The organism is Pseudomonas sp. 102515, from assembly GCF_031085165.1.
Classification (GTDB): Bacteria; Pseudomonadota; Gammaproteobacteria; order Pseudomonadales; family Pseudomonadaceae; genus Chryseomonas.
The window spans coordinates 677,155-732,913 of sequence record NZ_JAVHTY010000001.1 but is presented as its reverse complement, the minus strand read 5'-3'; the positions used below and the strand labels follow the sequence as shown (position 1 = coordinate 732,913).

The following is a 55,759-nucleotide window of genomic DNA, read 5'->3' as shown; positions in this document are numbered from 1 at the left end:
GCGATGAGGAAGCCGCTGAGGATGGCGATGGTCACGCCCATGGCGGTGATCAGACGGGCCGCGCGCTCGGCCTTTTCGGTCTGCTCTTCCATGGCCTGGCGGGCGTATTGCTCTTCCTGGGCCGAGTGGGAGAACAGCTTGAGGGTGGAAATGTTGGTGTAGCCGTCGACGATGCGCCCGGAGAGCTGCGAGCGGGCTTCGGAGGCGATGGCCGAACGCTCCTTGGTCTGGGGCACGAAATACCAGAGGGCGATGACGTAGCCGATGATCCAGAGAATCAGCGGGACCATCAGCCACACATCGGCCTGGGCGAACAGGATCAGCGAGGTGACGGCGAAGATCAGCACGTGCCAGATGGCGTCCACCGCCTGCACCGCCGAGTCGCGCAGGGAGACACCGGTCTGCATGATGCGGCTGGAGATGCGTCCGGCGAAGTCGCTATGGAAGAAGCCCAGGCTCTGCTTGAGTACGTAGCGATGGTTCTGCCAGCGGATCAGCGTGGTGAGGCTGGGGGTGATGGTCTGGTGCACCAGCAGGTCGTGCAGGCTGATGACCAGGGGCCGGATGACCAGGGTGACCACCGCCATCCAGATCAGGGTGCCGCCATGTTCCCGGAAGAACACCGTGCTGTTGGGCGCGCTGCCGGCCAGGTCGACGATCTGGCCGATGAAGTTGAACAGGGCGACCTCGACGAGGGCGCCGATGAGGCCCACCGCCAGCAGCAGGGCGAAGGCCGGCCAGGCTTGCTTGAGGAAGTGGAGATAAAAGGCGCCGACGCCAGTGGGCGGCATTTCGTCGGGGGCTTCCCGAAACGCATCGATGATGCGTTCGAAGCGGCGAAAGATCATGCGGGGTCCTTGTGAGGGGGAGACGGCGCGTCTCGCACTGGGGCCTCGCCTGGTTACCGGACGACCGCCAGCGGATCGTCCGGCAGGACGGGTCGGCTACAGCCGTTTGGCAGCGAGAATCATCACCGGTTCACGGGGAATGTCGCGCAGCATGCCCTGGCGGGTGGTCTGGACCCCGGCGATCTGGTCGACGACTTCCATGCCGCGCACGACCTTGCCGAACACCGCGTAGCCGAAATCGCGCGAGCCATGGTCGAGGAAGGCATTGTTCTCGACGTTGATGAAGAACTGACTGGTGGCGGAGTTGACGTCCGAGGTCCGCGCCATGGCCAGGGTGCCACGCAGGTTCTTCAGGCCGTTGTCGGCTTCGTTCTTGATCGGCGCCTTGGTGCGCTTTTCCTGCATGTCGCGGGTGTAGCCACCGCCCTGGATCATGAAGCCGGGGATGACGCGGTGGAACAGGGTGCCCTTGTAGAAGCCGCTGTCGACGTAGCCCAGGAAGTTCTCGGTGCTGACCGGTGCCTTGGCCGCATCCAGCTCGACCTCGATGTCACCCTTGTTGGTGCTGATGAGCACGTGCGGATTGTCCGCGGCCCAGGCGGTGGAGGCGACGAACAGGGCGCAGGCGGCAAGCAGGGCTTTGAACATGATGGATCCTTGAGTGGCGGAGACGACTGGCGAACGATAGCAACCCGGCTGGCACCCTGCCACGGTCAGCGTGGCAGGGCATGCTTGCGCAGCAGGTTCATGAGGATCTGCGACGCCGGGCCCAGCTCGTGCTGGCGGGTCTTGTAGAGCTGGAAGGGATGGAAGCGCTGGGCGCCCTGTTCCAGCGGCAGTGGCTTGAGCAGGCCGGCGTCGAGATCGGTCTGGATGGCGTCCCGCGGCAGCCAGGCGAAGCCCAGGCCGTCGCGCAGGAAGGTGGCGGCGGTGCTGATGCTGCCCACTGTCCAGCGCTGTTCGGCGGCCAGCCAGCCGGCATCCCGTGGCTGGGCGCGGCCGCTGTCGCGGATGACGATCTGCAGCTGCTCTTCCAGATCGGCGGTCACCAGGGTGCGCTGCAACAGATGCAGCGGATGCTCGGGATGAGCGACGGCGACGAATTCCACGTTGCCCAGGGAAGCGCCCAGATGGGCGGTGATCACCAGGCCGGTGATCGCCAGGTCCGCCGAGCCGTCGAGCAGGGCTTCTTCCACCCCGGACAGGACCTCTTCGCGCAGGCGTATGCGGCAGCCACGACTCTGCGGCATGAATTCGCGCAGGGAGAGCAGCAGCGGACGGGTCGGGTAGGCGGCGTCCACCACCAGCCGCACCTCCGATTCCCAGCCCTGTTCCATGTGGTAGGCCAGTTCCTCCAGCTGGCTAGCCTGCTGCACCAGGCGGCGCGAGCGGCGCAGGAGCACGGCACCGGCATCGGTCAGTACGGCGCGGCGGCCCTCCAGGCGCAACAGGGGTACGCCGAGCTGCTCCTGCATGCGGGCGACGGTATAGCTGACCGACGATTGGGAGCGATGCAGCACCTCGGCGGCCTGGGCGTAGCCGCCGTGGTCCACCACCGCCTGCAGGGTTCGCCACTGATCGAGGGAAACGCGAGGAGTCTTCATCGAGCACTCTGGGGCCACGAAAGGGCGCATGTTAGTGCCTAGGGGGACAATGGCAAAACGCGGCGTCCATCACGGCATGGAAAAATCTCGCACGCCGGGTCAAATGTCTCGCCGGCGCCGCCCTCCAACGCAGCCGATGAGTTTCCCACTCTAGGCAAGACAAGGAGTCTCCATGTCGTCATTCAAGGCGTTGCTGGGTTGCTGTCTGGTCATCGCGCCGCTGCTGGTCCAGGCCGAGGAATCCCTCGCGGCGGCCGCCGAGCCCATCGAAATCGAAGGCATGAACATCAGTCGGACCCTCGACTGCGAGGGGCGGGACGTGTCCCTGTCCGGCGAGGGCAATACCCTGACGTTGAAGGGCCAGTGCGGCGAGGTGACCGTCTACGGCAGCCATCATCGACTGGTGCTCGACAGCGCCCGGGCGCTGACCATCCATGGCCTGGGCAGCGTGACCATGGTCAGGGGCGCGGTGACCAGCCTGAGCATCGGCGGTGGCTACCAGCAGGTGCAGGCCAATGTGCGTGGCAGCGACGGGTGGGCCAAGGTCGATGCCTACGGCTACGGCGCCAAGGCGCGCCTGACTCTGCTCAGCCAGGCCGACATCGCCGTGGGCGGCTCCAATCAGCAGGTCTACTGGTCGCGGGCCGCGGGCGTGGCCGAACCCAAGACCCTGGTCTCGGGCGCCGACAATGTGCTGCAGGCCAATCAGTCGGTAGCGGCGCTCACCGGCGGCGACCCCTCGGGCCTCAACGCCACCCGCTAGCCAGCGACGAGCCGGGGTTTCCCTCCGGCGGCGGGCACGTTAAGGTCGCGCACCTTTTTCGTGCGTCGCCGCCATGCCTTATCTCCTGCTCGTCACCCTCATCTGGGCGTTTTCCTTCAGCCTGATCGGCGAGTACCTCGCCGGTCGGGTCGACAGCGATTTCGCCGTGCTGGCCCGCGTGGCCATCGCCTTCGTGCTGTTCCTGCCGTTCACCCGCTGGCGCGGGGTGCCGGGACGCTTCGCCCTGGGGCTGATGGCGGCGGGCGCCCTGCAATTCGGCATCACCTATCTGTGCCTGTACCGCAGCTTCGCGGTGTTGACGGTACCCGAGGTGCTGCTGTTCACCGTGCTCACGCCCATCTACGTGACCCTGCTGGACGACGCCTGGCAGCGGCGCTTTCGCCTCTGGTCGCTGCTGGCGGCCGTGGTGGCGGTGGGCGGCGCGGCGCTGATCCGCTTCCAGCCGCTGACCGGCGACTACCTGCTCGGCTTCCTCCTGCTGCAGGTGGCCAACCTGACCTTCGCCGCTGGCCAGGTGCTGTGCAAGCACCTGGGACAGGCCTATGCCGGGCAGGGCGCCCTGCATCGCTACTTCGGACTGTTCTTTCTCGGCGCCCTGCTGGTGGCGGCGCTGTCCTTTCTGCTGTTCGGCAATCCGGCGCGGCTGCCGAGTGGCACCTTGCAGTGGGGCCTACTGGTCTGGATGGGCGTCTTCGCCACGGCGCTCGGCCTTTACTGGTGGACCCTGGGCTCGCTGCGGGTCAATGGCGGCACCCTGGCGATCATGAACGAGGCCCATGTGCCGGCCGGTCTGCTGGTCAGCCTGCTGGTCTGGCAGCACCCGGCCGATCTGCCTAGGCTGTCGCTGGGCGGCGGGATCATCCTCTTGTCATTGTTTATCAATCGTCTGGGGCGCCCGTCATGAATGTGCTGTCCGGCAAGGGCCTGGGCCTTTCGGTGCTGTCGTCGGTGCTGTTCGCGCTGATGCCGGTGTACTTCGCCTGGCTGGCGCCGCTGGATGGCCTGCAGGTCGTCGCCCTGCGGGTGGTCTGGTCGTTGCCGATGGTGCTGCTGCTGGTGGTGGTGCTGCGGGAGGGCAGGGCCCTGTGGGCCACGCTCAAGCGCCTGGTGCGCGAGCCCCGGCTGTGCCTGGCGATTCCGGCGGCGGCGCTGCTGATGGGCATCCAGTGGTGGGTGTTCGTCTGGGCGACCATGAATGGCGAGGCCATGGCCATGTCGCTGGGCTACTTCCTGCTGCCCCTGGCCATCGTGCTGACCGGCCGGCTGGTCTATGGCGAGCGCCTGCGGCCGCTGCAGCGGGTAGCGGTGGTCTGCGCGCTCCTGGGGGTGGTCAACGAGGTCTGGGTGACCGGGGCGCTGTCCTGGGTCAGCCTGTTGCCGGTGGTGGGCTACCCCCCGTATTTCGTCCTGCGCCGCTGGATGGCGGTGGATGCGCTGTCGGGCTTCGTCCTGGAGATGTGCTGCCTGCTGCCCTTCGCACTGCTCGCCCTGCACTGGTTCTCGCCCGGCGCCATCCTGCAGCAGACGCCCTGGCTCTGGGCGCTCCTGCCGGGCCTGGGCCTGCTCAGTGCCATCGCCTTCGCCGCCATGCTGGCATCGAGTCGCATGCTGCCGTTGAGTCTGTTCGGCATCCTCAGCTATGTGGAGCCGGCGCTGCTGGTGTTCGTCGCCCTCTATGTGCTCGGTGAGCAACTGCCGGACGGGGCGATCTGGACCTATGGTCCCATCTGGCTGGCGGTGGCCTGGGTCTGCCTGGACAGTGCGCGCCTGCTGCGCAAGCAACTCAGGCGCGCCCCGGTTGCGCCCTAGAGCGCCAGTACCGGGCATTCCTGCGCGGCGAAAAAGAACTCGTCGCAGTTGGGCAGGGTGCCGGCGCGATCGACGATGAGGAATTCATCCTCGTCGCGCAGAGCCAGCACCGGGTGGTGCCAGACCCCGGCGTGGTAGTTGATGCCCTGCTGGCCATCGGCGCGAAAGACGCGGATGGCGCCGGCATCCGGCTCCGCCGCGGGTGGTGCCACCACCACCAGGAAGGGCTCGCCGCGCAGCGGCACGAAGGCCTGGCTGCCGTGGGGATGGCGTTCGAGCATGGCGATGGTCAGTGGATAGTCCAGCCGCCGGGCGCGAAAGATGCTGATGATCGCCGCGCCGTCCGCCGGCCCCGTCTCGACCCGGGCCAGGGCATGGTATCTCCGCGTCGAGCCGTTGTTGATGGGATACCAGTCCCGGCCTGCCGTCTCGATGACCTCCCCGAAGGGCGCGAAGCCCTCGGCGGTCAGCGGCTCGATGCGCAGTGGCCGGCTCATGCCTGGCCCCGTGCCACCTTGCCGAACAGTCGCAGCCGGCTGACACCGCCGTCCGGGAAGATATTCAGGCGCACATGGGTGATGGGCCCTAGATCGCGCACCTGCTCGCGGAAGCGGTGTTCCTGGTGCATCTGCAGCTTTTGCGGTGGCAGCAGCTCCTTCCAGAAGAGGCTCTGGGTCTCGATCTGGCCATCGGTACCGCCGCGGACGAAGGCGCCCTGGATCTGGCAGCTGTCCGGGTAGTTGCCCTTGAAGTGCAGGGTGTCCACCAGGATTTCCTCGACGAGGCCGGCATGGCCCAGGGCGACGATCACCCAGTCGTTGCCGGGGGTGCGGCGGCGAGCGGTTTCCCAGCCATCGGCCATGCTGGCGGCGCGACCCGGGTTGAGGATGTTGCTCATGCGGCCATAGTGCTCGTCGTTGCAGGCCAGGGCGCGACCGCCATTGAGGGCGGCGGCCAGGTCCAGCACCTCGTCCTCGGCCTGGGCCGACCAGTCGCGATGGGGGATGCCGTAGACCCGCAGGCGAGCCACGCCGCCATCGGGGTAGATGTTCAGGCGCAGGTGGGTCCAGGGGCGGTCATCGGCGATGGCATGGTAGTGATGGCTATTGCCCTGCATCTCGATGGCCGGCAGGACCTCGGTCCAGGCGGCATCGGCGGCCGGGTCGCCCTCGGCGCAGAAGCAGGCTTCCAGGGAGGCGGAGGGCGGATAGTTGCCGGTGAACCAGCGGGTGTCGATGTCCACGCCCTTGAGCGAGCCAGGCACGCCCAGGCGGATCACCGCGTGGTCGTAGCCTTCGAAACGCTTGCGCCGCGATTCCCAGCCGTCCATCCACTTGCCGTTGTCGTCGTAGACGCCTTCCTTCCACTCCGGCTCATGGGGCTGGAGCATGCGATCGGCGGCGGCGAACCAGTCATCGGTGACGCTGATGACGCGGGTGCCGAGACGGGCGTCGGCGAGGTTGAGGTACTTCTCGAAGGGCGCGGCGTAGGTGCGTTTCATGGGGTGCTCTTGTCGGGGAAGGGTCAGAGGGTCTGCAGGCGGAAGAGGGCGATGCGGTCGATCTCGGCCAGGGCGCGCTGGAATTCCTGCTCCGGGCTGTTAGGCAGGCGCTCTTCGAAAGCCGCCAGGATCAGGTGCCGATTGCTGCCCTTCACCGCCATGATGAAGGGGAAGCCGAATTTGGCGCGGTAAGCCTCGTTATGGCGGGTGAAGCGCTCGAGCTCGTCCGGGGTGCATTGATCGAGGCCGGCACCGGCCTGTTCGCCACTGCTGGCGGCGGTCAGCTCGCCGGCCAGGGCGGCACGGCCGGCGAGATCCGGATGCGCCTGGATCAGCGCCAGCTGTTCGGCCCGGCTGGCCCGGGCGACCTGGGCAGCCAGGCGCTGGTGCAGGGCCTCGACGCTGTCCGGCAGCGGCTGGCCCTCGGCGAAGGCGCGCTCGGCGACCCAGGCGGAATGCTCGTAGATGCCGCCAAAGGTCGCGACGAAGGCGGCGTGCTCCAGCTGGCTGGGGGTGACGCTCTGGAAGGCGCTCATGCCGGTGGATGCTCCCTGTGCCAGTGACGGGCGATGTCCACCCGGCGGGCGAACCAGACGCGCTCATGGCTCTGGGCGTATTCGAGGAAGCGCTTGAGGCCCACCAGGCGACCGGGGCGGCCGATCAGCCGGCAGTGCAGGCCGATGGAAAGCATCTTGGGTGCGCTGGCGCCTTCCGCGTAGAGGGTGTCGAAGGCGTCCTTGAGGTACTGGAAGAATTGCTCGGCGGTATGGAAGCCCTGGACCTGGGTGAATCTCATGTCATTGGTGTCGAGGGTGTAGGGGATCACCAGGTGCGGCTTGCCGGTCGGGTTGTTGGGTTCCCAGTAGGGCAGGTCGTCGTCGTAGGTGTCGCTGTCGTAAAGGAAGCCGCCTTCCTCCATCACCAGGCGCCGGGTGTTGGGACCGGTCCGCCCGGTGTACCAGCCCAGCGGACGCTCGCCGGTCAACTCGGTGAGGATCTGGATGGCGCGCCGCAGGTGGGCGCGCTCCTCGGCTTCGTCCATGTACTGGTAGTCGATCCAGCGATAGCCGTGACTGCAGATCTCGTGGCCGGCCTGGACCATGGCGCGGATGACCTCGGGGTGGCGCTCGGCGGCCATGGCCACGGCAAAGACGGTCAGAGGTACCTGGTGCCTGGCGAACAATTCCAGGATGCGCCAGACGCCGGCGCGACTGCCGTATTCGTAGAGCGACTCCATGGACATGTTGCGTACGCCCTGCAGGGGCTGGGCGGCCACCATCTCGGAGAGGAAGGCTTCGGACTCCTTGTCGCCATGCAGGATGTTGCGTTCGCCACCTTCTTCATAGTTGAGCACGAAGGACAGGGCGATGCGGGCATCTCCCGGCCAGCGCGGGTGGGGCGGCTGGGCACCGTAGCCGATGAGATCACGGGGATAGGTCATGGGAAGGGCATCCTGGCAGTCGAGATGTTTTGTATACAATGTTTGGAGACCTTTGCCGAGTCCCAGCAAGAATCCTGCCTAACTGGTCTGACCGGTCTGAAGGCTTCGGACGCACCGCAGGGGGAAATCCCTCGGCGAGGGGCGAAAGCGGGGCTGTATACAATCGTCGGGTGGAAAACTGCTAGGCTGGGGCATCCCCTTGCAGGAGTTCTCCCATGTCCGTTTCATCCCCTGGTGGTTACCTGACGACCCACGTGCTGGATACCGCCGGCGGTTGCCCGGGCGCGGATATCCCCGTGCGCCTGTACCGGCTGGATTCCGGGGTGCGACGGGCCCTGGGTGAGACGAGAACCAATGCCGATGGCCGCAGCGATAAGCCGCTATTGCAGGGCGACGTCTTTATGGCGGGGATCTACGAATTGGAGTTCGACGTGGGCGACTACTACCGGCGGCGGGAGGTGGCGCTGGAGGAACCGGCGTTTCTCGACACGGTGGTACTGCGCTTCGGCATCGCCGATGAGGTGGCGCATTACCACGTGCCATTGCTGGTCTCGCCCTACAGCTATTCGACCTATCGCGGCAGTTAGGGCAGCTTGCTCCGCAGGGGTGCGCGCTGGCGTGAGCCGGCACCAGCCTGGGGCGTAGATCCGGTCAGGCTAGTGGAAGGTCGGCTCGCTGTTCAGCCGTGCGCTGACCAGCAGCGGGCGATCCGGCACGGCACTGCCGGGCCAGGTCTGGGCGATGCGTTCCAGCACCACCTGGGCCAGCATGCTGTGGGTACGGCTGGCGAAATGGCCCCGGGCGCCAAAGATGTAGGCCTGGTCGGCGCCCGGTTCGACATAGCTGTCCGGATCGCAGAATTCCCGACCGGGCAGACAGGCATCGCCCTCGGCATGGGTGAAACCATAGTTGCCATAGTGGGCGAAGACCTCCTCCATCACCCGGTAGGCATCCACCAGCAGCAGGCGATCGCTGGCCGGCAGGTTGGCCTGCAGGGTGTCGTTGTAGAGCTTGACCAGGTCATGATTGCGCTGCGCGACCTGCTCGGTCCAGGGCTCGAGATAGGGCGCCTTGCCATAGTCGGTGTTGTTGAGCACCACCAGACGCTGGGCACCCAGGCTCAGCAGGTAGCGCAGCAACTTGACCTCGTTCATGGCCGTATGGCGAATCCGTGCCTCGACCTGCTCGCGCACCTCCGGGGACAAGGGGGCATCGGCCATCAGCGCGCCCCTGAGCTTCTTGTCGTAGAAGGGCCCGATGATGTCATTGCCGCCGATCTGCACCAGCACCAGGTCCTGCTGGCGGAAGCGGCCATGTTGCATTTCGAAGTTGCGGATTTGCTGGGAGAAGGCCAAGGGCGCTTCGTTGTGGTCGAAGCCCGGCTCGGTGAAGCTGCCGGTCACGGCGCCGCCCTCGGCGTAGCAGAGGCCGTCGGGATCGCTCGGACCCTCGTGGCCATAGCCTTCCACCTGGCGATTGGGGCCTAGCTCGATGCCATAGGCGTCGGCGATTTCCTGGGGGTAGGTACGGCCCGGATTGGTCGCGTAGATATGCCCGAAGGTGCCGCAATCCATGAGGCTGTCGCCAAAGGCGATGACCCTCTGGATACCCCGCGCCTCGGCGATGGGCTCGGGACTGGGTACGAGGGCGAGCAGCGTGGCGACACCTGCGAGTGCGGTCGCCAATCCCCAGTGCTTGCCCATCGTCCACCTCCCGGCAGCGTCCAGCGTCGGTGCTGCCCATGTCGGCTGCAAACTTCATACCGAGAAGAGCGAAAAATGCACCTCGGAGTTCCCTGCGCCCGGACCAGTCGGGCCGGCAGGCGACGACCAGCATTGGACTGCTGGCAGGCGAGCAGTGCCTGACCTGTCGAAGCCCGCCAGTGGCTGCCGCCGCTCCATGGGACTGGGCTAGTCGAGCTTGGCCCAGGGGTCGGAGGATTGCGCCAGGATAGCGGCCATCAGGCCAGGGAATCGCTGATCCAGGTCCTCGCGGCGCAGCTGGTTCATGTGCGTGGTGCCGGCATTGCGGGTATGCACCAGGCCGGCGTCGCGCAGGACACGGAAGTGGTGCGACATGCTGGATTTGGGACGGCCTCCGTCGAGTTCGCCACAGGTGGCCTCCGCGACCCGCGCCAGGTAGCGGACAATATCCAGACGCACGGGATCGCTGAGTGCATGGAACAGGCGCTCAAGGGAGAATTCGTCGGGGCTGGGATGTTTGAAAGGGCGCATGGACTAATCATACACCGGGGGTTGGCGATTATGTTATGTTCGATTAATATCGAAATAACGAACCAATATCTGCCTCAAGGGAGACCGCTCAGATGTCCGCATTGTTCCAACCCTTCACCCTCAAGGACGTGACGCTGCGCAATCGCATCGCCATCCCGCCCATGTGCCAGTACAGCGCCGTCGATGGAGTCATCAACGACTGGCATCAGGTGCACTATGCCGGCCTGGCCCGTGGCGGTGCCGGCGTGGTGATCGTCGAGGCGACCGCTGTCTCGCCGGAAGGCCGGATCACCCCCGGCTGCGCGGGTATCTGGTCGGACGCCCATGCCCAGGCCTTCGTGCCGGTGGTCCAGGCGATCAAGGCCGCCGGTTCGGTACCGGGTATCCAGATCGCCCACGCCGGTCGCAAGGCCAGTGCCAACCGGCCCTGGGAAGGTGACGACCATATCGCCGCCGACGACGCCCGCGGCTGGGACACCATCGCCCCGTCCGCCGTGGCCTTTGGTGCCAATCTGCCCAAGGTGCCCAAGGCCATGACCCTGGACGACATCGCCCGGGTCCGTCAGGACTTCGTCGACGCCGCCAAGCGTGCCTACGAGGCGGGTTTCGAGTGGCTGGAGCTGCACTTCGCCCACGGCTACCTGGCCCAGAGCTTCTTCTCGGTGCACTCCAACCAGCGCGACGACCAGTACGGTGGCGACCTGGCCGGCCGCAGCCGCTTCCTACTGGAAACCCTGGCCGCGGTGCGCCAGGTCTGGCCGGAGCACCTGCCGCTGACCGCCCGTTTCGGTGTGATCGAATACGACGGTCGTGATGAAGAGACCCTGGCCGAATCCATCGAGCTGGCCCAGGGTTTCAAGCGCGAAGGCCTTGACCTGCTGAGCGTCAGCATCGGCTTCTCCACTCCGACCGCCAACATCCCCTGGGGCTCGGGCTTGCTGGCGCCCATCACGGAGCGGGTGCGCAAGGCCACCGGTCTCAAGGTGGCCTCGGCCTGGAACATCGACACCCCGGCGCTGGCCAACCAGGTGGTGGCCGACGAGCAGTTGGATCTGGTGATGGTGGGTCGTGCCCACCTGGCCGATCCGCACTGGCCCTACTATGCGGCCAAGGCCCTGGGCGTCGACAAGCCGTCCTGGGTACTGCCTGCGCCCTACGCCCACTGGCTGGAGCGCTATCGGACCAGCTGAGTCGGCTCTGGCTGAACGCGAAGGCCGCCCCTTTGGGCGGCTTTTTCGTGCGTATCAGATGAGGGTGGTTTTTGTTGGGCTTTCGCTGCGCTTAGCCCAACCTACGAAAGTTGCGCCGGTTGGTAGGTTGGGCTGAGGTGGTTCCATCACCGCAGCCCAACAACCTGCCCATCCAGGTACCACCTTTGAGCCGCCAGTGGAAAACGTCGCGTGGTTTTTCGCGCTACGGATGTCAGGCGTCGCGGCTGTGCACCCGGCGGCCGGCGGCGTGGGTTTCCCGTACCACGCGGTCGTCGCCGAGGGTGGTGAGGACGAACAGGGTTTCCTCCAGGCTCCTGGACTGTTGCAGGCGATAGTCCAGCAGCGGGGTGGCCTTGAGGTCGAGCACCACGAAGTCGGCATCGTGGCCGGGGGCCAGACTGCCGATGCGATCCTCCAGGCGCAGGGCGCGGGCCCCGCCGAGGGTGGCCAGGTACAGCGACTTGAAGGGGTGCAGGCGATGCCCGCGCAGTTGCTGCACCTTGTAGGCCTCGCCGAGGGTCTGCAGCAGCGAGAAGCTGGTGCCGGCACCGACGTCGGTACCCAGGCCGACGTTGACCTTGAAGGCTTCCATCCGCTCGAGATCGAACAGGCCGCTGCCAAGAAAGAGATTGGAGGTGGGGCAGTGCGCCACCGCCGAACCGGTGTCGTGCAGGCGCTGGCACTCGGCGTCGCAGAGGTGGATGCCGTGGGCGAACACCGCGCGCGGGCCGAGCAGCTCGAAGTGATCGTAGACGTCCAGGTAGTTGGCACGCTCCGGGAACAGTGCCTTCACCCAGTCGATCTCCTTGAGGTTCTCGGAGAGGTGGGTGTGCAGGTAGACGTCCGGGTGCTCGGCCAGCAGGCGACCGGCGGCTTCCAGTTGCTCAGGGGTACTGGTCGGCGCGAAGCGCGGGGTGACGGCGTAGTGCAGGCGGCCCTTGCCGTGCCAGCGCTGGATCAGCGCCTTGCTGTCGATATAGGCGGACTCGGCCGTGTCCTGCAGGTAGTCCGGGGCATTGCGGTCCATCAGCACCTTGCCGGCGATCATGCGCAGGTCAAGGCGCTGGGCGACCTCGAAGAAGGCATCGACCGACTGCGGGTGGACACTGCCGAACACCAGGGCGGTGGTGGTGCCATTGCGCAGCAGTTCGCCGACGAAGACCTCGGCCACCTCGGCGGCCTTGGCCGGATCGGCGAAGGCGCCCTCGGTCGGGAAGGTATAGGTGTCCAGCCAGTCCAGCAGTTGCTCGGCGTAGCTGGCGATCATGCCGGTCTGCGGATAGTGGATATGGGTGTCGATGAAGCCGGGGGTGATGAGGGCGTCGGGATGCTCGATCACCTGGGTGCCGGCGGGCAGCGTGGACAGCAGCTCGGCGGCCGGACCCATGGCCTGGATGCGGCCATCCTCGACCAGCAGCAGGCCGTCGGCGTGGTATTCGTAGGAGGCGTCCAGCCCCACCTCGGCCGGGTCGGCAAGGCTGTGGAGCAGGGCGGCGCGATGGGCGATGGCGGTCATAACGATCTCGGATGGAGGATAGAGCTAATTGGGGGTCGCGGTGACCAGGCGCAGGGGCAGCTCCGCCTGCTCGGCCTGGCGGCCGTAGTGGGCGATGACCTCGCCGGCCACGGCGATGGCGATCTCCAGCGGCAACTTGCCCTGGACCTCGGGCAGGCCCAGGGGGCAGCGCACCGTGGCCAGGCGGTCGGCGCCGTGGCCACGCGCGGCGAGGCGGTGGCGGAACTTGGCCCACTTGGTCCGGGAGCCGATCAGTCCGAAGTAGCCATGGTCGCCGCGGGCGAGGATGGCATCGGTCAGCTCCAGGTCCAGGGGGTGATTATGGGTCATGACGATGTAGTAGGCACCCGCCGGCATGCGGGCGATCTCGTCGACCGGCTCGTCGGTCAGGCGCTTTTCCACGCCGGCGGGCAGGACGGCGGGAAATTCCTGGGAGCGCGAGTCCACCCAGCGCACGGCGCAGGGCAGCCCGGCCAGCAGCGGCACCAGGGCACGGGCGACATGGCCGGCGCCGAAGACGATCACCGGGACGTCCTGCGCGAGTTGAGGTTCGAACAGCAGGGTGGTGACGCCGCCACAGCACTGGCCGAGGCTGGCGGCCAGGGAGAAGCGTTCCAGGCGCGGCTGGCGGGTGCCGGCGGCGAGCATTTCCCGGGCGATGTCCACCGCGCGGTATTCCAGGTGGCCGCCGCCGATGGTCAGGTGCTGTTCTCCGCGCCCCACCAGCATCTTGGTGCCGGCCTCGCGGGGGGTGGAGCCCTGCTCGTCGGCCACGGTGATCAGCACGCAGGGTTCGCCGCGCGCCTCGAAGTCGGCCAGCAGGGCCAGCCAGCCACGTTTGGTGTTCATGCGGGCTCCTCCGTGGCGGGGACCGGGGCGGCCTGGGCCTCGGCGGCCAGGCGGCGCATGCGTTCCACGCCCCAGAGCACCCGTTCCGGGGTGGCGGGGGCGTCCAGCGCCGGGTGGAAACGGTAGTCGGCCACGCTGGCCACGGCGTCCTGCAGGGCGCACCACACCGAGATGCCGAGCATGAAGGGCGGCTCGCCCACGGCCTTGGAATGGAACACCGTGGCCTCGGGATTCTGCCGATTCTCCACCAGCCGCACCCGTAGGTCCGGGGGTACGTCGCTCACTGCCGGGATCTTGTAGGTGGAAGGACCGGCGGTGAGCAGCTTGCCGGTGTCGTTCCACACCAGTTCTTCCATGGTCAGCCAGCCCAGGCCCTGGACGAAGCCGCCTTCGACCTGGCCGATGTCGATGGCCGGATTCAGGGAGGCGCCGACGTCATGGAGGATGTCGGTGCGTAGCAGGCGGTACTCGCCGGTGAGGGTGTCGATCAGCACCTCGGAACAGGCGGCGCCGAAGGCGTAGTAGTAGAAGGGCCGACCGCGGGCCTGGTCGCGGTCGTAGTGGATCTTGGGCGTGCGGTAGTAGCCGGTGCTGGACAGCGACACCTGGCCGACGTAGGCCAGCTGGATCAGCTCCTCGAAGCTCAGCAGCCGGTCGCGCACCCGGACGTGGCCGTTGCGGAACTCCACCTCTTCGGGTCCGACGTGGAAGTGCCGACTGGCGAAGTCGATCAGCCGGTCCTTGATGGTCTGGGCGGCGTTCTGCGCAGCCTTGCCGTTGAGATCGGTGCCGCTGGAGGCGGCGGTGGGCGAGGTGTTGGGCACCTTGTCGGTGTTGGTGGCGGTGATCTGGATGCGCTGGATATCGACCTGAAAGACTTCCGCCACCACCTGGGCGACCTTGGTGTTGAGGCCCTGGCCCATCTCGGTGCCGCCATGGTTCAGGTGGATGCTGCCGTCGGTATAGACGTTGACCAGGGCGCCGCCCTGGTTGAGGAAGGAGGAGGTGAAGGAGATGCCGAACTTGACCGGCGTCAGGGCCAGGCCCTTCTTCAGTACGGGACTGTTCCGGTTGAAGTCGCGGATGGCGGCGCGGCGGGCCTGGTAGTCGCTGCTGGCCGCGAGGTCCGCGGTCATCTCCTCGAGCAGATTGTCTTCCACCACCTGATGGTAGTGGGTGAGGTTGCGCGTTTCCTTGCCGTAGTAGTTGCGCCGCCGCACGTCCAGCGGATCGAGGCCGCGATGGCGGGCGATGGCGTCCATCACGTTCTCGATGGCCAGCATGCCCTGGGGGCCGCCGAAACCGCGGTAGGCGGTATTGGACGCCAGGTGGGTCTTGCAGCGGTGGCCGGTGATCTGGGCGTTGCCCAGGAAATAGGCATTGTCGGCATGGAACATGGCGCGGTCGATGATGGCGTTGGACAGGTCCGGCGAATAGCCGCAGTTGCCCGCCAGTTCAAAGCGGATACCCAGCAGGCGGCCCTCTTCGTCGAAGCCGACGTCGTATTCGACATGGAAGGGATGGCGCTTGCCGGTCATGTGCATGTCTTCGAACCGTGGCAGGCGCATCTTCACCGGGCGCCCGGTGAGATGGGCGAACACCGCGCAGAGGGCCGCCGGCATGCCGGCCTGGCTTTCCTTGCCGCCGAAGCCGCCGCCCATGCGCCTCATGTCGACGGTGACCTTGTTCATCGAGACGCCCAGCACCTCGGCCACCTGCTTCTGCACCTCGGTGGGGTTCTGGGTGGAGGAATAGACCAGCATGCCACCGTCTTCGGTGGGCATGACCGAGGCCACCTGGGTTTCCAGGTAGAAGTGCTCCTGGCCGCCAATGGCCAGCTCACCCTGCAGGCGATGGGGCGCGGCGGCCAGGGCGGCGGCCGCGTCACCGATCCGGTGGCTGTGGCTGGGGGAGATGAAGTGTTCGCGCTTGAGCGCTTCCTTGACGTCGAGGATGGCCTCCAGCGGCTCGTATTCGATGAGGGCGGCCTGGGCGGCGCGGCGGGCGGCGTCGAGGCTGGTGGCGGCCACCGCCAGCACCGGCTGGCCCAGGTACTGCACCTCGCCATCGGCCAGCAGCGGATCGCCGGGCAATACGGCACCGATGTCGAGCTGGCCCGGTACGTCGGCGGCGGTGATGGCCAGGGCCACGCCGGGGATCTGGTAGCAGGGCGCGAGATCGATGCGTGCGATCCGCGCATGGGCGTGCTCGCTCATCCGCGCATAGACGTGCAGCTGGTTGGGAAACTCCAGGCGGTCGTCGATGTACAGGGCTTCACCGCTGACATGCTTGGCGGCGCTCTCGTGCTTGAGTGGCTTGCCGACGCCGGTGGCCAGACCGGCGGCGAAGGCCGCGGCCATGTCCTCGGGGGTACGGGTGGGCAGGCTGCTAGACATGGGCGGTGACCCTCGTGGCCAGCGCGGGCTGGGTGGTTTCCAGGTGACATTTGCGCAGCAGGTTTTGCGCCGTCAGCAGGCGGTATTCGCGACTGGCGCGGAAATCCGACAGTGGGGCGAAATCCTCGGCCAGGGCCTGGACGGCGCGCTCGATGGATGCGGCGTTCCAGGGCTGGCCGAGCAGCGCCTGTTCGCAGCGCGCCGCCCGCTTGGGCGTGGCCGCCATGCCGCCATAGGCGATGCGCACGCTGCGGACGCGGTCCCGCTCCAGTTCCAGGGCGAAGGCGGCGCAGACCGCGGAGATGTCGTCATCCAGGCGCTTGGACACCTTGAAGGCACGGAACACCAGGCCCGCGCGTGACCGCGGCACCCGTACCGCCTGGATGAATTCGCCCGGCTCCAGGGCAGTCTTACGATAGTCGAGGAAGAAGTCGTCGAGGGCCAGTTCGCGCAGACGCTCACCCTGCCGTAGCAGCACGCTGGCACCCAGCGCCAGGAGCAAGGGCGGACTGTCGCCGATGGGCGAGGCATTGCCGATGTTGCCACCCAGGGTGCCCTGGTTACGGATCTGCAGGGAAGCGAAGCGCTGCAGCAGCGCGCCGAAGTCCGGGTAGTCGGTGGCCAGGGCGGCGGCGCAGTCGGCGAGCGGGGTGGCGGCGCCGATCTCGATAACCTCGTCGCTCAGGGTAAGGCCCCGCAATTCGGGCAGGTTGCCCAGGTAGATCAGGGTCTCCAGTCGGCGATGCTGCTGGGTGACCTCCAGGGCCAGGTCGGTACCGCCGGCCAGCAGGCGCGCCGCGGGATGGGCCAGGTAGAGACTGGCCAGTTCGCTCAGGCTGGTGGGGCTGTGGCAGCGTCGGCTGGCGCCTTCCAGACGGGTGGCAGGTTGCGCTGCCAGGGCTTTGAGGCGTTCCAGGGTCTGGCGCTCGCGGGCATCGAACTGATCCGGCTGAGGGCTGGTGCAGGCCTGCTCGGCCGCGGCCAGGATCGGGCGGTAGCCGGTGCAGCGGCAGAGATTGCCGGCCAGGGCCTCGTGGGTAGCAGCGCTGTCCGCTGATCCCACGTTTTTCTGCAGCGCGAACAGCGACATGACGAAGCCCGGGGTGCAGTAGCCGCACTGGGAACCGTGGCAATCGACCATGGCCTGCTGCACCTGATGGAGACGGCCCTGGTGCTTCAGGTCCTCCACGCTGATCAGCTGCCGGCCGTCCAGCGCCGCGACAAAGGTCAGGCAACTGTTGACGGTGCGATAGCGCAACCGGTCGCCCTCCGGCTCGGCCAGCACCACGGTGCAAGCGCCGCAGTCGCCCGAGGCGCAGCCTTCCTTGGTGCCAGTCTTGCCACAGCGCTCGCGCAAGTACTGCAGCACGGTGAGGTTGGGATCGAGCTGCTCTTCGACGCGCAGCTCCTGGTCCAGCAGAAACCTGATCACGGCCGCTCTCCACCTGGTCTCGAATGTCCTGATGGTGGGTAAAGCTGACTGATAGGTCAACATTTGCCCGGGTGAGTGGCGCGCCTCTGTCGTTTTTGAGCAAGAGGGCCAGCAAAGGCTGCGCCCCTTTGGCGCGTCCAGCGCCGTGCTGCCCGCCGATGGTGCAAAAACCACCGCTCTAGGCTGGGTTTCTATGGAATATTCATGCCGGCGCTTCAAGGCCGTTACAGTACTGCCGATATAAAGGCAGACGATTACGGCCTGGCCGCCTGCCGTCAGCACCCTCGTACAACCCGTTGCAACAGGTCGCTACCGTGCCTACCCAACTCAACCGTGTTGCCCGTCAGGCTTCCCTCGGCTTCTTCGCCCTGGTCATCCTCATCTTTGCCCTGGCTGGCTGGATGCTGTTAGATCTGTGCGCGCGCATCGACGAGCAGCAACGCCACCACAGCGAGGCGGATGCCCAGCGGGCGCTGGACACGCGGCTGGACAAACTGGGCCGGGTGCTGACCGATTACTCCTTCTGGATCGAGGCCTATGCGCGGACCAGCAAGAAGGTTGACGTCAACTGGGCCTACGAAGAAGACAACGTCGGGCCATCCCTCTACAGCGGCTATGGCGTGAATGGCGCCTTCATCCTGGCGCCCAACGGCGTCACGCGCTACGCCGTGGTCGGCGGCGGCCGCAGCAAGCTGCAACTGGATACCTGGCTGGGCGACGACCAGGCGCCGTTGCTGGCCCAGGCCCGGGAGCGCTCGCTCAAGGATGGCTATGCCCAGGGCTATTTCCTGATCGAGGGCAAGCCGGCCAGCGTGCTGGCCGCGGTCATCCGCCCGGACGCCACCTACCAGGACTTCAAGCGGCTGTCCTACATGGTCTTCGTCGACATCCTCACGCCGGACAAGCTCGCCCAGCTCGGGCAGACCTTCGAATTGCCCGGGCTGACCGCGGAGCCAGGGGCGCTGCCGTCACTGGCGGAGCGGCCGACCTTGGTGGTGAAGTCCGATCCGGGTATCGCCGTGACCTTCCACTGGCTGGTGCATGGGATGGGGCAGCGCCTGCTGGCGCAGTTCCTGCCGTTGCTGGCGGCGATGTGTGGTCTGGCGCTGCTGCTGGTCTGGTACCTGCGCCGCCGGATCGGCCTGGCGGCACGGCAGACGGATGTGGCCGAAGATGCCCTGAGGCACAGCGAGCAGCGCTTTCGCACCGTTTCCGAGGCGTCGTCCGACTGGATCTGGGAAAGCGATGCCGAGCAGCGGCTGGTCTATCTTTCGGAGCGTTTCGTGGCCGTCACCGGCTTCAGCCGGGAGAACTGGCTAGGCCGCCCCTTGCACGAGCTGCTCGGCTATCCGCCGAGCCAGGTCGAGGAGGTCGCCAGGGCGCAGCCGGCGACCGGACGCAGCCGACGTCCGCTACCTTGCGAGATGCGCGACGCCCAGGCGAAGCTCCGGTACTGCCAGCTGACGGCGCAACCCATCATCAGCGGTGGCCTGCTGGCGGGCTTTCGCGGCACCGTGTGCGACGTGACCGAGGAGATCGAGGCCAAGGCGCGGATCGAACACATCAGCCGGCACGATGCCCTGACCGGACTGGCCAACCGTCATCAACTGCACCGCTACCTGGCGCAGCGCTTCGCCGAGGGCGTCAATGCCAGCCAGCCGCTGCATCTGCTGGCCCTCGACCTGGACCGCTTCAAGCCGGTCAACGACTCCCTCGGCCATGGCGCCGGCGACCAGGTGCTCTGCCAGGTCGCCCAGGAGTTGCGCGCCAGCGTGCGCGAAGGCGATCTGGTCGCGCGCATCGGCGGCGATGAATTCGTCATCGCGGTGAATGGCTGCCTGAGCGCCGAGCAGGTGAGCGTGCTGTGCAACCGGATGCTGGAGGGCATCGGCCGGCCCATGCGCATCGACGAGCACGACATCAACATCGGTGCGAGCGTCGGCATCGCCCGGGCGCCCCAGGATGGCCATAGCGCCGAGGATCTGCTGCGCTATGCCGACATCGCCCTGTACGAAGCCAAGGCGGCGGGGCGTAACACCCTGAGATTCTATGAGCCCACCATGAACCAGCGCATCCTCGAGCGGCGCCAGCTGGAAACCGAGTTGCGCCTGGGGTTGCAGCGGCTGGAATTCGAGCTGGATTTCCAGCCGCGTTTCGATGCCAGCAGCCAGCGCTTGCTGGGGGCCGAGGCCCTGGTGCGCTGGAATCATCCCGTCCGTGGTCGCCTGGCGCCGGCCGAGTTCATCGGGGTGGCGGAGGAGACCGGGCTGATCCTGGGCCTGAGCGACTGGGTGTTGCAGGAGGCTTGCAGCCAGGCGCTGGACTGGGCGCCGGAGTTGATCGTGTCCATCAACCTGTCACCGCTGGAGTTCCAACGCGATGACCTGGTGGCGCGCATCCGCAAGGTGCTCGAGCGCACCGGTATCGACCCGGCGCGGGTCGAGCTGGAGCTGACCGAGAACGTCTTGCTGGACGATGCCGCTGGCGCCCTGGAGTTGATGAAGAAGCTCAAGGCGTTGGGCGTGCGGCTGTCCATGGACGACTTCGGCACCGGCTATTCCTCGCTGAGCTACCTGCGCACCTATCCCTTCGACTGCCTGAAGATCGACCGCAGCTTCGTCTCCAACATCGAGGTGAGCGAGAGCAATGCCGCCATCGTCGAGGCCATCATCAGCATGGGGCGGGCACTGTCGTTGACGGTGGTGGCCGAAGGCATCGAGACCGCCGGCCAGCTGGCGCGCATCGCCGACCTCAAATGCGACCAGGCCCAGGGCTTCCACCTGCAGCGGCCGCTGTCCCCGGCGCGTTTCGCGGCCTTGCGGCAGGAGCAGTCACAGCCACGGGGAGCGTCGAACGACGGCGGCCGGACCCTGGTCGCGCACTAGGCGCGAGGGGCGCCCAGGGCCGCTCCCAGCAACAGCGCGGCGAACACCAGAAAGAGCGTGCCAGCCGCCCGCTGCAGCCGGACGAGGGTGGTACCCGCGGTCAGGCGGGCACCGAGGGCTGTCGCCGCCCTGGCGTAGCTGCAATGGATGATGAAGCTCATCAGGCAGAAGGTCGCCACCAGCAGCACCAATTGCGGCAACACCGGGCGATCCACCTGGATGAAGGGCGGAAACAGCGCCAGGAAGAAGATGATCAGCTTGGGGTTGGTCAGGGACACCAGCAGGCCCTGCAGGACGTGTCTGCCACCGCTGACCACGGGCCGAGTGGTGGCAGGCTGCCGGCCTCGCGACGCGGGACTGCGCAGACGACTCAGCCCCAGCCAGCCCAGGTAGAGCGCTCCGACCAGCTGCAATCCCTGCAGGGCCCGCGGCGAGCTGCTCACCAGGGCGCCGAGTGCAGTGCTGGCCAGGATGGCCACCAGCAGCATGCCCAGCACCACCCCGAGGATACCCGGCAGGGCGCCGCGTAGCCGCAGCTGCAGCGCGTTGGTGAGCGTGAGCAATACGCCTGGGCCGGGGCTGGCGATGGTGAGGCCGCACAGCAGGAGGTAGAGGGCGAAGTGTTGCATTGGGCGTGTCTGAACCTTCTGGCATGGGACGACCCGAATGGCCGCCTACCTGGGAAGCTGGCCGGCGCCGGCCAGCGGGACCCAGTATGGCCGGCCGGCTTGCGGCGGTCGCCATGCAGAAGCTGAGCTTTCGTACCGGACAGCCGCGCGGGCCAGCCCGGTGCGGCGGGTGCCTTCTTCTGCTATCTCAGGCTCAAGGCGGCGGGAGAAGCGGGTTGCCAGCCTCCGCCCAGCGCCTTGAAAGTGCTTATTGCCGCTAGTGCGGCTGCCGTTTGCGCCTGGGCCCGCGCATCGGCAGTGCGGAGCAGGCGCTCATCGGCCTGCAGGACGTCCACCAGGGGCACCACGCCCTTCTGGTAGGCGAGGGCGGAGGCCTGGCGGGCTTGGCCGAGGGCGGCTTCGCCCGCCGTCAGCAGCGTGACCTGCTGTTCGCGCTTGAGCTGGCCGGTGAGGGCATCTTCGACGTCTTCGGTGGCGCGCAATACCGCCAGCCGATAGGCCGCCAGCAATTCCGCACCCTGTCCCTTGGCCGCCTGGATCTGCGCGTCGATCCGACCGAAGTCGAACAGCCGCCAGCGTACGCCCAGGGCCCCGAGCGCCTGATTGGCGTCGTGGCTGAAGAGATTGCCACTGGACATCGTGGTGGCGCTGCCAAGTAGAGCGTTCAGGGAGATCCTGGGATAGTACTCGGCCATCGCGGCGCCGATGCGTGCGTTGGCGGCGGCCAAGCGGCGCTCGGCCGCGATCAGGTCCGGACGCCGACGGAGCAGGTCGGCGGGCGTGCCTGCCGTTTCGATACGGGGGCCGCTGGGGATGGACGCGGCGCCAGCCAGTTGCGTACGCCAGGTGCCAGGCGGTGTCGCCAGCATTATGTCCAGCGCATTCATGGCCCGCTCCAGCGAGAACTCCAGACCGGGTATCGAGGCCTGAACCTCGGCCAACCCTCCTTCGGCCTGGCGTAGCTCCCGGTCGGTCGCCAGGTCCCTGCCGTTCAGTAGCCTGACCATCGACAGCAACCCCTGCTGGGTGTCGACCTGCTGGTGGGCGATCGCCAGGCGTGCCTGCAGACCGCGGATGTCGACATAGAGATCGGCCGTCTGGGCGGCCACGGCCAGCCGCACGGCGCGGGCACCGGCCAAGGTGGCCTGGTAGTCGGCCAGGGCGGCTTCGCGACCTCGGCGCAGGCCGCCGAACACGTCCAGCTCCCAGCTTGCGTCGAGATTGGCCTCATAGGAAGAACCGCTCCTGTCGTAGCCGGGCGCTGAATCGAGCACCCGTCCAAGCGGTGTTTCCAGTGACTGATAGGCACGACCGGCTTGGCCACCAAGATCGCCTGCTGGCAATAGCGCGGCGTTGGCCGCCGTGACGCCGGCGCGAGCCTGGGTAATGCGTGCGTCGGCCTGGACCAGATCGAGATTTTGCGCAAGCGCCTGCTCTACCAGGCGGCTCAGGAGCGGATCGTGGAAACGGTCCCACCAACCAGCAAGCGCCTGATCGGCCAGGGGCGCTGCCACCGGCCGCTGCTGGAAGGTTGCAGGTAGCGCGACTTCAGGAGCGTGGTAGTCAGGCCCGACGGTACAGCCGCTCGCCAGGGTGGCGCTGGTGAGCAGAATCATCTGGAGTCTGGAGCGCATGGGCTTTTATCCTGAGCAACGCCTGAACGGTTTTAGTGACTAAAGTGTATATTGGTCACCTTCCGTTTCATTTTGCAACTGCCGGAACACCTAAGCCCATGACTACCGAATCCGTTTCACCTGGCCAGGCGCGTGGACCGGCCGAGCACGACGTTCGCCACCAGATCATGGTGGCAGCGAAAGCGCACTTCAGCCGCTACGGCTACGAGAAAACCACAGTGTCCGAACTCGCCAGGAGCATCGGGTTTTCCAAAGCCTACATTTACAAGTTCTTCGATTCGAAGCAGGCGATCGGCGAGGCCATCTGTGCGGATTGCCTGCAGGGAATCGAGGCAGCGGCCAGGGCCGCGGTTGGCTCGACCGACAGTCCGCCTGAAAAGCTCAGAAGGCTTTTCCAGAGCCTTCCAGCAGCGACACTGCAGCTGTTTTCGGAGGATCGAAAGTTGTACGAAATCGCGATCTCTGCAGCCTCCGGTCGCTGGCCGGCCACGATCAGCTACGAAGCGCGGATGCAGGAGCTGCTCAAGGAAATCCTGGCGCAGGGCCGCGGGGAGGGGCAGTTCGAGCGCAAGACGCCGATCGACGACGTGACGACCGCGACCTATCTCGTGCTTCGACCCTATCTGAATCCGCTGATGCTGCAGCACAGCTTCGAGCATTTCGACGTCGCCCTTACCCAGCTGGCCAACCTGGTGCTGCGTAGCCTCTCGCCTTAAATTGCTCAGTGACTATTGACTAAAATGGTCACTGGTATCAAATTGCGCGCTCTGCTGGCATCCTCCTGGAGCTTCCATGTTCGCGCGCCGTCTGCTTTCCACCGCCGTGGTGGCTACAGTCCTTCCGCTGTCTCTCGGCGGGTGCAACGCCCCTTCCCAAGGCGATCCCCGTACGCAGGCACCGTTGGTACGAGCCGCCGTGGCGCAACAGGCCGAGAGCGCTAGCCGCACCTTTACCGGCATCGTCGCCGCGCGAGTGCAGAGCGATCTGGGCTTTCGCGTCGCCGGCAAGGTTGCCGAACGGCTGGTGGACATAGGGGCAACCGTCAAGCGCGGACAACCGCTGCTCAAGCTCGACCCCATCGATCTGCAGCTGGCCCTGCAGGCGCAGCGCGAAGCCGTGGCCGCTGCCCAGGCGCGGGCTCGCCAGGCGGCAGACGATGAGTCTCGCTATCGGGACCTGCGCGGCACGGGGGCAATTTCGGTCTCCGGCTACGATCAGATCAAGGCCGCTGCGGATACGGCGAGGGCCCAGCTCAAGGCCGCCGAAGCCCAGGCAGAGGTGGCGCTCAACGCCAGCCGTTATGCCGTCCTGGTGGCGGATGCGGATGGCACCGTGGTCGATACCCTGGCCGAGCCCGGGCAGGTCGTGGCCGCTGGGCAGATCGTGATGCGCCTGGCCCGCGCGGGCGCCCGGGAGGTCGTCGTCCAGCTGCCGGAGACCTTGCGTCCGGCGCTTGGCTCGCTGGCCCAAGCCAGCCGTTTGGGCGCTGATCCACAGCCAGGACCGGCACGACTGCGGCAGTTATCGGACAGCACCGATCGCGAGACGCGTACCTTCGAGGCGCGCTATGTGCTCGAAGGGGCGCTGGCCAATGCGCCGCTGGGCACCACGGTGACATTGCGTATCCCGGAAGAGTCCGTGCCGCGGGCGAATGCCTTGCAGGTGCCGTTGGGCGCCCTCTACGACGAGGGCAAGGGCGCTGGCGTCTGGCGTATCCAGGGCTCGCCCGAGCAGGTCGCCTGGGTACCCGTGCAGGTTCGTCAACTGGCGGATGACACCGCCCTGGTGGCCGGCCCCCTCCAGTCGGGTGACAGGGTCGTGGCCCTCGGTGTTCATCTGCTCCACGAGGGCCAGACGATCCGCTTGGCCTCAGATGCCAACAGTGCGCTGGAAGGAAAGCAGCCGTGAGCGACAGCCGATTCAATCTGTCGGCGCTGGCCGTCCGCGAGCGCTCCATTACCCTGTTCCTGATCCTGCTGATCTCGGTCGGCGGGGTACTGTCGTTCTTCAAGCTGGGCCGGGCGGAAGATCCGGCCTTCACGGTCAAGGTCATGACCATCATCACCGCCTGGCCGGGTGCCACGGCGCAGGAGATGCAGGATCAGGTCGCCGAGAAGCTGGAAAAGCGCCTGCAGGAATTACGCTGGTACGACCGCTCGGAAACCTATACCCGTCCGGGTTTGGCCTTCACGACCTTGACGCTGCTCGACCAAACGCCGCCGGCCGAGGTACCCGAGGAGTTCTACCAGGCGCGCAAGAAGCTCAGTGACGAAGCCAGGACCCTGCCCGCCGGGGTGATCGGGCCAATGGTCAACGATGAGTACGCCGACGTCACCTTCGCGCTCTTCGCGCTGAAGGCCCGGGGCGAGCCGCAACGGCTGCTGGCGCGCGAGGCGGAAACGCTGCGCCAGCGTCTGCTGCATGTGCCAGGGGTCAAGAAGGTCAACATCCTGGGTGAGCAGACCGAGCGCATCTATGTGGAGTTTTCCCACGATCGCCTGGCGACCCTGGGGGTGGCGCCGCAAGACATCTTTGCCGCGCTCGATGCCCAGAACGTCCTGACTCCCGCGGGCTCCATCGAAACCCGCGGCCCCGAGGTGTTCGTCCGCCTGGATGGTGCCTTCGATCAACTCGATGCCATTCGCGACACCCCGGTGATCGTCAACGGCCGCACCTTCAAACTGGCGGACATCGCGACGGTGAAGCGTGGCTATGAAGATCCTGCCACCTTCGTCATCCGCAGCGGTGGCGAGCCGGCGCTCCTGCTGGGTATCGTCATGCGCGACGGCTGGAATGGTCTGGATCTCGGCAAGTCACTTGAAAGCGAAGTTGGCACCATAAACGCTGAGATGCCCTTGGGCATGAGTCTGACCAAGGTGACGGATCAGGCGGTCAACATCGCCTCGTCGGTCGACGAATTCATGATCAAGTTCTTCGTCGCCCTGCTGGTGGTGATGGCGGTGTGCTTCGTCAGCATGGGCTGGCGGGTGGGCATCGTCGTGGCGGCCGCGGTCCCCCTGACGCTGGCGGCGGTGTTCCTGGTGATGGCGGCCACCGGCAAGAATTTCGATCGCATTACCCTGGGCTCGCTGATCCTGGCCCTGGGGCTGCTGGTGGACGATGCCATCATCGCCATCGAGATGATGGTGGTGAAGATGGAGGAGGGCTATAGCCGCGTCAAGGCGTCGGCCTATGCCTGGAGCCACACCGCCGCGCCCATGCTGGCCGGCACCCTGGTGACCGCCGTGGGCTTCATGCCCAATGGCTTCGCTCAGTCCGCGGCGGGTGAATACACCAGCAACATGTTCTGGATCGTCGGCATCGCGCTGATCGCCTCCTGGCTCGTGGCGGTGGTCTTCACGCCCTACCTGGGCGTCAAGCTGCTGCCGGAGACCAAAACCATCGAAGGCGGGCACACCGCGCTTTACGACACCCCACGCTACAACCGTTTTCGTCGCGTTCTTGGCCAGGTGATCGCGCGCAAGTGGCTGGTCGCGCTGCTGGTGATCGGCCTGTTCGTGGCCGCCATCCTGGGCATGGCCGTCGTCAAGAAGCAGTTCTTCCCCATCTCCGATCGGCCCGAGGTGATGGTGGAGGTGCAGATGCCCTATGGCACCTCGATCACCGAGACCGAGCGGGCGACCGCCAAGGTCGAGGCCTGGCTCGCCCGGCAGGATGACGCCCGGATCGTGACCTCGTACATCGGGCAGGGGGCGCCGCGCTTCTTTCTCGCCATGAGCCCGGAACTGCCGGATCCTTCCTTTGCCAAGATCATCATCCGCACCGACGACCCGGAGGCCCGTGAAGCCCTCAAGGTGCGCCTGCGCGAGGCCATCGCTGCCGGACTCGCGCCGGAGGCACGGCTGCGCGTCACCCAACTGGTGTTCGGACCCTATTCGCCGTTCCCGGTCGCCTTTCGCGTGAGCGGCCCCGACCCGCAGGTGCTGCGGCGGGTGGCAGGGGAGGTGGAGCAGGTGATGCGCGCCAGCCCGATGATGCGCACCGTCAACAGCGATTGGGGCACCCGTATGCCGGTGCTGCGCTTCAGGTTGCAGCAGGATCGGCTGCAGGCGATAGGCCTGAGCTCAGGCAGCGTGGCGCAGCAGCTGCAATTCCTGCTCAGTGGCGTTCCGGTGACAGCGGTGCGCGAAGACATCCGCACCGTCCAGGTGGTCGCGCGGGCGGCGGGCGACGTTCGCCTCGATCCGGCGCGGTTGGGCGATCTCACTCTGGTCGGCGCCCAGGGCCAGCGCATTCCACTGTCGCAGATCGGCGACGTTGAGGTGCAGATGGAGGAGCCCCTCATGCGGCGCCGCGATCGGGTGCCGACCATCACCGTACGCGGCGACATTGCCGAAGAGCTGCAACCGCCGGACGTTTCCACCGCCGTGCTCGAGCAGCTGCAGCCGATCATCGAGGGCTTGCCGGCGGGCTATCGGATCGTGCAGGCAGGTGCCATCGAGGAGTCGGGCAAGGCGATGGCGGCGATGCTGCCGATCTTCCCGCTGATGATCGCCCTGACGCTGCTCATCATCATCCTGCAGGTGCGCTCCATGGCCGCGATGATCATGGTCTTCATGACCAGCCCGCTGGGGCTGATCGGGGTCGTGCCTACGCTGATCCTCTTCCAGCAACCCTTCGGCATCAACGCCCTGGTCGGGCTGATCGCGCTGTCGGGCATCCTGATGCGCAACACCCTGATCCTGATCGGGCAGATCCACCAGAACGAGCAGGACGGCCTGCCGCCCTTCCAGGCGGTGGTCGAGGCGACCGTGCAGCGCGCGAGGCCGGTGATCCTTACCGCACTGGCGGCGATCCTGGCCTTCATCCCGCTTACCCATTCCGTGTTCTGGGGCACCCTGGCCTACACCCTCATCGGCGGCACCCTCGCAGGCACCGTGCTCACCCTCGTATTCCTGCCGGCCATGTACGCCATCTGGTTCAGGATCAAGCCACCCGCCCGCAGAGATCCCCGGTCCTCCGACCTGGCAATCGCGCCGTGATTGGAAGCGGACAAGACACGAGGTCGCCGACGGGCACCTCCCATCGAGAAAAGAGGTAAGGCAATGCAAGGCAACGACAGAACACGCATCGTGGTGACCGGCCTGGGCACGGTCAGTCCGCTGGGCTGTGGCACCGACGCCGTCTGGGCGCGGCTACTGGCGGGTCGCTCCGGCCTGAGCCTGCTGCCGGCCGAGGTCAGCGACGGAGTGGGCAGTCTCATCGCCGGCCAGGTGCCCAGCCGCGCCGACGATCCGGAGGCGGGCTACGACCCCCTGGTGGCCATCGCCGCCAAGGACCTGAAGAAAATGGATCGCTTCATCGAGTTCGCGCTGGTGGCGGCCAAGGAAGCGCTCGATCAGGCCGGCTGGCAGCCGACCAGCGAGGCGCAACGGGAGCGGACGGCGACCATCATCGCTTCCGGGGTCGGCGGTTTCGGTGCCATCGCCGAGGCGGTACGAACCACCGATGCGCGCGGCCCACGCCGGCTCTCGCCCTTCACCGCACCGTCCTTCCTCGCCAACATGGCGGCGGGCAACGTCTCCATCCAGCATGGTTTCCGGGGCCCGTTGGGGGCGCCCATCACCGCCTGCGCCGCGGGTGTCCAGGCCATCGGCGACGCCGCCCGGCTGATTCGCAGTGGCGAGGCTGACATCGCCCTCTGCGGCGGGGCCGAGGCGGCCATCAACCGCGTCAGCCTGGGCAGCTTCGCCGTCGCCCGGGCTCTGTCCACGGGATTCAACGAGCGTCCGCAGGAGGCTTCGCGGCCCTTCGACCGGGATCGTGACGGCTTCGTCATGGCCGAGGGCGCGGGGCTGCTGGTGATCGAGACGTTGGAACACGCCCTGGCACGCGGCGCCACGCCCCTGGCCGAGTTGGTGGGTTATGGCACCAGCGCCGATGCCTACCATCTCACCGCCGGCCCGGAAGATGGCAGCGGTGCTCGTCGCGCCATGGAGCAGGCCCTGCGCCAGGCCGGGATCAGCGCTGCCGAGGTGCAGCACATCAATGCCCACGCCACCTCCACCCAGGTGGGAGACAAGGGGGAGCTGGCCGCCATCCGCGCGGTCTTCGGCGATGACGCTCCGGTGGCCATCAGCTCGACCAAATCCAGCACGGGACACCTGCTGGGCGCCGCAGGCGGCATAGAGGCGATCTTCACCGTGCTCGCGCTGCGTGATCAGGTCGTGCCGCCGACGCTGAATCTGCACCATCCGGATCCGGCTGCCGAAGGCCTGAATCTTGTCGCCCTGCAGGCTCGACCGCTGGCGATCGACTACGCCCTGTCCAATGGCTTCGGTTTCGGCGGGGTGAACGCCAGCGCGCTGTTCAGGCGTTGGCTGGGGGCCTGATAGTTGATGAACTCGCAGGCACGCGCGGCCCGGCCGCTCATGCTCGCGGCGGTGCACATGATCTTTGGACTCGCGTAGCGGTAGGAGCGGCGTTTCCCTGCGTCGTTTCAGATAGAGATTGAGTCCACCAGGAAGAAAAGGCTCTCTTCCTGTTTTTCTTCAGCCGCTGTCCAAAATCCAACTGGGCAGCTGGCACCTAGGTAGGTCCCAGGACTGACGAGCACGCATGGTCCGGGAATACCGGAAGATAACCTATGGAAGCATACATGCAAGAATGTTTGTAAAAGCCAAGCCAAACGTTAAACTGGCAAAACAGACGCATTTGAAGCGAGATATCCATGCGCCGTACGAAGGAAGACGCTGAGCACACCCGGCAGACCATCCTGGATGCAGCTGAGGTGCTGTTTCTCACCAATGGTGTTTCGCGCACCAGCCTCGAAATGATCGCCAGGGAGTGCGGGTTCACGCGAGGAGCGGTGTATTGGCACTTCAGGGACAAGGCGCAGCTGGTCCTTGAGATGCTCAATCGCATCCGCATTCCGCTCGACGAAGTCACCCAGCAGTTGAGTGCGGATGGGGAAGGCGACTGCCTGATGAGGCTGTACGAACTGTGCGTCGAGTGCATGGAGAAGTTCGTCCAACCGGGACGGGAGCGTCGAGTCATGACCATCCTCGTGCACCGTTGCGAGTTCACACTGGAACTGCATGAAGTCGAACAGCGGGAGAGTGCCTTGACCCGCGAATTCGTAGCGCTCGTGGAACGCCTCTTCGACGGCCAACGGCAGCGCCTGCAAGCCGGGGTGACGCCGAGAACCGCCAGCCTACAGCTGCATAGCCTGTTTTGTGGCACGCTGGCTGGCATCCTTCGCGACCAGTACATCTTCGCGCCGCTCCTGGACGTGCGACTGATCTTCACCCTCTACTTCAGGTCGCTGGTGAAAGACTGGCCCTAACGGTGGGCGAGCGGCGCCAGCGGAGCAAGGGCCCGGCCCTGAAGCCCTTCTACCGCTGGACGCGGCACTGAGCTGCCCCGGGAGTAGGTTTTCAGCCTTCGCGGGGCGTTCCTGCAGGGGCGATCGCTCTTTTCCGGCAGCGCCCCGGACAATGTCGGGACGCTACCGCGTTCAGGCTGGCACGATCCCAGTCGCTACTTGAAGCGAGCGGTGTAATCCGCCAGGTTACTGGGCGTGATCAACTCGTACGGCACCCAGACATCCGCCTGGACCGGTTCCTTGCGGATCATCTTGAGCGCGGACCGCACCGCCTGCACGGCCTGGCCTCGTGGGTCCTGGAACACCGAGGCGGCCAGCAGTCCGCGCTTGATGGCCGCCTGACCGTCGGGCAGGCCATCCACACCCACCACCGGAACCTGACCCTTGCCCATTCCGGCCTGTTGCAGCGCCATGGCGGCGCCGGTGATCCGGGCGTCCTGGCTGCGCAGCCGCGCGGCGGGCATCGTCGCCGAGCAATTTCACTACGAGTTCGTCGAGCCGCAGGATCTGGCCCGGCGGCTTGAGCGGCAGCGCGAGCTGCTGGACATCGCCGCGCCGATCATGGCCGAGCTGTTGCGCTACAACCCGGACGGGCACCTCAACCTGGCGGATGCCGAGGGGGTGACCCTGGCCGCCTGCGGGCTGGACCTCACGCCGCTGGGCAGTCGGCTGTTGGCGTCGGTGCAGGGCACCAACTGCACCGGCCTGGCCCTGCGCGAGCAGCGGTTGGTGTTCGTCCTGGCAGAAGAGAATTTCAAGCGCGAGCTGCGCGAGCGGCGGATGCACTGCGCCTCGGCGCCGGTCCGCGACACCCAGGGACGGCTGCTCGGCGCCCTGACCCTCACCGCGGCGGTGGGCAACTTCCACTGCCATACCCTGGGCACGGTCCAGGCCGCGGCGGAGGCGGTCTCCCGCCAGCTGGCGCTCACCGCGCTGCTGGACGAGCAGCAGCGGGTGCTGGAGGTCCTCAACGAAGGCGTCATCCTGCTCGACGACGACCGCCACATCCGTAGCCTGAACGGCTATGCGCGCCGCCTGCTGCAGCTGGACGATCCACAGCGCGGTCGGCCGTTCGCCAGCTTCATCACCCAGGACACCGACCTCGACCTGTGGCTGGATCGGCGCTGGGAGCGCCAGGATCGCGACCTCACCCTGCGGCTGCCGGACGGCAGCGATTTGCCGTGCCTGGCCTCCGCCGCGCCCATCGCCCAAGGCGGTTGGGTGCTGTCACTGCGAGAGAATCGCCGCATCCGCGAGATCACTCGCCAACTGCTGGGTACCCGGGCGCGCTACAGCTTCAATGATATCCAGGTCCGCTCGCCAGCGTTGCAGAACGCGTTGCGCGTAGCGCAGGCAGCCAGCCAGCCACAGCGAGGCCACGGTGCTGGTACTGGGAGAAAGTGGGGTAGGCAAGGAGCTGTTCGCCCAGGCGATCCACAACGCCAGCGCCCGGCGGCATGGGCCCTTCGTCGCGGTGAACTGTGGTGCTATTCCCCGCGACCTGGTGCAGAGCGAGCTGTTCGGCCATGTCGAGGGTGCCTTCACCGGGGCTGCTCGTGGCGGTGCGGCGGGAAAGTTCGAGCTGGCCGATGGCGGCACGCTGTTTCTCGACGAGATCGGCGACATGCCCCTGGAGGCCCAGGCGAGCCTGCTCCGGGTACTGCAGGAGGGCGAGGTGACCCGGGTCGGTGCCAAGAAGGCCCAGGCGGTGGACGTCCGAGTCATTGCGGCCACCCATCGGGATCTCACCCAGGCCGTGACAGGCGGGAGCTTCCGTGAGGATGTCTTCTACCGCCTCAATGTGCTCCCCCTGCAGGTGCCGCCATTGCGGGAGCGCCGCGAAGACATTCCGCGGCTGGTGGCGACGATGCTCAAGGCGCTAAGCCGTCATCTGGAACGTCCGCCGCTGGCCATCGCAGACGAAGCGCTGACGTTGCTGCTGGCCCATAGCTGGCCCGGTAACGTACGGGAGTTGGAAAACGTCATCGAGCGGGCGGTCAATCTGGCCCAGGGGCCGCTCATCCAGCCAGTGGACTTGCCACCTTCGCTGCTCACCAACGCCCTTTCCCCAGGCAGAGGCGACGAGCGCCTTACCCCCCTGGAAACGGGTCAGCGGGACCTGATCCGTGCCGCCTTGGAGCAGACCCGCGGCAACCTTCGTCAAACCGCCACCCGGCTCGGGATCTCGCGCGCCGGGCTCTATGTGAAGCTGCGCCGCTTCGCCTTGAATCCGGCGGATTTCCGGCCACGACGCTGAAGTCCGGCAGCGCCCAAACGCAGCGAGCCGACTTCTGGCGAGCGCGCGCCGGCCTGCCGCTTGCTGGCGGCCTTGGTAGCATCAGGCCACCCGGAAGCGACCCACCAGCGCCTGCTGCTGTTCGGCGAGCCGAGCCAGTTCGCGACTGGTGACGGCGGTCTGCTCGGCACCGGCGCTGACCTGGATCACCAGGTCATTGATGTCGTTGACGTTGCGGCTGATCTCTTCGGCGACCTGGCTCTGCTGCTCGGCCGCCGAGGCCACCTGGATGTTGCGGTCGTTGATCAGGGTCACGCCTTCGGCGATCTCGCCCAGCAGCTCGCCGGCGCGGACCACGTTGCTGGCGCCGGTTTGCACCTGGCTGAGGGTTTCCTGCATGGCCTGGGTGGCGCGGTCGGAACCGTTCTGCAGGTGGCTGATCATCTGCTGGATGCTGCCGGTGGATTGCTGGGTCTTCTGCGCCAGGGAGCGCACCTCGTCGGCGACCACGGCGAAGCCGCGACCGGCCTCACCGGCGCGGGCGGCTTCGATGGCGGCGTTGAGGGCCAGCAGGTTGGTCTGCTCGGCGATGCCACGGATCACGTCCAGCACCGAGGAGATGGCGTCGCTCTCGTGCTTGAGTTCGGCGATGATTTCCGAGGTCCGTTCGGCCTGCACCGACAGCCCCTGGACCAGGCCGATGGTGGCCTGCAATTCGCGGCGACCCTGGCTGGTGTTGCCCTCGACCTGCCGCGAGCCTTCGGCGGCTTCGGTGGTGCTGCGGGCGACGTCCTTGACCGTGGCGCTCATCTCGGCGATGGCGGTGGCCACCTGATCGGTGCCCAGGCGCTGCTGGGCGACGTTCTGGCTGGTCTCGATGGCGACGGCCGAGGCCTCTTCGGCGGCGGTGGCGACCTGCACGGTGGCCGCGCCGATCTCCTGGATCACCTGGCCCAGCTCCTGGCTCATCAGGTTGAGGTTGCCGGTGATGGTGCCGAACTCGTCCTTGCCCTGATAGGTGCAGCGGGCGGTGAGGTCGCGGGTGGCGAGGCGAGTGAGGGTCGCGTTGACCTGCTCCACCGCCTGCTTGATGTTGCGGATGATCACCCAGGCCAGGGCCGAGACGGCTACCAGCACCAGCAGCACCAGGCCGAGGGTGATCCAGAGGTCGCGACTGGCCTTGGCGCGGGCCTGCTCGGCCTGGGCGCCGACGCTGGCGCCGAGATCCGCCTCGACCTTGCCCATCAGGTCGATGCGCTGGGTGGCCAGGTTGAACCAGTCCTCCGGCTTGACGCCCAGGGCGTCGCCGAGGGGGACGGTGAAGGCCAGTTGCTGGAGGCGGCTGACTTCCTGGGCGCTGGGTTGCTTGAAGGTGTCGTCGAGCTGGCGGATGAAGTCGGGCGTGGCCTTGCGCTGGAAGGCGTCGGCATAGGCGGAGAATTCACCCAGGTTGCGGGCGAAGCGCGACAGTAGGCCAGCGTCGAAGCGATTCTGGTTGAAGGCCAGTCCCAGCAGGACGCGCTCGCGGCCGGCGCGCTCCTTCATCTCGACGAACAGATTGAGGGCGCCCAGGGCGCGCAGGATGGCCGGATCGTCGACCCCGGCTTCCAGCGAATGGGTGTAGCCGATCAGCGTCTTGATCAGGTCGGTGTAGGCCGCACCGGACTGGGTGCTGTTGAGCGCCAGGCCGTCGACCTGGGTGCGCAGCTCCGGCAGACCGTCCAGGGCGCGCAGCAGGGCCTGGATGTTGGCCTCGTTACCCCTGGCCAGGGCCTTGAGGTCGCCATGGGCCTTGTCACTGTCCTGGCGGAAGGTCTTGAGCTTGTCCTGCATCGACTTGCCGCCGCTGCCCAGGAAGACGCCGCTGGCGCCGCGTTCGCGCTGCAGGCTGGTGACCACGGTGCTGATGCGCTGGGCGGCGGCGCTGGCGGTCACCGTATGCTCCATGTCCTTGAAGGTCTCGTAGCGGTCGGCGGTGTAAAGCGTGGAGATCACCAGGAAGCCCGCCAGCGGCAGGAGCAGGATCAGCAGGAGCTTGGTACTTAAGGGGGCATTCCTGAGCATGGTGGACTTCTCTGAGGCGGTCAGCGGGGCGCCGGCGGCCAGGGGGAAGCCGGCGGGGGCAAGATCGATTCCGGTTATGTCGGCACCCGCTGGCGAACCTTGATAGTCAGGTTATTCATCGGCGTGAGTGGAGCGACGTGAGGCACGCGGCCAGGCGGTACGCCGGGCGATGAGGGCGGCGCCCGGGAAGGCCGGGCGCTATCGCCGGACATCAGTCAGCCCAGCTGGGCCTTGAAGAGCAGCACATAGCCCAGCCCCAGCAAGGGCCAGCCCACCAGCGGCCCGAACACCAGGCGCCACAGCCACAGGCGCGGTACGAAGCCCACGCCATGGACCAGCCCGGCCGAGACGCCGAGCATCACCGCCATCAGCAGCGGATGGCTGTAGTGCCCGCTCGCGTCGAGCATCAGCCCGGGGTGGATCAACAGCAGCAGGGCCAGGGGCGCCGCCAGCAGCAGGGACAGTGTCCGCCCCAGCGGGTGGACGCGGGGCAGGGCTTCAGCATTCGGCATCGTCATGGACGTCGAGCTCCCGGGTGCTTTCCAGCCAGAGGGCGTTGATGATGCCGAAGCTCGCGGCGAGCAGGACACCGAGGATCCAGGTGAAGTACCACATGACGTGTCTCCTTGAGAGGGGCCGATCAGTAGAGGCCGTGGGGGTTGGCGTCGATGAAGCGGTCATCGACCTTGCCCCACATCCGGACGTAGCTCCACAGGGTGTAGGCCAGGATCAGCGGTACGAAGAGCGCCGCGGCGACGAACATGATGCCCAGCGTCTTGTGGCTGGAGACGGCGTCCCAGACGGTCAGGCTGGAGGCCGGGTCCAGGCTCGACGGCAGCACGAAGGGAAACAGCGCGCAGCCGGCGGTGGTGAGGGTGCCGACGATGGCCAGGGCCGTGCCGGTAAAGGCCAGACCCGCCTGACGCCAGCTGCTGCCCAGCAGCGCCAGGACGCTGCCGAGCACGGCCACGACCGGGGCGATCAGGGTCAGCGGCTGTTGGTGGTAGTTGGCCAGCCAGCCCGGGTTACCCGCGGTCACCACCTTGTGCAGGGGATTCAGGGCGCTGCCCGGATCGCCCTGGCTGATGAGGACATAGCCGTCGAAGCCATAGGCCAGCCAGACGCCGGCCAGACCGAAGGTGGCGAGATGGAGCAGGGCGCACAGGCCGGTGGCGCGGCGGGCACGCTCGCCCAACGCCTGGTGGGTGCGCAGCATCAGCCAGCTGCCGCCATGGGCGCAGAGCATGGCCAAACTGACTGCGCCGCAAAGCAGCGCGAAGGGGTTGAGCAGGGCGAAGAAGCTGCCACTGTAGGTGGATCTCAGGGTGTCGTCGAGCTGGAAGGGCACGCCCTGGAAGAGATTGCCGAAGGCCACGCCGAACACCAGTGCCGGGACCAGGCTGCCGGTGAACAGGCCCCAGTCCCAGGCGCCGCGCCAGCGGGTGTTGTCCAGTTTGCTGCGGTAGTCGAAGCCCACCGGGCGCAGGAACAGGGCGAAGAGCACCAGCAGCAGGGCCCAGTAGAGTCCGGAGAAGGCGGTGGCATAGACCATCGGCCAGGCGGCGAAGAGCGCGCCGCCGGCGGTGATGAACCACACCTGGTTGCCGTCCCAGTGCGGGGCGATGCTGTTGATGGCGGCGCGGCGTTCCTTGTCGGTCTTGCCGATCAGGGGCATGAGGATCATGGCGCCCATGTCGAAACCGTCGGTGAGGGCGAAGCCGATCAGCAGCACGCCGATCAGTACCCACCAGATGAGCTTGAGGACTTCATAGTCGAACATGGCGGTCTCCTCAGACGTTGGCCGGGGCAGCGGGCCTGGCCACGGCGGCCTGGCGCAGGGCGTCGCCGACCTGGGCGGCGCGTTCATGGAAGTAGCGGCCGGTATGCAGGCTGCTCGGGCCGAGGCGGGCGAAGCGGATCATCAGGTACAGCTCCACGATCAGCAGCAGGGTATAGAAGGTCACCAGGGCACCGATGGAGCCGAGCAGATCGCCCGCGGCCAGGGTCGAAGCCGACAGGTGGGTGGGCAGCACCTCGCTGATGGTCCAGGGCTGGCGACCGTGCTCGGCGACCCACCAGCCGGTCTGGGTGGCGATCCAGGGCAGCGGCAGGCTCAGCAGGGCCCACTTCAGCAGCCAGGGCTTCTTGAGCTCGTTGCGGCGGGTGGAGGCCCAGAAGGCGCAGATGAACAGCGCCAGCATCAGCGCGCCGCTGGCGACCATGATGCGGAAGGTCCAGAACAGGCTGGCGACGCCAGGGATGGTGTCCCGTGCGGCCTGGCGGACCTGCTCGGGGGTGGCCATGGCGGGATCGTTGAGGTATTTCTTCAACAGCAGGCCATAGCCCAGGTCCTGCTTGTGGGCGTCGAAGGCAGCGCGGGTGGCGGCGGAGTCGTCGCCGGCGCGCAGGCGTTCCAGCAGGGCATAGGCCTGGGCACCGTTGCGGACACGGGCTTCGTACTGGCTGACCAGGTCCTTGATGCCGGTGACCGGCTCGGTGGTGGAGCGGGTGGCGATCAGGCCCATCAGGTAGGGGATCTTCACCGCGTAGTCGGTGCGCATTTCCTGCTGGTTGGGGACGCCGAACAGGGTGAAGGAAGCCGGGGCTGCCTCGGTGTCCCACTCGGCCTCGATGGCGGCCAGCTTGACCTTCTGCACCTCGCCCACCCGATAGCCGGATTCGTCGCCCAGCACGATCACCGAGATGACCGCGGCAGTACCGAAGGCGGCGGCCACGGCAAAGGAGCGCCGGGCGAAGCCGATGTCGCGACCCTTGAGCAGGTAGTAGCTGGAGATCGCCAGCACGAAGATGGCGCCGGTGACGTAGCCAGAGGCCACGGTGTGGACGAACTTCACCTGGGCCACGGGATTGAGCAGCAGGGCGCCGAAGTCGACCAGCTCCATGCGCATGGTCACGTAGTTGAATTCGGCGCCGACCGGATTCTGCATCCAGCCGTTGGCCACCAGGATCCACAGCGCGGAAAGATTCGAGCCCAGGGCCACCAGCCAGGTGACCAGCAGGTGCTGACCCTTGGACAGGCGGTCCCAGCCAAAGAAGAACAGCCCGATCAGGGTGGATTCCAGGAAGAAGGCCATCAGGCCCTCGATGGCCAGGGGCGCGCCGAAGATGTCGCCGACATAATGGGAGTAGTAGGCCCAGTTGGTGCCGAACTGGAACTCCATGGTCAGGCCGGTGGTGACGCCCAGGGCGAAGTTGATGCCGAACAGCTTGCCCCAGAACCGGGTCATGTCCTTGTAGACCTGGCGGCCGGTCATTACATAGACCGACTCCATGATTCCCAGGATCACCACCAGCCCCAGGGTCAGGGGCACGAAGATGAAGTGATACAGCGCCGTCATGCCGAATTGCAGGCGTGACAGGTCCACGACGGATTCCGAGATCATCCCGGCAATCTCCTCAAGCGAAGGGAAGGGGTACTAGTCCAGCAGGTGGGCGCTGACCGCCTGGGTGGCGTCGGGCGGGACCGTGGGGGCGCTGAACCAGAGGCTCTTGATCGCCATGAGCAGCGCCAGCTTGATCAGCAGGATGACCAGCAGTTCCTTGACCAGGCGTCCGTTCATGGCGACCTCGCGAGCCGTGGCGCCCCTCCAGGGCGGAGTGGCGGCTGCATGCAGGATGCGCCTGCTGGCCCTGGGCAAGACTGATCCAGATCAATTGGCCAGTGGCCATCGCCTGGGGCAGGTTGTCGCAGTCGTTCAGCCGGGGTTCAGAGGGCTTAAGACAGCGTTAAGACGTCTGGGCGCAAGGTGGAACCGTGACTGACGCCGGACCGCTTGCCGCGGCGACGCCAGCCCCCGTGTTCAAGACAGGAGGCTCCACCATGAACGTCTTCAACAAGATGGCCGCACTCGCCCTGCTCAGCACCGCCAGCTACACCGCCATGGCCGCCGAGATCAACGAAAGACGCGCCCAGGCCGCGCCGCAGCCGGCCGTCGCCGAAGCGGACGTCAGCCGCAGCCAGAACGTGACCCCGGCGGGCTGGGACCAGGTGCTCGATCCCCATGCCTATGGCCAGGTCTCGGTGCGCTATCAGGCGCAGCGCGTGGATCCGGCGCTGTTGCGGGGCGTGAAGTTCGGCTAACGGCCAGGCGGCGCCTGGGGCGGGTCTGCATGCTATGTTGAACCCCTCGAGACGTAGGCAGGGGAACGCAGATGCAGACGGTCGCAGCCGGAGAAGCGGGACTCAAGCCGCTACGCTGGGAGGCGCATGCCTGCCTGCCGCTGGTGCCGGGGCAGGATATGTCCGGCTTGAGTCGCTATCGGGAGGCCGGCTTCCATCACGTGTCGATCAACGTCGGCATGGACATGACGCCTTTCGCGACGGTGCTGCGCACCCTCGCCGGTTTCCGCGCCTGGCTGGCCCGGCATGACGCGCACTTCTGCCTCGTCGGCGAGGTGGCCGACCTGCAGCGTGCGCGCGAGCAAGGCAAGCTGGCCGTTTCCTTCGATCTCGAAGGCTCGAACATGCTGCTCGACGACCCGGCGATGGTCGGGCTCTATGCCTCCCTCGGGGTGCGCCAGATGCTGCTCGCCTACAACCGCGACAACGCCTGCGCCGGGGGTTGCCATGGCGCCGGCGGTGGTCTGACGGCGCTGGGTCGCGCGGTGGTGGCGGCCGGCAATGCGGCGGGCATCACCCTCGACTGTGCCCACGCCAGCGAACGCGCCAGCCTGGAGATCATGGCGGTCTCGACCCGGCCAGTGGTCTTTTCCCACACCAACATCAAGGCGCTCCACGATCATCCCCGGACGATCAGCGATCGGCAGATCCGCGCCTGTGCCGACCAGGATGGGGTGATCGGCCTGACCGGGCTAGGCATCTTTCTGGGCGATCCCGCGGCCTCGGTGGCCAGCTATGCCCGCCAGATCGACTACCTGGCGGAACGGGTCGGGACCCGGCATATCGGCATCGGACTGGATACCGAGCTGTGCCCGGCCGAGCATGACCTTCCCGCTGGCGTCGATGCTGAAGACTGGTGGCCCGCACGCCACTATGGACAGCCGCACGGTCATACCCAGCTGCAACCCGAGGCGCTACCTGAACTGGTACGCCAACTGGCGGGTCGGGGCTACACCGCCGCTGACATCGACGCCATCCTGGGCGGGAATTTCCTGCGCATCGCGAGCCAGACCTGGCCGTCCGCGGCTGCCTGAGTCCAGGTGCAAGGCGCTGTCCCCGGTCCCTTGGCCTAGACGTACTGCGCCGCCGCGTAACCCGAAGCCCAGGCCCACTGGAAGTTGAAACCGCCCAGGTGGCCGGTGACGTCCAGCACCTCGCCGATGAAGTACAGGCCGGGCGACTTGAGCGACTCCAGGGTCTTGGACGACACCTCGCGGGTGTCGACGCCGCCCAGGGTGACCTCGGCGGTTCGATAGCCTTCGGTGCCCGCCGGGACCAGTTGCCAGTCGTGCAGGCGCGCGGCGATGGCCTTGAGTTCGTCGGCGGTGTATTGCTTCAGTGGCCGGGACGGGAACCAGCTGTCGGCGAGCAGAGTGGCCATCTTCTTGGTGAACAACTCGCCCAGCAGCGTCTTGAGTTCGCTGTTGGGACGCGCCTGGCGCTGCTCGGCGAGCCACGGGGCCAGGTCGAGGTGCGGCAGCAGGTCGATGCTGAGGGTGTCGCCGGGTTGCCAGTAGGAGGAGATCTGCAGGATCGCCGGACCGCTGAGGCCGCGGTGGGTGAACAGCAGATTCTCGACGAAGCTCTGGCCGTTGCAACTGATCCGGCAGTCTTCCACCGCGGTGCCGGACAGGGCGCTGCAGAATTCCTTGAGCTGCGGATCGGTGATCGTGAAGGGCACCAGACCGGCGCGGGTCGGCAGCAGCTGATGGCCGAACTGGCGGGCGACCTGATAACCGAAGCCGGTGGCGCCCAGGGTCGGGATGGACAGGCCGCCGGTGGCGATCACCAGGGATTCGCCGCGCACCGGGCCCAGGCTGGTCTGCAGCTGATAGCCAACCGGGTCGAGGCGGGCGATCTCCTGCACCGAGGTCTCCAGGCGGATCTCGACGCCGCCTCGCTCGCACTCGTCCAGCAGCAGGGCGAGGATGTCGCTGGCCTTGTTGTCGCAGAACAGCTGGCCGAGCTTCTTCTCGTGATAGGGCACGCCGTGCTTGGCTACCAGGGCGATGAAGTCCCACTGGGTGTAGCGCGCCAGGGCCGATTTGCAGAAATGCGCGTTCTGCGAGAGGAAGTTGGCGGGCTCGCAATAGAGGTTGGTGAAGTTGCAGCGACCGCCGCCGGACATGAGGATCTTCTTGCCGGCCTTGTTGGCGTGGTCGAGGACCAGGACCCGACGCCCGCGCGCAGCGGCGCTCAGGGCGCACATCAAACCGGCCGCGCCGGCACCGATGATGATGACCTGGGTATCGAACACTGTGACTCCTTACCGATAGAGGAGGGCCACTGGCCCGCGGCGGCGCATGTTACCCGATCGTCAGGGCAGGGTGGGGGGCCGCTGTCGGCGCGCTCCGGTACTCCGTCGCCCCGAGCCTTCCCGGGCGTAGTGGTCTGCTGGCGGCGTTCGCTGCCGGAGCGCAGGTCAGAGGGTCATCCAGCCGCGCGCTAGGTGGCCAGGTGCGCCTCGCACTCGGCGAGGATCTCCTGCAGCCGGCGGGACAGGGCGTCCGCCGAGTAGGGCTTGTGGATCAGCTCGAAACCCTGGGCGCCATTGGTCGCCAGCACGTGGCTGTAGCCCGAGGTCAGCAGGATCGGCAGGCTGCGATAGAGGCGCCTGATCTCGATGGCCAGTTCCAGCCCACTCATGCCGGGCATGACGACGTCCGAGAAGACCACGTCGAACCTGCCTGGCTGGTCGGCGAGCAGGGCGAGGGCGCGCTCGGCGTTGGCGGCCAGCACCGCGTGGTAGCCGAGATCGCCGAGCAGGTCGACGGCGAAGCTGCCGACCTCGAGATTGTCCTCGACCACCAGGACGGTAACCCCGCCGCCATCGGCGGTTGCCGCGGCGTCATCGAGGGGCGGTTGCTGTCCGGTTGCCGGCGCGAGCGGCAGATAGAGGTGGAAGGTCGTCCCGCGGCCGACCTCGCTGGTGACCCGCACCTCGCCACCGGACTGCTTGATGAAGCCGAACACCTGGCTCAGGCCGAGACCGGTGCCCTGGCCGACTCTCTTGGTGGTGAAGAAGGGCTCGAAGATCTGCTCCAGGTGCTCCCGGACGATGCCGCTGCCGTTGTCCGTCAGGGCGACGGCCACGGCCGGGAGGGCCAGGGCGGGCTGGGTCGCAGTGGCCGGAATGCTGGCGACGGTGCCGACGCTGATGGTCAGGCGCCCCGCATCGCTCATGGCGTCCCGGGCGTTCACCGCGATGTTCACCAGGGCGGTATCGAACTGGCTGGGGTCGGCATAGACCAGGCAGGGGTCGTCGCTCACCTCGAGTGCGATGCCGACCTGCGAGCCGAGCAGGGTTTCCAGCATGTCGCTCATGGCCAGGACATTGTCCCGGGCGGAAAACACCTCGGGTGCCAGCGTCTGGCGGCGGGCGAAGGCCAGCAGTTGCCCGGTCAATCTGGCGGCGCGATCCACGGTGGTGGAGATCGCCTCCAGGTAGCGCTCGCGGCGTGCGTCGCTGAGGTTGGGGCGCTTGAGCAGGTCGCAGGAGGTACGGGCGACGGTGAGCAGGTTGTTGAAGTCATGGGCCACGCCGCCGGTGAGCTGACCGATGGCTTCCATCTTCTGCGCCTGGCGCAGGGCGTCTTCGGCGGCCGCGAGATCCAGCGTCTGCTGGCGTTGCTGGGTCACGTCGCGCACGGTGGCATAGATCAGTTCGCCATTGCGCGTGGCATTCCAGGAAAACCAGCGGTAGGACCCGTCGCGGTGGCGATAGCGGTTTTCGAAGCTGACCAGCGCGATGCCCTGCTTGATATCCCGGAGCGCCTGGCGCGTGGCGACGAGGTCGTCATCGTGGACAAAGGCCAGGAACGGCTGGGCCTTGAGCTCCTCGAGCGACCAGCCCAGGGTCAGCTCCCAAGCCGGGTTGAGGTTCACGAAGAAGCCCTCGAGGTCAGCCACGCACAGCGGATCGGTGGAGCGGTTCCAGATCTGATCGCGCTCGGCGGTGCGCTCCGAGATGCGTTGCTCCAGCTCGTCGTTGAGCGCCGCTATGGCCTCGGCCCGGGCCTGCTGCGCCTGCTGGGCGAGGATGCGACTGCTGATGTCGCGGGAGACGCAGACGATCTTCATCTCGCCGGTGCCGGCTACCTCGAAGGGCGAACAGGACACCTCCCACCAGCGCGGCTCGCCGCGGGCCGTAGGGCAGAAGCCTTCGACCCGGGTGGTCTGACCGGCGGCAGCCCGCGCGACGGCGTGGCGGATCTTCGCGACTTCCTCGGCGGGCCAGAGCGCGGCGTACTCGCAACCCCTGACCTGGTCGAAGGACTGCAGCTGGTTGAGCTCCAGCCCCTGGGCATTCATGAATTCGATATGGCCCCCGGCGGAGAGGAGCTTGACGCAATCCAGGCTGGCCTGGAGCAGGCTGCGGGAAAAGCCCTCACTGTGCAGGACGTTACGGGCGGCGGCGAAGCGGCGCTGGGCGCCGATCTCCAGCACGATCATGTCGGCGAAGAGTTCGAAGGCAGGCAGGATCTCGGGGCTGCTGGGTTTCGCCGGCTGCGGATCGATGGCGCAGAGCGTGCCGAAGAAGCTGCCATCCTCCAGCACGATGGGGACCGAAATATAGCTGCGCAGGCCGTATTGGCGGGGCGTGTGATGGTCCCGATAGCGCTCGTCCAGCGCCACGTCGTCGATCACCACCGGCTGGCGATGGTCGCGGATCTCGTCGCAGATGGTCGATTTGAGTTCCAGCTCGCCCCCGGGCTGGAGCCCGAAGCCGATGAGGTCCAGGGTGCTGCAGGCGACCCAGCGATCGTCGGTCACCCGGGCGACGGCGGCGAAGCCCATGCCGGTCATCCGGCAGGCCACGTCCAGGATCTTGGGCACCGCGGCGATCTCGGCGATGAGATCAATGTCCTGGGACAGGACGTCCGAGGGCACTGCAGTCGAGGTGAGAATGCTCATCGGTTCGCTCGTACGGTGCCTGCCTGGGCAACGGGAAGGTGGCGAGCGACAGGCTCAAGCCTCCAGCACGGATGCCAGAGGGATTCGTCACAGGCCGCGCGCGGCCAGTATAGCGAGCATCGAAGCGAGGCGGGTGACGGGATGCCCGCCGGTTTGCGATGGGCATCTCCGTCTCTCACCTGAGGCCGCGACGGCCATTGCCGTGCGGCCGGGCCTCTCAGCGACTGCCCACCAGCGGCGGCCGCCGTCCCGCCCAGGGTTGCGCTCAACAAGGCGCTGGTCAATCCCTGGCTGGCGACCTCGGTGTCCTTCGTGATGGTCACCTTCGTCGCGATCGGGCTGTTCATCTGCATGCCCAGGCCGCTGCCCTCGGTGAGCCAGATCGGCGACATGCCCTGGTGGGCACCCCTGGGTGGCATCGCCGGCGCGGTGGTGGTCTTCGCCGGTCTGCTGTTCATCCAGCGCCTTGGCGCCGCGCCGGTGAACGGGGTCACCATCACCGCGAACCTCATCGCCAGCCTGGCCATCGATCACTTCGGCCTGTTTTCCATGGAGCAGCATGCGGTCAACGGCTGGCGGCTGCTGGGCGCGATCCTGATGATCGCCGGGGTCGTCCTGATCGCCCGGTTCTGAAGCGGCACCCCGGTAATCCGTGGCAGGCAGCGTTCCCCATGTCCCCAGGACGGTTGTCCTCATCACGTCTGGACGGTGACGACAGCGAGGAGACCTGAGATGCGCCTCCAGACGCCCTGGGATCAGCCTAGCCGTCAGCCCTTTCCAGCCAGGCGCGGGCGATCTCTTCGCGGGTCGCGAACCACACCCCTTCAAACTGCCTGGCGTATTCGATGAAGCTCTTGATCGCCCGGACCCGGCCCGGGCGGCCCACCATGCGCGGGTGCAGGCCGATCGACATCATGCGCGGTCCGGTCGCGGAGTCCTCGTAGAGGACTTCGAAGCTTTCCTTCATGTATTCGAAGAAGTCCGAGGCCTGGGACAGGCCGGGCGAGTTCCAGTAGCGGAAGTCGTTGACGTCGGCGGTGTAGGGCACGACGAGATGGCGCTTGCCCTCGACCTCGACGAAGTAGGGGACGTCGTCATTGTAGGCGTCTGAGTCGTAGAGAAAGCCGCCTTCCTCGCTCACCAGCCGACGGGTGTGGACGCTGGCGCCATAGCGGCAATACCAGCCGACCGGGCGCTTGCCACAGGTGCGTTCGAAGGATTCGACGGCGAGGCGGATGTGCTCGCGCTCCTCTTCTTCGCTCAGGCGAAAGACTTCCTCCCAGCGATAGCCATGGCTGCAGATCTCGTGGCCACCGGCGACGGCCGCCTGGGCGACGTCGGGATTCTGTTCGAAGGCCACCGCACAGGCATGGAAGGTCGCGCGCACCGACTGCTCGTCGAGGATGTCGAGGATCCGCCAGATGCCGACGCGGGCGCCGTATTCGTACATGGATTCCATGGCCAGGTTGCGGGTGCCGGCGGGGATGGCGTAGCTGCCCCATTCGGTCATCGACTCCTGGTCCGGATCGCCCATGGCGAGCGAGCGCTCGGAGCCTTCCTCGTAGTTGATCACCAGGCTGATGGCCAGACGGGCGCCGTTGGGCCAGGTACCTTGCGGGCGTTGTCTTCCATAACCCACCAAATCGCGTGCAGGTGACAGCATCGGGATCTACTCCTGAAGTAATGGTTGTGAACTACAAGGTGAGCGCGCTGGCTCAGCAGTCGATGTCCTTCAGTCGGTCATGATCGAAGGCGCCATCGGTATCGCCCTGGCTGAAGGCGAGCCCCATGGCCAGGGTCTGGGCGATGCAGAAGGACGCGGTGAGCGAGCGAAAGCCGAGCAGCTCCGCATCGTTGACCTCTATCACCGTCTCCGCCATTTTCCCGATCGGGCTCAGCACGGTGTCGGTGATGGCCACCAGCGTCACACCCGCCTCGCGCGCCTGCCGGCAGGCCTCGACGGTATCCCGGGCGTAGGGCGGAAAACTCACGGCGATCAGCAGATCGTCATGGGCGATGGCGCTGACCTGTTCCGGCAGGGTGCCGCCGCCACCGCTGATCTGCACGGCGCGACGGCCCACCCGGCTCAGGGCGTAGCTCAGGTAGGCGGCCACCGGGAAGGCCCGGCGCAGGCCGATGACGAAGGTCGTGCGCGCGACCTGCAGGTGGGCGATGGCGGCTTCGATATTGGCCTGCTGGTCGCCTTCCGCCAGGTGTTCCAGGGACACGATATTGGCCTGGCTGAATTCACGCAGGATCGCGCCGACGTCACTGGGATCGTCCAGCAGCTTTTCCCCGCCGTAATGCCGGATACGCTCGCTGTGGGTATCGGCGGCCTGTTGCAGCGGCGCGCGAAACAGCCGCTGCAGATCCTTGAAGCCGGCGAAGCCCAGCGCCTGGGCCAGCCGGATGTAAGCCGCCGGGGCGATGTTGGAGCGCCTGCCCAGCTCGGCGACCGTGCTGAGGGCGATCTCGTGCGGATTGTCGATGAGGAAACGGGCCGCATCGCGCAGCCGCTCCGACAGGTGTTCGTGCTGGGCGGCTATGCAGTCGCGCAGCTCCGCAAGGGTTTCCGGTAAGGCCATGAAAAACGCTCGGCAGGTGGAAGGTAGAGGCGCCAGTCAGCGCAATTTGGTGATTGCCTGATCCAGCGCGGCGATGAGACGGTCGATCTCCTCGAGCGTGTTGTAGTGCGCCAGGGACACCCGCACCACCCCACCCAGGGGCGCCAGGCCCAGGGCCTCGATCAGGCGCCGCGCATAGAAGTCGCCGAAGCGGATGCCGATGCGCTGTCCGTCGACCTCGCGCACCACGGCTTCCGAGCGCACGCCCTCCACCACGAAGCTGATCGTGGGTACGCGCGCCTGGACACTGGGCTTGCCGATGACCCGAACCCCGGGGCGCTGGCGCAGAAAGCCCAGCAGCCGCTCGGCCAGGACATCTTCCTGGATCTCGAAGGCGTCGAATGCTGCCTGCATCCGCTCGCGCTCGCTACCCTGGACGCCGAGCCGGTCGCCTATGTCGAGCAGATAGTCGGAGATGCCGATGCAGCCGAAGGACAGCTCATAGTTGACGTTGCCGGGTTGCAGTTTGTAGGGCACCACGTCCTGGCCGATGAAGAAGTGGTTGAGGCTGGGAAGTTCCAGCAACAGGTCACGACGGCCCCAGAGCACGGCGAAGTGCGGGCCGAAGGTCTTATAGAAGCTGTAGACGTAGAAGTCGGCGCCGCTGGCCTGCACGTCGACCAGCCGGTGCGGCGCATAGGCCACCGCGTCCACGCACAGCTGCGCGCCCACCGCATGGACGCGGCGGGCGATCTCGGCGACCGGATTGATCGAGCCGAGGATGTTGGAGGCGTGGGTCACCGCCACATAGCGGGTCTTGTCGCCGAGCAGCGCCTGCAGGTCGTCCAGTTCCAGCTCGAGGCTGTCGGGGGCGACCTGCCAGACGCGCAGGGTGGCTCCGCGGTCTTCGCAGAGCCGGACCCAGGGGCCGATGTTGGCTTCGTGGTCGCAGTTGGTGACGATGATTTCATCACCGGGCGCGATCGAGGGCGCGATGGCGCGGCAGAGTATCTGCAGCAGGTGGGTGGTCGAGCCGCCCATGATGACTTCGTCGGGATGGGCCGCGTTGATCAGTTGCATGACGGAGCGACGCGCCTGCATCACCCGTTCGCCGGCCGCGACCGAGGGCGGATAGGAGGCGCCCAGCTGGACGCTGCTGTTGAGCAGATAGTCGGCCACCCGGTCGGCGACCCCTTGCAACACCAGGGAACCGCCGGCGTTGTCCATGAAGGCGTAGTCGCCGGCCAGACCGGGAAACTGCTTGCGAACGTATGCGATATCGAGGGAATTCACGCGACTCTCTCCAGCCAGTATCAGTGGTGCAGGATGGCCTGCAGGAAGGCCCGGGTGCGGGGTTCCTGAGGGGCGGTAAAGAAGGGTTCCGGGGTGTTCTGTTCGACGATGCGGCCGCTCTCCATGAAGATCACTCGATCGGCGACGCGCCGGGCGAAGCCCATCTCATGGGTCACCACGACCATGGTGACGCCGGAGCGGGCCAGGTTCTGCATGACATCGAGCACCTCGCCGACCATCTCCGGATCCAGCGCCGAGGTGGGCTCGTCGAAGAGGATGGCGCGGGGCTCCATGGCCATGGTGCGGGCGATGGCGACCCGCTGCTGCTGGCCGCCGGACAGCTGGCTCGGGTACTTGTGGGCGTGATCGCCCATGCCGACCTTGACCAGCAGATCCCGCGCACGGGCGTGGACCTCGCGCCGGTTCAGGCCGCGCACCCGGATCGGCGCCAGCGACACGTTGTCGAGGACACTCAGGTGCGGATAGAGGTTGAAGCTCTGGAAGACCATGCCCACCTCGCTGCGGATACTGGCCAGCCGCGGTCCGTTCTCGACCCTTTCCCCGGCCACGCGGATATGGCCCTGCTGGTAGTTCTCCAGCAGGTTGATGCAGCGGATCAGCGTCGACTTGCCGGAGCCGGACGGGCCGAGGATGACCACGACCTCGCCTTCCTCGACCTGCAGGTTGATGTCGCTCAGCGCCTGGAAATTGCCGTAGTACTTGTCGAGGTGTTCGATGTCGATCAGGGTGCTCATGCGGTCTTGCCTCCCGCGCCATTGCGCCGTTCGACCCAGCTGACCAGTTGCACCATGGGCAACAGCAGCAGCAGATAGAGCAGGGCGGCGCCCACCAGCGGGGTTGGGTTGGCCGCCAGGGCCTGGGCCTGGGTCGCCTGCTTGAGCAGGTCGGGCATCGCCACCACCGAGGCGAGGGCGGTGTCCTTCATGACGTTGATGCAGTTGCTGGTCATGGGCGGCAGCACGATACGGATCGCCTGGGGCAACACGACGTCGCGCATGGTGTTGAAGAAGCTCATGCCCTGGGCGGCCGACGCCTCGAACTGACCGCGGGGAATGGCTTCGATGCCCGAGCGAAAGATCTCGGCGCTGTAGGCGCAGGACACGAGGGAAAGCGCGCTGGCCGCTGCCGCGAAGGAGGACAGGCGGATACCGACGAAGGGCAGCGCGTAATAGATCAGGACCAGCAGGACCAGCAGCGGGATGGACCTCATGATGTCGATGTAGATCCGCGCCAGCAGTCGGACCGGCGCGTAGGAATACAGGCGCAGCAGCGCCAGCAACAGCCCGCCGACCAGGCCCAGGACGATACTCACGAGGCCCAGCAGAACGGTCACGCCCAGGCCGCGGATCATCAGGGGCAGCGATTCGACCAGCACGTTCCAGTTGAAGAAGGTTTGCAGGAGATCCATGGGATACCTCGGTCACGGCCCGGGGCGAACGGACCTCGCCCCGGGCCTGCAGCAGCGGCAGGGCTTACTTGGGCGCGGCGGAGACCTTCAGGGTGCTCGACTCCTTGGCGGCCTCGGTACCGAACCACTGTTTGTGGATGGCGCCCAGGGTGCCGTCTTCCTTCATCTTGCTGATGATGTCGTTGACCTGATCGCCCATGGGCCAGCCCTTGGCGTGCATCAGCGAATAGCGTTCACCCGTGGGAATGCGGGCGACGATGGTGAATTGCGGCTTGTCCTTGATGTAGTAGAGGACGGCGGGGATATCGCTCAGGTAGCCATCGATGCGCCCGGACCCCAGGTCCAGCATGGCCGGTGACAGCCCCTCGTAGCGCGAGACGTCGGCGAACTTGTATTCGTTCTGGTGCTGGCCGATCCACATGTCGCCGGTGGACCCGGTATCGACACCGACGACCTTGCCATTCATGTCCGCGAGGCTCTTCACCTTGGAGTTGGTCAGGGCGGTCAGCGACTGGTCGCTGTCGAAGTAGGGTTGAGCGAAGGCGACCGATTCCAGGCGCTTGGGCGTGATGGTGATGGACGAAATCGCGATATCGACGCGTTTCGACTGCACCGCGCTGAATAGCCCGTTGAAGGGAATGTTGACGAAATCCACGCTCTTGCCCGCCCGCTTCGCCACTTCCTTCACCACATCGACTTCGAAGCCGACGAAGTCTCCCTTGGCGCCCTGGAATTCCCAGGGCACGTTGCCGACGTTGGCTCCCACCGTCCAGTCGGCTGACCAGGCGGGCAGGGCTACTGCGGCGGTCATGAGCAAGCCCAACGCTATCTTCGCTTTCATCTTCACTCCCTATTTTCCGGTGCTGTCAGTGGCTTTTTCCTTACGACGTCGGATCGAGAGTAAGGTAGTGAATCATTTTATTCAATAGTAAGTTTTATTGAATTTTTTGCTCCAAAATCGTGCGGAGGACTGCCCTGGAAGCCGCTTCGCCAGGGTTGCAGACGCGGATGCACGCAGGGGGCGCTGGGGAAAGCGCGGTGCTAGACGTCTTGGGTCCGCGCGGCTGTGCGTGCCTGAAAATGAGGCACGCGGCCTCCGGCTCGGCGCTGCGTAGGTGCCTTGGGCCTGCCGTGCGGCGAATAGGCGGTGCGGCAGCGGGCTGTCGGCGCACCCTCCTGGCCCAAGGAGCCACCGGGTAGCCGGCGAAGCCCGGGAACGGCTTGGCCCTCCAGCGACGATGACCAGAACGTCTGGCGGGACGGCCCAAAACAGGTCGGTTTCCCCTATGTCCTTGTTGCGACTACAGTTGTCTGACTAATCCAACAATGCCAACAAGGAAAGTCCGATGTCCGCTCCGTTCTTGCGCATCACCCTCGCTGCCGTTCTCACCTGCTGCATCGCCGGGCCCGCCAGTGCCGCGCTCGATGCGCGCATCCAGGCCGCCGCGGAGCAGGCCAAGGCGCCGACGCTCACGTTGCTGGAGCAACTGGTGAACATCGACTCGGGTTCCGGCTACGAGCCGGGCGTGAGCGAAGTGGGCAAGCTCGTCAGCGCGGAATTGAAGAAACTCGGCGCCACGGTACAACAGGTGCCCAACACCGCCCCGGACAAGAGCCAGCACCTGGTCGCCACGCTCAGGGGCAGTGGCAAGGCCAGGATCCTGTTGCTGGCCCACATGGACACGGTGTTCAAGGAAGGCACCGCCAAGACCCGGCCGTATCACACCGATGACAAGCGCGCCTATGGTCCGGGCGTGTCCGACGACAAGGGCGGCATCGTGGTCGCCCTGGCGGCGCTGGAGATCCTCAAGCAGCTCGACTTCAAGGACTACGGCCAGATCACCCTGTTGCTGGATGCCAGCGAGGAAACCGGCTCCCAGGCGGCCACCGAGCTGATCGCCAGCACCGCCAAGCAGCACGACGTAACGCTGAACCTGGAGCCAGGACGGCCGGCCGATGGCCTGGTGGTGTGGCGCAAGGGCAGCGCCACCGCCGTGGTGGAGGTCAAGGGCAAGGCGTCCCATGCCGGCGTCTCCCCGGAGCTGGGGCGCAACGCCGCCACCGAGGTCGCGCATCAGGTGCTGCAACTGGGCAACCTGGGCGATGCGGAGAAGAAGACCTCGGTCAACTTCACCGTGATCGAGGCGGGCGAGCGCATCAACGTGATCCCCGATCACGCCGTGGCCAAGGCCGACGTCCGCGCCGCGCTGCCCGAGGAATTCGACCGGGTGGAAAAGGACCTGGCGCGGATCGCCGTCAACAAGCAGATCCCCGATACCGAGGTGACCACCCGGCTGGAACGTGGCCTGCCGCCGATGCCGCAGACGGCGGCGAGCGATCGGCTGCTGGCCATGGCCCAGGCCATCTATGGCGAGCTGGGCCGTACGCTGACCGTCGAAGGCAGTGGCGGGGCCGCGGATGCCAGCATCGCCGCCGGTGCCGGCGTACCGACCCTGGACGGCTTCGGCATCGTCGGCGGCAAGCTGCATACGCCCGAGGAGTACGTCGAACTGGACAGCGTGGCGCCGCGTATCTATCTGCTCGCGCGGATGCTGGTGGAGCTGTCCAAGGCGCAGTGACGGCCTGGCGTACCCACTGCCGACCCGGTCGGTCAGCAGGTACGCCCTCGGCGGCTCAACCCGAGCAGTTGCCCGCCTTGGTGAAGCCTGCCGCCTTCGCCTCGGCTTCCGAGGCGAACGTGACCTGGTTCTTCGGCGACACCTGGGCGTAGCTCGGGCAGCCTTGCGGCAGGTGATAGACGTGGCTGTTGCGGTTGCCGATGATCGCGCCCTGGCTGGCAGCGGCAGGGCTATCGGTCTTGGCCGGTGCCTTCGGCGCCGACTTCGGTCCGGGCAGCGGGCTGACGATGCCGTCGCCGACCGGCTGGTAGCCCAGCGTCCAGTGCCGCTCGCCGGACACGAAGGGGTTGCCATGGCCCATCACCGCGGCGATGCGGCTATCCCGTTCGCGCTCCCAGGCGGTGACTGGCTGCTGCTTGTCCCAGGCCATGAGCAGTTGCTGCTGCTGGCGCGACATGTTCAGGCCGTAGCGATCGAACATATAGAAGGTGACCCGGGCGACCAGGCCCTTGACCTCATCGCGCGGCTCGGCGGCGCGTTCTTGGAAGTCGATCTTGGTCGTGCAGCGACCATATTGCGGCTGCACGCCCTGGGCCATGCCGTAATTGAAATTGGCCCGGTCCCCATTCACCTCGCCCACGGCCGGGTAGAGGTTGAAGAGGTCGGCCTCCATGGCCCGGAACACCGGGTCATCCGCCACGCAGTGTTCCCGTCCGCCGTTCTGCCAGCACTGGCGCTGGTGACCGAAGGTCCAGGCCGGCACGATGTGCTCCCACTCGGTGCGTTCACCGCGGGTTTGCTGCTTGCGCGCCTGGAAGCCACAGGAGGCGGCATCGACGCGTCCCCCCGATTTGCCGACCCATTCCCATTGGCACCCGCAATAGAGGTCGCCCTGGGCGCTGGTGTTCTGGTCGAAATAGACTTTTTGTTTGGCGATTACCTTGGCTTCCACGAAGGTATCGGGCGCTGCGGCGAGGGCTGAAGAGGCCAGCAGCGTGGCCAGGAGGAGCGAAAGCAAAGGGCGCATGTATCTTCACAGCTTATTCAGGGCGCCAAATTGTATAGCTTTTACTTGGATGTAGGGTGCGGATGCCTTGAGGAAGCGCGCTAGACCAGGGGGCTGGAAACCACCGCGTCGGAGAGTCGTATTCAGCAACAACGAGATTCGATACGATTTGTGAACCAAATCTCAAAAACTTGTCTGATGACGCAATCTGCAAATCTGTCCGGAGTTTTCTATGAATGGCGCCAACCCCTGCTGTGATCTGGGCGGCCTGAGCACCTCGGTGCTGGAAGATGAGCTGGCGGAACGCAAGACGCGCCTGGCCCAGGCCCAGGCCGATGCGCAGCGCCAGTTCCTGTCCTATGCCGACGACCACGCCTGCATCGCCGTGCTGGAGCGTGCGCTGGCCAAGGCCTATCGGTTTTTCTAGCGGTCCGTCTGCCGCTCTGCCGCTCTGCCGCCTGCTCTACTGGCTCGATATCTCTGGGTTCTGGTGGAGGAAAGGGGCCTGTACAAGCGGCCCCTCGACCAGCGCGACGGTGGCCGCCGTGCTTTGGCACTGGGTCGAATAACGCCTCAATTCTGGTTGTAGCAGCCGTTGCCAAACACCAGGTAGTCCAGCTCGTGCGCCCGGCCGGCGTGATCCAGGTAGTCGATGCGGGCCGGCACGATCCCGCACTGGGTGCTCAGGTCGGTTTGGCTGACGACCCGGTCGACGTCGAGCGGGACGAAGAAACCGGGCTTGTCATGGATCACGGCGGGATGGTCGGGAGCGGCCAGGGCGGAGCCGGTGGCGAGCAGACCGAAGAGACCGAGCAGGAGCGCTTTCATGGAGAGTCCTCTTTAAGGGGGGAGCTAGTCGCTGACTGGGCCACTCTAGGAGGACAGGGGGGACGCCAGGCTGACCGGGTGATGACAAATCGGTCATGGAGGTTGTCGCCTGGCCGGGCGGAAGGCCGGGATATTCGCGCGGCATCCCCCTACCATGCGACCAATGCTCAGACCGAGCAGTCCAGCGCCTTGCCCGGTACCTGGCGGCGTCCGCAGGACAGCATGACGAGCACCAGGACGCAGCCGATCAGGATGGCGCCTGCCGACAGCACGAAGAGGCTGCGCCGGTCGTTGCCTTCGATGATCAGACTCAGCAGGGTCGGCGCCGCGGCGGCCGAGGCGACCTGCACTACGCCGACCAGCTTGGTCAGGCGCCCGCTCGGATCGTGGGTCACGACCGAGGACATGTAGTAGGACAGCGCCAGGTTCCAGCCGAAGTTCATCAGGAAGACCGCGAGCAGCAGATCCGCCGCCGTGTGGATGCGCGTGGCCAGCAGATAGATGGCGCCGAGCACGGCCAGGGAGCCGGTGAGGATCATCGGCACGCGGCCCAGATGTCGCCCGGCCACGCTGGGCAGGGCCGCGCCGGGCAAGCCGCCGAGCAGACCGATGCTGATCGCCCAGCCGATATCCACCGGTGCCACCCCGGCATCGCGGGCGATGCCTTCGACGAAGCCCCACAGCGAGTAGATCGACAGCTGCAGGAACAGCATGCCGAGCAGTGAGCAGACGCCGATCACCGTCAGACCGGACCGCAGCGGTGTGGGGAAGACCTGTCGCTCTTCCGGGCTCTGCCTGGCCGGCAGGCAGAGGCTCAGCAGGCAGACCAGGGCGAACCAGGCGGTCAGGTAGTAGATCGCCCCCGCGAAACCCTGCCACTCGGCGATCATCGGCATGATCACCGCGCTGCTGGCGAACAGGCCGGTTTGCACGAACAGCAGGATGCCGAAGGACCTGTCCTGGCCCGGCATGCTGCCCAGCCAGTAGATGGCGTAGGAGTAGAGCACGCCCGAGCAGAGCCCCGAGAGGCCGCGCAAGGTCAGTAGCGGATCGAGGGCGGTGACGCGGGCGGTCGCCGCGTTGGCGAACAGTAGTAGCAGGGCGGTGCTCAGGGCGAGGGTGCGCGGCCCGAGGAAGCGGATCATCGGCAGGTACAGCAGCGTCCCGACGATGGAGCCGCACATCTCGACGGACAGGGTCCAGCTCTGCTGCGCCAGGGTCAGGTCGAGGCGTTCGGTCAGCAGTCCGATAAAGATCGGCTGCACGCCGATGACGAGAATCGAGGCGGCGGCGATAGCGATGCACGCGGCGCGCACCAGGGTTTGCTTGGCGATGGTCATGGTCGTTTACCTGCCGGCTCGGCCACGGCGTGGCCTGCCGCTTCAGTGGAAAGCCTGGCTGCGAGAGGGGTGGCCGGTCAGGTGAGGCGATAGCAGTGGATGGCGACCTGATCGGCGGTGGGATAGCCCACCTTGCCGATCATCACGCTGCGGGTCAGCCAGTCGAGCCTGCCGTTCGCAACCTGGAAGCGCGGCGTACAACTGCAGTGATAGTCCTCCTCGGCGATCGGCCAGATGCCCTGGGCGACCTGCGCCTGCCCCCTGTCGCCGAGGGTGATCAGGCCGGTGTTGTGGATGTTGATCCACTCGCCCTGGTCGCTGAGCAGGCTGTAACGAGCGTCCAGCTCACCCACGCCGTCGCTGCGCAGCAGATAGAAATCCGCGCCGCCGGCGATCACTTCGCCGCGCACGTTCAAGCCCTCGAAATGCCCGCCGGTGATCCGATAGTTGCTGCGCTGGCCATCCGCGCAGGTGCCCAGGCCATCGGCCGGGTCGATGAGGACATGCAGGCTCAGCGCCCACTCCAGCGCCGGCACGGCGATTCCGGTTTCGGTCTTGGTATTCATCACGCTCTCCTGTGCCCCCACGGGGCAGTGGTGGCTGGTGGTCAGTAGCGATAGGTGAAGTACAGCTCGAGGGCGCTGAAGCGATCGTTGTCGCCGAACGCCTGGCGGGCGGCCGACCTGGCCTGCAACCAGTTGTACGAGAGCGAGCCGTAGAACTGCCGGTTGGGCGTCCAGTCGAGATACACCGCGGTCTCGTCGGCGAAGCGCCGATCGCTGACCGCGGCGCCGCGGAAGTTGGCCTGGTCGAGCCAGAACCGGTAGTGGATGACGCCCAGGGTGAGGGTGTCGCCGAGGCGGTTCTTCAACGAGAACTGCTGGACGCGCTCGTTGCTGTTGAACAGCAGGTAGTTGCCCACTACGTCGCCGATCAGCCAGGTACTCCAGTCGGTGAAGCCCTTGCTCAGCGGGTCCCAGGCCTTCTGGCGGTTGTCGGTCGGGTTGTCGTCGCCGGAGAAGACGGCGTAGCGATAGCCGAGGGTGGGCGTGAAGGGCAGGTCCTGGCATTGATAGTCGGCCTGGGCGTACCAGGCGCTGGCGTCGTAGCTGAGGGCGCCGTCACCGCCACGTTGCACCGCGTATTCGCCATTCAAGGTGAGATTCGGCAGGCCCGGCAGGTGACCGCGCAGGGCCCGCAGGTTGTACACCCGCATGCCCTCGCGGCGGGCCGCGGTGCTGTCTCTG

General features: G+C 66.6%; 50 protein-coding genes and 2 pseudogenes (2 of these 52 running past the window's edge). 17 read left to right on the top strand and 35 right to left on the bottom strand.

Annotated elements, in window-relative coordinates; translation table 11 throughout:
• The 3 genes from RCF34_RS03330 to RCF34_RS03320 all read right to left on the bottom strand — a co-directional run.
• On the bottom strand, positions 1–848 hold the start of the coding sequence (locus RCF34_RS03330) for an ABC transporter ATP-binding protein (protein WP_308706893.1). 1,024 nt of this gene lie to the left of the window's left edge; only the first 848 of its 1,872 coding nucleotides appear in the window; its start codon is at positions 846–848; its stop codon lies beyond the left edge, outside the window.
• A 96-nt stretch (positions 849–944) separates the two neighbouring features.
• The gene (locus tag RCF34_RS03325; protein WP_026083888.1) at positions 945–1,499 is read right to left on the bottom strand and encodes a peptidylprolyl isomerase; all 555 of its coding nucleotides are present in this window, start codon (positions 1,497–1,499) and stop codon (positions 945–947) included.
• A gap of 62 nt (positions 1,500–1,561) precedes the next feature.
• Entirely contained in the window at positions 1,562–2,452 is an 891-nt protein-coding gene (locus RCF34_RS03320) for a LysR family transcriptional regulator (protein ID WP_308706892.1), read from the bottom strand.
• Positions 2,453–2,624: 172 nt separating this feature from the next.
• Here RCF34_RS03320 and RCF34_RS03315 point away from each other — a divergent pair, with 172 nt between their 5' ends.
• From RCF34_RS03315 to rarD, 3 genes are all read left to right on the top strand, one after another.
• Positions 2,625–3,215 (top strand): DUF3060 domain-containing protein, encoded by a 591-nt coding sequence (locus tag RCF34_RS03315; protein WP_308706891.1) that lies wholly within the window; start codon positions 2,625–2,627, stop codon positions 3,213–3,215.
• 73 nt (positions 3,216–3,288) lie between these two features.
• Entirely contained in the window at positions 3,289–4,140 is an 852-nt protein-coding gene (locus RCF34_RS03310; RefSeq protein WP_308706890.1) for an EamA family transporter, read from the top strand.
• Complete coding sequence (gene rarD, locus RCF34_RS03305; protein ID WP_308706889.1) at positions 4,137–5,045, top strand: EamA family transporter RarD; 909 nt, start codon at positions 4,137–4,139, stop codon at positions 5,043–5,045. The genes RCF34_RS03310 and rarD overlap by 4 nt, the downstream gene beginning before the upstream one ends.
• On the opposite strand, the gene RCF34_RS03300 is transcribed toward rarD, so the two are convergent.
• Genes RCF34_RS03300 through puuE form a run of 4 tightly spaced genes read right to left on the bottom strand, consistent with a single transcriptional unit; the run spans position 5,042 to position 7,987 of the window.
• Positions 5,042–5,542: an ureidoglycolate lyase gene (locus RCF34_RS03300; protein ID WP_308706888.1), complete on the bottom strand. Its 501-nt coding sequence runs from the start codon at positions 5,540–5,542 to the stop codon at positions 5,042–5,044. The genes rarD and RCF34_RS03300 overlap by 4 nt on opposite strands.
• Complete coding sequence (gene alc / locus RCF34_RS03295) at positions 5,539–6,546, bottom strand: allantoicase (protein ID WP_308706887.1); 1,008 nt, start codon at positions 6,544–6,546, stop codon at positions 5,539–5,541. Before alc ends, RCF34_RS03300 begins: the two co-directional genes overlap by 4 nt.
• A 23-nt stretch (positions 6,547–6,569) precedes the next feature.
• Positions 6,570–7,082, bottom strand: coding sequence for a 2-oxo-4-hydroxy-4-carboxy-5-ureidoimidazoline decarboxylase (uraD, locus tag RCF34_RS03290; RefSeq protein WP_308706886.1), 513 nt, complete (start codon positions 7,080–7,082; stop codon positions 6,570–6,572).
• On the bottom strand, positions 7,079–7,987 hold the full coding sequence (gene puuE / locus RCF34_RS03285) for an allantoinase PuuE (RefSeq protein ID WP_308706885.1): 909 nt from the start codon (positions 7,985–7,987) through the stop codon (positions 7,079–7,081). Before puuE ends, uraD begins: the two co-directional genes overlap by 4 nt.
• Before the next feature lie 215 nt (positions 7,988–8,202).
• Between puuE and uraH the strand changes: the two genes are divergently transcribed.
• Positions 8,203–8,574, top strand: a complete 372-nt coding sequence (uraH, locus tag RCF34_RS03280) for a hydroxyisourate hydrolase (protein ID WP_308706884.1) — start codon at positions 8,203–8,205, stop codon at positions 8,572–8,574.
• Positions 8,575–8,643: 69 nt separating this feature from the next.
• Here the strand turns inward: uraH and RCF34_RS03275 are convergent, their stop codons facing one another.
• Both RCF34_RS03275 and RCF34_RS03270 read right to left on the bottom strand, forming a co-directional pair.
• Positions 8,644–9,690: an SGNH/GDSL hydrolase family protein gene (locus RCF34_RS03275; protein WP_308706883.1), complete on the bottom strand. Its 1,047-nt coding sequence runs from the start codon at positions 9,688–9,690 to the stop codon at positions 8,644–8,646.
• A gap of 207 nt (positions 9,691–9,897) precedes the next feature.
• Positions 9,898–10,221, bottom strand: a complete 324-nt coding sequence (locus RCF34_RS03270; protein WP_308706882.1) for a metalloregulator ArsR/SmtB family transcription factor — start codon at positions 10,219–10,221, stop codon at positions 9,898–9,900.
• Between the two features lie 92 nt (positions 10,222–10,313).
• Here RCF34_RS03270 and RCF34_RS03265 point away from each other — a divergent pair, with 92 nt between their 5' ends.
• The gene (locus RCF34_RS03265) at positions 10,314–11,411 is read left to right on the top strand and encodes an NADH:flavin oxidoreductase/NADH oxidase (RefSeq protein ID WP_308706881.1); all 1,098 of its coding nucleotides are present in this window, start codon (positions 10,314–10,316) and stop codon (positions 11,409–11,411) included.
• A gap of 232 nt (positions 11,412–11,643) precedes the next feature.
• On the opposite strand, the gene guaD is transcribed toward RCF34_RS03265, so the two are convergent.
• The 4 genes from guaD to xdhA are packed head-to-tail and all read right to left on the bottom strand — an operon-like array spanning position 11,644 to position 17,625.
• Positions 11,644–12,948, bottom strand: a complete 1,305-nt coding sequence (gene guaD, locus RCF34_RS03260) for a guanine deaminase (protein WP_374941138.1) — start codon at positions 12,946–12,948, stop codon at positions 11,644–11,646.
• Between the two features lie 24 nt (positions 12,949–12,972).
• Positions 12,973–13,797, bottom strand: a complete 825-nt coding sequence (xdhC, locus tag RCF34_RS03255) for a xanthine dehydrogenase accessory protein XdhC (protein WP_308706880.1) — start codon at positions 13,795–13,797, stop codon at positions 12,973–12,975.
• The gene (gene xdhB, locus RCF34_RS03250) at positions 13,794–16,193 is read right to left on the bottom strand and encodes a xanthine dehydrogenase molybdopterin binding subunit (RefSeq protein WP_308706879.1); all 2,400 of its coding nucleotides are present in this window, start codon (positions 16,191–16,193) and stop codon (positions 13,794–13,796) included. Before xdhB ends, xdhC begins: the two co-directional genes overlap by 4 nt.
• Positions 16,186–17,625: a xanthine dehydrogenase small subunit gene (gene xdhA / locus RCF34_RS03245; RefSeq protein WP_308706878.1), complete on the bottom strand. Its 1,440-nt coding sequence runs from the start codon at positions 17,623–17,625 to the stop codon at positions 16,186–16,188. The genes xdhB and xdhA overlap by 8 nt, the downstream gene beginning before the upstream one ends.
• A gap of 314 nt (positions 17,626–17,939) precedes the next feature.
• Between xdhA and RCF34_RS03240 the strand changes: the two genes are divergently transcribed.
• Positions 17,940–20,510 carry an EAL domain-containing protein gene (locus RCF34_RS03240; RefSeq protein ID WP_308706877.1) on the top strand — a complete coding sequence of 857 codons (2,571 nt, stop codon included), beginning with the start codon at positions 17,940–17,942 and terminating at the stop codon, positions 20,508–20,510.
• Here the strand turns inward: RCF34_RS03240 and RCF34_RS03235 are convergent.
• Both RCF34_RS03235 and RCF34_RS03230 read right to left on the bottom strand, forming a co-directional pair.
• A complete protein-coding gene (locus RCF34_RS03235; RefSeq protein ID WP_308706876.1) occupies positions 20,507–21,139 on the bottom strand; it encodes a LysE family translocator in 633 nt (210 codons plus the stop codon). The genes RCF34_RS03240 and RCF34_RS03235 overlap by 4 nt on opposite strands.
• Before the next feature lie 182 nt (positions 21,140–21,321).
• Positions 21,322–22,773 carry an efflux transporter outer membrane subunit gene (locus RCF34_RS03230; RefSeq protein ID WP_308706875.1) on the bottom strand — a complete coding sequence of 484 codons (1,452 nt, stop codon included), beginning with the start codon at positions 22,771–22,773 and terminating at the stop codon, positions 21,322–21,324.
• Positions 22,774–22,871: 98 nt separating this feature from the next.
• Here RCF34_RS03230 and RCF34_RS03225 point away from each other — a divergent pair, with 98 nt between their 5' ends.
• The 5 genes from RCF34_RS03225 to RCF34_RS03205 all read left to right on the top strand — a co-directional run bounded on the left by RCF34_RS03225 (position 22,872) and on the right by RCF34_RS03205 (position 30,079).
• Positions 22,872–23,489 carry a TetR/AcrR family transcriptional regulator gene (locus tag RCF34_RS03225; protein WP_308706874.1) on the top strand — a complete coding sequence of 206 codons (618 nt, stop codon included), beginning with the start codon at positions 22,872–22,874 and terminating at the stop codon, positions 23,487–23,489.
• 76 nt (positions 23,490–23,565) lie between these two features.
• The gene (locus RCF34_RS03220) at positions 23,566–24,681 is read left to right on the top strand and encodes an efflux RND transporter periplasmic adaptor subunit (protein ID WP_308706873.1); all 1,116 of its coding nucleotides are present in this window, start codon (positions 23,566–23,568) and stop codon (positions 24,679–24,681) included.
• Entirely contained in the window at positions 24,678–27,776 is a 3,099-nt protein-coding gene (locus RCF34_RS03215; protein WP_308706872.1) for an efflux RND transporter permease subunit, read from the top strand. Before RCF34_RS03220 ends, RCF34_RS03215 begins: the two co-directional genes overlap by 4 nt.
• A gap of 63 nt (positions 27,777–27,839) precedes the next feature.
• Positions 27,840–29,126, top strand: coding sequence for a beta-ketoacyl-ACP synthase II (gene fabF / locus RCF34_RS03210; RefSeq protein ID WP_308706871.1), 1,287 nt, complete (start codon positions 27,840–27,842; stop codon positions 29,124–29,126).
• 338 nt (positions 29,127–29,464) lie between these two features.
• The gene (locus RCF34_RS03205) at positions 29,465–30,079 is read left to right on the top strand and encodes a TetR family transcriptional regulator (RefSeq protein WP_308706870.1); all 615 of its coding nucleotides are present in this window, start codon (positions 29,465–29,467) and stop codon (positions 30,077–30,079) included.
• A 194-nt stretch (positions 30,080–30,273) separates the two neighbouring features.
• Here the strand turns inward: RCF34_RS03205 and RCF34_RS03200 are convergent, their stop codons facing one another.
• Positions 30,274–30,582, bottom strand: a complete 309-nt coding sequence (locus RCF34_RS03200; protein ID WP_374941137.1) for a substrate-binding domain-containing protein — start codon at positions 30,580–30,582, stop codon at positions 30,274–30,276.
• Between RCF34_RS03200 and RCF34_RS03195 the strand changes: the two are divergent.
• Positions 30,530–32,375 (top strand): annotated as a pseudogene (locus RCF34_RS03195) (sigma-54-dependent Fis family transcriptional regulator). The gene RCF34_RS03200 and the pseudogene RCF34_RS03195 sit on opposite strands and share 53 nt — an antisense overlap.
• An 81-nt stretch (positions 32,376–32,456) precedes the next feature.
• On the opposite strand, the gene RCF34_RS03190 reads toward RCF34_RS03195, so the two are convergent.
• The 6 genes from RCF34_RS03190 to cydP all read right to left on the bottom strand — a co-directional run bounded on the left by RCF34_RS03190 (position 32,457) and on the right by cydP (position 37,999).
• A complete protein-coding gene (locus RCF34_RS03190) occupies positions 32,457–34,418 on the bottom strand; it encodes a methyl-accepting chemotaxis protein (RefSeq protein ID WP_308706869.1) in 1,962 nt (653 codons plus the stop codon).
• 215 nt (positions 34,419–34,633) lie between these two features.
• Positions 34,634–34,930: a cyd operon YbgE family protein gene (locus RCF34_RS03185; RefSeq protein ID WP_308707516.1), complete on the bottom strand. Its 297-nt coding sequence runs from the start codon at positions 34,928–34,930 to the stop codon at positions 34,634–34,636.
• Positions 34,917–35,033, bottom strand: coding sequence for a cytochrome bd-I oxidase subunit CydX (gene cydX / locus RCF34_RS03180; RefSeq protein WP_007158843.1), 117 nt, complete (start codon positions 35,031–35,033; stop codon positions 34,917–34,919). Before cydX ends, RCF34_RS03185 begins: the two co-directional genes overlap by 14 nt.
• Positions 35,034–35,058: 25 nt before the next feature.
• Entirely contained in the window at positions 35,059–36,198 is a 1,140-nt protein-coding gene (gene cydB, locus RCF34_RS03175) for a cytochrome d ubiquinol oxidase subunit II (RefSeq protein ID WP_308706868.1), read from the bottom strand.
• Positions 36,199–36,208: 10 nt separating this feature from the next.
• Positions 36,209–37,822, bottom strand: coding sequence for a cytochrome ubiquinol oxidase subunit I (locus tag RCF34_RS03170; protein WP_308706867.1), 1,614 nt, complete (start codon positions 37,820–37,822; stop codon positions 36,209–36,211).
• Positions 37,823–37,855: 33 nt separating this feature from the next.
• Entirely contained in the window at positions 37,856–37,999 is a 144-nt protein-coding gene (gene cydP / locus RCF34_RS03165) for a cytochrome oxidase putative small subunit CydP (RefSeq protein ID WP_308706866.1), read from the bottom strand.
• Between the two features lie 260 nt (positions 38,000–38,259).
• On the opposite strand from cydP, the gene RCF34_RS03160 reads away from it, so the two are divergent.
• Both RCF34_RS03160 and RCF34_RS03155 read left to right on the top strand, forming a co-directional pair.
• Positions 38,260–38,520, top strand: coding sequence for a hypothetical protein (locus tag RCF34_RS03160; protein ID WP_308706865.1), 261 nt, complete (start codon positions 38,260–38,262; stop codon positions 38,518–38,520).
• 71 nt (positions 38,521–38,591) lie between these two features.
• Complete coding sequence (locus RCF34_RS03155) at positions 38,592–39,593, top strand: membrane dipeptidase (RefSeq protein WP_308706864.1); 1,002 nt, start codon at positions 38,592–38,594, stop codon at positions 39,591–39,593.
• Positions 39,594–39,628: 35 nt separating this feature from the next.
• Here RCF34_RS03155 and RCF34_RS03150 read toward each other — a convergent pair whose 3' ends face one another.
• Positions 39,629–40,816, bottom strand: coding sequence for an NAD(P)/FAD-dependent oxidoreductase (locus RCF34_RS03150; protein ID WP_308706863.1), 1,188 nt, complete (start codon positions 40,814–40,816; stop codon positions 39,629–39,631).
• A gap of 188 nt (positions 40,817–41,004) precedes the next feature.
• Positions 41,005–43,473 (bottom strand): PAS domain-containing protein, encoded by a 2,469-nt coding sequence (locus RCF34_RS03145; RefSeq protein WP_308706862.1) that lies wholly within the window; start codon positions 43,471–43,473, stop codon positions 41,005–41,007.
• Positions 43,474–43,746: 273 nt separating this feature from the next.
• On the opposite strand from RCF34_RS03145, the pseudogene RCF34_RS03140 reads away from it, so the two are divergent.
• A pseudogene (locus RCF34_RS03140) lies at positions 43,747–44,106 on the top strand (DMT family transporter); the annotation flags it as partial.
• Positions 44,107–44,233: 127 nt separating this feature from the next.
• Here the strand turns inward: RCF34_RS03140 and RCF34_RS03135 are convergent.
• From RCF34_RS03135 to RCF34_RS03110, 6 genes are all read right to left on the bottom strand, one after another.
• On the bottom strand, positions 44,234–45,136 hold the full coding sequence (locus RCF34_RS03135; protein WP_308706861.1) for an allantoinase PuuE: 903 nt from the start codon (positions 45,134–45,136) through the stop codon (positions 44,234–44,236).
• 52 nt (positions 45,137–45,188) lie between these two features.
• Positions 45,189–46,058: a MurR/RpiR family transcriptional regulator gene (locus RCF34_RS03130; protein ID WP_308706860.1), complete on the bottom strand. Its 870-nt coding sequence runs from the start codon at positions 46,056–46,058 to the stop codon at positions 45,189–45,191.
• Between the two features lie 36 nt (positions 46,059–46,094).
• Positions 46,095–47,330, bottom strand: coding sequence for a cysteine desulfurase-like protein (locus RCF34_RS03125; RefSeq protein ID WP_308706859.1), 1,236 nt, complete (start codon positions 47,328–47,330; stop codon positions 46,095–46,097).
• 20 nt (positions 47,331–47,350) lie between these two features.
• Positions 47,351–48,085 (bottom strand): amino acid ABC transporter ATP-binding protein, encoded by a 735-nt coding sequence (locus RCF34_RS03120; RefSeq protein ID WP_308706858.1) that lies wholly within the window; start codon positions 48,083–48,085, stop codon positions 47,351–47,353.
• Positions 48,082–48,759 (bottom strand): amino acid ABC transporter permease, encoded by a 678-nt coding sequence (locus tag RCF34_RS03115; RefSeq protein WP_133860989.1) that lies wholly within the window; start codon positions 48,757–48,759, stop codon positions 48,082–48,084. Before RCF34_RS03115 ends, RCF34_RS03120 begins: the two co-directional genes overlap by 4 nt.
• Positions 48,760–48,823: 64 nt before the next feature.
• Positions 48,824–49,600 carry a transporter substrate-binding domain-containing protein gene (locus RCF34_RS03110; protein WP_308706857.1) on the bottom strand — a complete coding sequence of 259 codons (777 nt, stop codon included), beginning with the start codon at positions 49,598–49,600 and terminating at the stop codon, positions 48,824–48,826.
• A gap of 505 nt (positions 49,601–50,105) precedes the next feature.
• Between RCF34_RS03110 and RCF34_RS03105 the strand changes: the two genes are divergently transcribed.
• Positions 50,106–51,338 (top strand): glutamate carboxypeptidase, encoded by a 1,233-nt coding sequence (locus RCF34_RS03105; RefSeq protein ID WP_308706856.1) that lies wholly within the window; start codon positions 50,106–50,108, stop codon positions 51,336–51,338.
• A gap of 55 nt (positions 51,339–51,393) precedes the next feature.
• Here RCF34_RS03105 and RCF34_RS03100 read toward each other — a convergent pair whose 3' ends face one another.
• A complete protein-coding gene (locus RCF34_RS03100) occupies positions 51,394–52,356 on the bottom strand; it encodes an endonuclease (RefSeq protein ID WP_308706855.1) in 963 nt (320 codons plus the stop codon).
• Positions 52,357–52,576: 220 nt separating this feature from the next.
• Here RCF34_RS03100 and RCF34_RS03095 point away from each other — a divergent pair, with 220 nt between their 5' ends.
• Positions 52,577–52,771 carry a hypothetical protein gene (locus tag RCF34_RS03095; protein ID WP_308706854.1) on the top strand — a complete coding sequence of 65 codons (195 nt, stop codon included), beginning with the start codon at positions 52,577–52,579 and terminating at the stop codon, positions 52,769–52,771.
• Between the two features lie 146 nt (positions 52,772–52,917).
• On the opposite strand, the gene RCF34_RS03090 is transcribed toward RCF34_RS03095, so the two are convergent.
• The 4 genes from RCF34_RS03090 to RCF34_RS03075 form a co-directional block, all read right to left on the bottom strand.
• Positions 52,918–53,172, bottom strand: coding sequence for a DUF2790 domain-containing protein (locus RCF34_RS03090; RefSeq protein ID WP_308706853.1), 255 nt, complete (start codon positions 53,170–53,172; stop codon positions 52,918–52,920).
• Positions 53,173–53,339: 167 nt separating this feature from the next.
• Positions 53,340–54,512, bottom strand: coding sequence for an MFS transporter (locus RCF34_RS03085; RefSeq protein WP_308706852.1), 1,173 nt, complete (start codon positions 54,510–54,512; stop codon positions 53,340–53,342).
• A 77-nt stretch (positions 54,513–54,589) separates the two neighbouring features.
• Positions 54,590–55,078: a DUF3237 domain-containing protein gene (locus RCF34_RS03080; protein ID WP_308706851.1), complete on the bottom strand. Its 489-nt coding sequence runs from the start codon at positions 55,076–55,078 to the stop codon at positions 54,590–54,592.
• Between the two features lie 41 nt (positions 55,079–55,119).
• A protein-coding gene (locus tag RCF34_RS03075) for an alginate export family protein (RefSeq protein WP_308706850.1) crosses the window boundary here: on the bottom strand, positions 55,120–55,759 show its 3' end. It continues 695 nt past the right edge of the window; only the last 640 of its 1,335 coding nucleotides appear in the window; the start codon falls outside the window, past its right edge; the stop codon is at positions 55,120–55,122.

What these genes read in the sequence shown, in the direction of transcription:
- RCF34_RS03320 (WP_308706892.1), bottom strand. Translation starts at nt 2,452, where the DNA reads ATGAAGACTCCTCGCGTTTCCCTCGATCAGTGGCGAACCCTGCAGGCG.
- RCF34_RS03315 (WP_308706891.1), top strand. Translation starts at nt 2,625, where the DNA reads ATGTCGTCATTCAAGGCGTTGCTGGGTTGCTGTCTGGTCATCGCGCCG.
- RCF34_RS03310 (WP_308706890.1), top strand. Translation starts at nt 3,289, where the DNA reads ATGCCTTATCTCCTGCTCGTCACCCTCATCTGGGCGTTTTCCTTCAGC.
- rarD (WP_308706889.1), top strand. Translation starts at nt 4,137, where the DNA reads ATGAATGTGCTGTCCGGCAAGGGCCTGGGCCTTTCGGTGCTGTCGTCG.
- RCF34_RS03300 (WP_308706888.1), bottom strand. Translation starts at nt 5,542, where the DNA reads ATGAGCCGGCCACTGCGCATCGAGCCGCTGACCGCCGAGGGCTTCGCG.
- alc (WP_308706887.1), bottom strand. Translation starts at nt 6,546, where the DNA reads ATGAAACGCACCTACGCCGCGCCCTTCGAGAAGTACCTCAACCTCGCC.
- uraD (WP_308706886.1), bottom strand. Translation starts at nt 7,082, where the DNA reads ATGAGCGCCTTCCAGAGCGTCACCCCCAGCCAGCTGGAGCACGCCGCC.
- puuE (WP_308706885.1), bottom strand. Translation starts at nt 7,987, where the DNA reads ATGACCTATCCCCGTGATCTCATCGGCTACGGTGCCCAGCCGCCCCAC.
- uraH (WP_308706884.1), top strand. Translation starts at nt 8,203, where the DNA reads ATGTCCGTTTCATCCCCTGGTGGTTACCTGACGACCCACGTGCTGGAT.
- RCF34_RS03275 (WP_308706883.1), bottom strand. Translation starts at nt 9,690, where the DNA reads ATGGGCAAGCACTGGGGATTGGCGACCGCACTCGCAGGTGTCGCCACG.
- RCF34_RS03270 (WP_308706882.1), bottom strand. Translation starts at nt 10,221, where the DNA reads ATGCGCCCTTTCAAACATCCCAGCCCCGACGAATTCTCCCTTGAGCGC.
- RCF34_RS03265 (WP_308706881.1), top strand. Translation starts at nt 10,314, where the DNA reads ATGTCCGCATTGTTCCAACCCTTCACCCTCAAGGACGTGACGCTGCGC.
- guaD (WP_374941138.1), bottom strand. Translation starts at nt 12,948, where the DNA reads ATGACCGCCATCGCCCATCGCGCCGCCCTGCTCCACAGCCTTGCCGAC.
- xdhC (WP_308706880.1), bottom strand. Translation starts at nt 13,797, where the DNA reads ATGAACACCAAACGTGGCTGGCTGGCCCTGCTGGCCGACTTCGAGGCG.
- xdhB (WP_308706879.1), bottom strand. Translation starts at nt 16,193, where the DNA reads ATGTCTAGCAGCCTGCCCACCCGTACCCCCGAGGACATGGCCGCGGCC.
- RCF34_RS03235 (WP_308706876.1), bottom strand. Translation starts at nt 21,139, where the DNA reads ATGCAACACTTCGCCCTCTACCTCCTGCTGTGCGGCCTCACCATCGCC.
- RCF34_RS03230 (WP_308706875.1), bottom strand. Translation starts at nt 22,773, where the DNA reads ATGCGCTCCAGACTCCAGATGATTCTGCTCACCAGCGCCACCCTGGCG.
- RCF34_RS03225 (WP_308706874.1), top strand. Translation starts at nt 22,872, where the DNA reads ATGACTACCGAATCCGTTTCACCTGGCCAGGCGCGTGGACCGGCCGAG.
- RCF34_RS03220 (WP_308706873.1), top strand. Translation starts at nt 23,566, where the DNA reads ATGTTCGCGCGCCGTCTGCTTTCCACCGCCGTGGTGGCTACAGTCCTT.
- fabF (WP_308706871.1), top strand. Translation starts at nt 27,840, where the DNA reads ATGCAAGGCAACGACAGAACACGCATCGTGGTGACCGGCCTGGGCACG.
- RCF34_RS03205 (WP_308706870.1), top strand. Translation starts at nt 29,465, where the DNA reads ATGCGCCGTACGAAGGAAGACGCTGAGCACACCCGGCAGACCATCCTG.
- RCF34_RS03200 (WP_374941137.1), bottom strand. Translation starts at nt 30,582, where the DNA reads ATGCCCGCCGCGCGGCTGCGCAGCCAGGACGCCCGGATCACCGGCGCC.
- RCF34_RS03190 (WP_308706869.1), bottom strand. Translation starts at nt 34,418, where the DNA reads ATGCTCAGGAATGCCCCCTTAAGTACCAAGCTCCTGCTGATCCTGCTC.
- RCF34_RS03185 (WP_308707516.1), bottom strand. Translation starts at nt 34,930, where the DNA reads ATGCCGAATGCTGAAGCCCTGCCCCGCGTCCACCCGCTGGGGCGGACA.
- cydX (WP_007158843.1), bottom strand. Translation starts at nt 35,033, where the DNA reads ATGTGGTACTTCACCTGGATCCTCGGTGTCCTGCTCGCCGCGAGCTTC.
- cydB (WP_308706868.1), bottom strand. Translation starts at nt 36,198, where the DNA reads ATGTTCGACTATGAAGTCCTCAAGCTCATCTGGTGGGTACTGATCGGC.
- RCF34_RS03170 (WP_308706867.1), bottom strand. Translation starts at nt 37,822, where the DNA reads ATGATCTCGGAATCCGTCGTGGACCTGTCACGCCTGCAATTCGGCATG.
- cydP (WP_308706866.1), bottom strand. Translation starts at nt 37,999, where the DNA reads ATGAACGGACGCCTGGTCAAGGAACTGCTGGTCATCCTGCTGATCAAG.
- RCF34_RS03160 (WP_308706865.1), top strand. Translation starts at nt 38,260, where the DNA reads ATGAACGTCTTCAACAAGATGGCCGCACTCGCCCTGCTCAGCACCGCC.
- RCF34_RS03155 (WP_308706864.1), top strand. Translation starts at nt 38,592, where the DNA reads ATGCAGACGGTCGCAGCCGGAGAAGCGGGACTCAAGCCGCTACGCTGG.
- RCF34_RS03145 (WP_308706862.1), bottom strand. Translation starts at nt 43,473, where the DNA reads ATGAGCATTCTCACCTCGACTGCAGTGCCCTCGGACGTCCTGTCCCAG.
- RCF34_RS03135 (WP_308706861.1), bottom strand. Translation starts at nt 45,136, where the DNA reads ATGCTGTCACCTGCACGCGATTTGGTGGGTTATGGAAGACAACGCCCG.
- RCF34_RS03130 (WP_308706860.1), bottom strand. Translation starts at nt 46,058, where the DNA reads ATGGCCTTACCGGAAACCCTTGCGGAGCTGCGCGACTGCATAGCCGCC.
- RCF34_RS03120 (WP_308706858.1), bottom strand. Translation starts at nt 48,085, where the DNA reads ATGAGCACCCTGATCGACATCGAACACCTCGACAAGTACTACGGCAAT.
- RCF34_RS03115 (WP_133860989.1), bottom strand. Translation starts at nt 48,759, where the DNA reads ATGGATCTCCTGCAAACCTTCTTCAACTGGAACGTGCTGGTCGAATCG.
- RCF34_RS03110 (WP_308706857.1), bottom strand. Translation starts at nt 49,600, where the DNA reads ATGAAAGCGAAGATAGCGTTGGGCTTGCTCATGACCGCCGCAGTAGCC.
- RCF34_RS03105 (WP_308706856.1), top strand. Translation starts at nt 50,106, where the DNA reads ATGTCCGCTCCGTTCTTGCGCATCACCCTCGCTGCCGTTCTCACCTGC.
- RCF34_RS03095 (WP_308706854.1), top strand. Translation starts at nt 52,577, where the DNA reads ATGAATGGCGCCAACCCCTGCTGTGATCTGGGCGGCCTGAGCACCTCG.
- RCF34_RS03090 (WP_308706853.1), bottom strand. Translation starts at nt 53,172, where the DNA reads ATGAAAGCGCTCCTGCTCGGTCTCTTCGGTCTGCTCGCCACCGGCTCC.
- RCF34_RS03085 (WP_308706852.1), bottom strand. Translation starts at nt 54,512, where the DNA reads ATGACCATCGCCAAGCAAACCCTGGTGCGCGCCGCGTGCATCGCTATC.
- RCF34_RS03080 (WP_308706851.1), bottom strand. Translation starts at nt 55,078, where the DNA reads ATGAATACCAAGACCGAAACCGGAATCGCCGTGCCGGCGCTGGAGTGG.